Raw genomic sequence first — 56,537 nt, forward strand, 5'->3', positions numbered from 1 at the left:
GCGCGCGGTCTGCTCCGCAGACGCGACGCGGCGTCGCTACGCGACGCTTACCGGCGCTGCGCGCCGGACACCTCCGGGCTCCGCCCGGAGGGGCCAGGCACTCCGTGCCCGGCCTGCCGGACCAACGCTCCGCGCTGGTCCGGGGCCTGACTGCTCCGCAGTCAGGGAAGAGCCGCAGCAGCAGTAGGGGAGGGTGGCCCGACTCGCCTGCGCCCGACCGACGCTGACAGGTCGTCAGTGTCAGAGGGTGCGTCAAACCTGTGAACGGGCTAGGTTCTGGGATAAGCCCTCACCCTCGCCCCGATCTAGCATGACGCACGGATTCCCCGGTGGATCCGATCACACTAGACCCTGGAGAATGCGTCATTTCCCGGCCGGGATGGATTCTGGGATGACGGCGCATCCCCTCTTTCATTGCCGGACGGATACCGGCGCTACGCCAACTAGAAATGCCGCCACGTATTCGCTGAATGCGTTCATGGCGTTCCGCAGGGAATCCATTGCGGCGTATTCCGGGTTGGGCAGTCCATGGGCCTCGCTGAGGTCGGCGAGGGATTCGCCGATCGCGTCCAGGGCGTGGTGGGGGTCGGTGACGTAGTCGAGAGTGCCGGAGGCCTCGACGGCCCAAACGTGGCCAGCATCTGATCGACACGGCTGTGATCGCCGCACAGGTACCACCCCCGCGGGCGCGGGGAACAGGCGGAGAGCCGTACGACGCCGTCTTCGGCCTCGGGTCCATCCCCGCGGGCGCGGGGAGCAGTTGACCAGTGTGGTGGTGCGGTGGGGGGTCGCGAGACCATCCCCGCGGGCGCGCCGCACGGCATCCTGTTCGGGCTGTACGAGGGACCATCCCCGCGGGCGCGGGGAGCAGGAGCGTCTGGCCGGCCAACTGGACGTCCGGCGGAGCCGAGTCGGGACCATCCCCGCGGGCGCGGGGAGCAGGGCCGCGACCTCGCCGAGCGCGTTGTCTGGAGGGGACCATCCCCGCGGGCGCGGGGAGCAGGCCCGCATCGGCCTGCGGCGGCTGTTCGAGCGGGGACCATCCCCGCGGGCGCGGGGAGCAGGCCCGCATCGGCCTGCGGCGGCTGTTCGAGCGGGGACCATCCCCGCGGGCGCGGGGAGCAGAACGCCTCCGGCTGTCGCTGGCACCGGGTGGGGGGACCATCCCCGCGGGCGCGGGGAGCAGTTCTTGCTGGTGCAGGCGCCGTACTGCTGCCAGGGACCATCCCCGCGGGCGCGGGGAGCAGGCCCACATCGACCCGGACACCGAAGCGCAGCTGGGACCATCCCCGCGGGCGCGGGGAGCAGGCATCCACAACGGACGTCCGACCCACATAGGGGGGACCATCCCCGCGGGCGCGGGGAGCAGCCAGTGGCCCGGGTGGTTCAGGAGTGGTTGGTGGGACCATCCCCGCGGGCGCGGGGAGCAGCCCTGGCCCGCCATGCCGTCGCCGAGGATCGTGGGACCATCCCCGCGGGCGCGGGGAGCAGACCCCGCGCGAACGCCACGCCGCCATTGTCCAGGGACCATCCCCGCGGGCGCGGGGAGCAGAAGCTGGCGGTGTTCTCCAGCGTCGTCGACGCGGGACCATCCCCGCGGGCGCGGGGAGCAGATCTGAATGTTGCTGCCGAGCTGAGTCGCCGTGGGACCATCCCCGCGGGCGCGGGGAGCAGTGGGCCCCGGTGCCCCACAGCGTGAGCGGCTCGGGACCATCCCCGCGGGCGCGGGGAGCAGAGCGGCTGGTGCATGCCACGAAGCTAGCTCTAGGGACCATCCCCGCGGGCGCGGGGAGCAGGAGACGATCAAGGAGCGGTCGCATCTCATCCAGGGACCATCCCCGCGGGCGCGGGGAGCAGCGTGTCGTGACCCGCCGCGAGGTGCAGGGCTCGGGACCATCCCCGCGGGCGCGGGGAGCAGCACGCCCTCGGCATCGCCGACGCGGACGCCGCGGGACCATCCCCGCGGGCGCGGGGAGCAGCGGTAGGCGTCCTCAGGCGCGGACTGGCCGACGGGACCATCCCCGCGGGCGCGGGGAGCAGACCACCGACGCTGGGAGCGGGTTGGTGATGGCGGGACCATCCCCGCGGGCGCGGGGAGCAGCGCGTGGAGGGTTTCCGTGAGCCGGGGGTGGAGGGACCATCCCCGCGGGCGCGGGGAGCAGGTTCAGCCGGGTCTGACGCAGATGCCTGCCGAGGGACCATCCCCGCGGGCGCGGGGAGCAGCGGCAGGCCGAGAGCCAGCTCGGACGCCCCGAGGGACCATCCCCGCGGGCGCGGGGAGCAGCATCATCCGGTCGCTGCAGGCAACCCTGGAGCAGGGACCATCCCCGCGGGCGCGGGGAGCAGTCGGAGATCCCGAGGCGTTCCGCGAACGCCTCGGGACCATCCCCGCGGGCGCGGGGAGCAGGGGTGCGCTTTCAACAAGCTGTTCGTGCGGTTGGGACCATCCCCGCGGGCGCGGGGAGCAGTCCTTCAGCTTCGCGTCGACCTTGATGGTGGCGGGACCATCCCCGCGGGCGCGGGGAGCAGTGCCGCGGTCTGCCGACGAGGTGAATCGGGATAGGACCATCCCCGCGGGCGCGGGGAGCAGACTGTGCGACCTGCGGGTTTACGGCACAGGGGCCGTGGTTTCCATGAGTTTCAGCGAGTCCGGCAAAAGGTACTTACCGCCCCTTCGGGGTCTTGCTGGGATGGCCGGTCGGGACCTCAACCTTAAGGGTTGTCCCCGTATCGACACCTGCGGCTCGGTACGAGCTTGCGGCAGAGCCTTCTCGGTTTCTTCATATTGACTTCGCGATTCACATATGTCCTGTATGTATCTGGCATGAGAGGCGAGGGGGACGCCCCTATGGGGCTTCATGTCCGGTTGGCCACGCCGGCGTTGAGCGTGTGGGCCAAGCACGAGCGTGATTCCGACCGGTGGCTGCCGTTGTGGCGGCATATGGAAGACAGTGCTGCCGTGGCCGGGCGATTGTGGGACGAGTGGCTGCCGCTGTCCGTGCGGAGATTGATCGCTGGTGCGCTGCCGGGTGGGGAGGTGGATGCGCGCCGGCTGGTGGTGTGGCTGGCCGGTGTGCACGACATCGGTAAGGCGACGCCCGCGTTCGCCTGCCAGGTCGAGCAGTTGGCGCAGAACATGCGTGGCCATGGGCTTGAGATGCGCTCCCGGCAGGCGATGGGCGCGGATCGGCGGCTCGCGCCGCACGGGCTGGCCGGACAGGTCCTGCTGGGGGAATGGCTGGAGGCGCGGTACGGCTGGTCGGTCAAGCAGGCCGGGCAGTTCACGGTGGCGGTGGGCGGGCATCACGGAGTGCCGCCCGAGCACGGCCAGATCCAGGCGCTTGACCATCACCCTGACCTGCTGCGCACGCATGGGTCGAGCCGGGCGCTGTGGAGGCGGGTGCAGGAGGAGCTGCTCGACGCGTGCGCGGACGAGTTCGGCGTCCGCGAGTGTCTGGTGGCCTGGCAGGGTGTGAAGCTGCCGCAACCAGTACAGGTACTGCTTTCTGCGCTGGTCATCGTCTCCGACTGGATCGCCAGCAATCCCGACCTCTTCCCCTATTTTCCTGAGGACGTACCCCGCACGGGCCGAGAGCGCGTCGCGGCCGCCTGGCGTGGACTGGACCTGCCGGGTCCGTGGCATGCCGAGGAACCGGTCGCAGATGTGCAGGAGCTGTTCGCGTCCCGGTTCGACCTTCCGCCAGGTGCGAAGGTCCGGCCGGTGCAGGAGGCGGCTGTCGAACTGGCCCGGGGTATGCGCGAGCCGGGGCTGATGGTGATCGAGGCGCCGATGGGAGAAGGGAAGACGGAGGCCGCGCTCGCCGCTGTGGAGATCCTTGCGTCGCGGTGTGGGGCGGGCGGGGTGTTCTTCGCGCTGCCGACGATGGCCACCAGTAACGCGATGTTTCCCCGTCTGCTGGACTGGCTCGACCGCCTGCCGGCCCCCGAGGGCAGGCGCTATTCGGTGCAGCTGGCGCATTCCAAGGCTGTTCTCAACGACGACTTCGCCGGCCTGATGGGCGCGGCCCGGCGGATCGCTGCGGTCGACGTGGACGGATCCGAGGAGCGTGAGTGGCGGCCGGCGAGCCGGAACCGTTTTGCTGCCGCCGAACTTGTCGCCCACGCCTGGCTCCAGGGGCGGAAGAAGGCCATGCTGTCGTCGTTCGTGGCGGGGACGGTCGATCAACTGCTGTTCGCCGGGCTCAAAAGCAGGCATCTGGCGTTGCGTCACCTTGCGATCGCCGGGAAGGTCGTCGTGATCGACGAGGCGCACGCCTACGACGCGTACATGAGCGTCTATCTCGACCGGGTGCTGGCGTGGCTGGGTGCTTACCGGGTGCCTGTGGTGGTGCTGTCCGCGACACTGCCGGCCGGTCGGCGAAGGGAGCTGGCCGAGGCATACGCGGGGAAGACCACCGGCCAGGCCGCAGCCGCGTTCGATGCCGTCGCCCGGGCTGACGCGTATCCGCTCTTGACGGCGGTGACGCCCGGGGGCGATCCGGTCATGCGGTGTCCTGTGGCCTCGGGCCGCGCCACGGACGTAGAACTGGAGCGGCTCGACGACGACGTGGATGTTCTCGCGGACCGGCTGGAGAGGGAACTCGCCGGAGGCGGCTGCGCCCTCGTCGTACGCAACACCGTGCGCCGTGTCCTTGAAGCAGCGGCTGCGCTGCGGGACAGATTCGGGGAGATGAACGTCACCGTCGCCCACTCATGTTTCATCGACGTCGACCGTGCCGCCAAGGACGCGAGCCTCCTGAAGGCTTTCGGGCGACCGGGCAGAGCCGACCGGCCGCAGGCGGCGCACATCGTCGTCGCCAGCCAGGTTGCCGAGCAGTCTCTGGACATTGACTTCGACCTGCTGGTCACCGACCTCGCCCCGGTTGACCTCATGCTGCAACGCATGGGACGCCTGCACCGGCACCTGCGCGGCGGCGAGGAACAGACCGACCGGCCGGAGCGGCTGCGCCAGGCACGCTGCCTGGTCACAGGCGTCGACTGGACTGCGCCCGTACCTGCGCCGGTACGCGGCTCGGTTGCCGTGTACGGGGCGTACGCGCTCCTGCGTTCTGCTGCCGTGCTGCTGCCGCACCTCGACGGCGGTCGGGAGCGTCCCGTAGGGCTTCCGGCGGACATCAGTCCGCTGGTGCAGCGCGCCTATGCCGAAGAGCGGGACGGGCCGGCCGGTTGGGCGGAGGCATGGGAATCTGCCCGCGCCCGCCATGAGGAGCGCCGCGCGGACCAGGCCGAGCGGGCCGCGACGTTCCGGCTGGATGCTGCCGGCCGCCCGGGGCGTCCGCTGTTCGGCTGGGTTGCGGCGGGGGTCGGTGACGCGGACGACACCCGCCAAGGCCGGGCCCAGGTCCGCGACAGCAAGGAGAGCCTGGAGGTCGTGGTCGTCCAGCGGCGCGCCGATGGCACGCTCGCCACGGTGCCGTGGCTCGCGCCCGACCGCAGGGGGCGCCTCCGCGCCGGGTTGCCGCTTCCCACGGATCAGGTACCGACCGCGCTTACGGCGCGCGTCGCGGCGAGCTGCGGACTGCGGCTGCCGATCCAGTTCAGCTACGCCGGCGTCATGGACCGGGCGATCGATGAGCTTGAGGAACTCCACATCCCCGCCTGGCAGGTGAAAGACAGTCACTGGCTTGCCGGCCAGCTGATCCTGCCGCTCGACGAGGATTGTCAGACCCACCTGGCAGGCTTCTGCCTCCGGTACAGCCCCCGTGACGGCCTCGAGGTGACCCGTGCCTGAAACCGATCAGAACAACAGCGACGGGGTGCTGTCGTTCGACCTCACTGCCCGGCCGTGGATCCCCGTCCTCAGAAGCAACGGCAGCCAGGACGAGCTGTCGCTGCGCCAGGTCTTCGAGCAGGCGCACGACCTGCGGCGCATCGTCGGTGACCTTCCCACCCAGGAGTTCGCCCTGGTCCGTCTGCTGCTCACGGTCGCACACGACGCACTCGACGGGCCGCAGGACATCGACGCGTGGGCAGAGTTATGGACGGACGAGACCTGCTTCGCGCCGGTCGGCGCGTACCTCGCCGCGCACCGGGGACGGTTCGACCTGCTGGATGCTGAGGCGCCGTTCTTCCAGACCGCAGGTCTGCGCACGGCGAAGGACGAGGTGTTCTCCCTCAACCGGATCGTGGCGGACGTTCCCAACGGAGAACCGTTCTTCACCGCCCGCATGCCCGCCGTCGAGCGGCTCACCTTCGCCGAGGCAGCCCGCTGGGTCGTCCACGCGCACGCCTACGACACCTCCGGCATCAAGACCGGCGTGGAAGGCGACCAGCGCGCCAAGGGCGGCAAGGTCTACCCGCTCGGTGTCGGCTGGGCAGGGAACCTCGGTGGCGTCTTCGTCGAAGGCCGCACCCTGCGCGAGACGCTGCTGCTGAACCTGGTGGCCGCCGACACCACTAGCGTGGAGATCGACGAAGCGGACGCGCCGGCATGGCGCAGGCAGCCGTGCGGCCCGGGCGGCGCCGAGCGCGCTCCGACCGGTGTGCGCGACCTGTACACCTGGCAGACACGGCGTCTGCGGCTCCACTTCGACGAGAGCGGCGTGCACGGCGTCGTCCTCGGTTACGGCGACCCGCTCGCCGCCCGCGACCGTCAGCACCGGGAGCCGATGACCGCCTGGCGACGGAGCAAGCCTCAGGAGGCGAAACTCCGCCGGAGTCCGGTCTATCTGCCGCGCGAGCACGCTCCCGAGCGTTCCGCATGGCGCGGGCTCGGCGCCCTGGTCGCCACCGAGCCCGGCACGGCCCAACGGTCGGAGGCTGCCGACTACCTGCGGCCGGGAATCCTGGAGTGGGTGGCCCGCCTGGTGACGGAGGGAGAACTGGAACGCGGATTCCTCGTCCGGGCGCGGATCATCGGCGCACGCTACGGCACGCAGCAGTCGGTGATCGACGAGATCGTCGACGACCACGTGGCCATGGCCGTCGTCCTGCTCCATGAGCAGGACCGACGCTACTGCGAACAGGCCATCGCGGCCGTCGGAGACGCAGACCTCGCGGTCAATGCGCTCGGTGACCTCGCCACCAACCTGGCCCGCGCGGCCGGCACCGGGACCGACGGGCCCCGCGCCGGCGCCCGCGATCTCGCCTACGGTCTCCTGGAGGCCCCGTACCGTACCTGGCTCGCCCACCTCGCCGACACCGACGACCCCTACGCGAAGCGCACCGTCTGGCAGCAACAGGTGTACGGGATCGTCAGCAAGGTCGGCGACCAGTTGATGGCCGCGGCCGGAGACGTGGCCTGGCAGGGCCGGATCGTTGAGCTCAAGCACGGCACCGAGTGGCTCAACTCCGCGCTCGCCGGCAAGTGGTTCCGTGCCGCTCTGCACAAGGGCCTGGGGCGCCCTGACTCCCCTGACACGCCGCCGGACACGGACGCAAGTCCGGCACCCGAAACCACCGTGAAGGCACCCGCATGACCACCGTCACCGCACCTGCCACCCCACGCGAACGCGTGGCCCGGCTCGCCGCCGGCCACATCACCGCCCTGCAACGGGGTTGCCTCGCTGATCAGCCTCATGCCGTCGCCGCCCTCGCCCGGCTCCGCCGCGGCGCCGGCCGGGAGGCCGGGCAGCTGCCCGACCTGTGGGCCCTGATCGACACCGGCCCCCTGCACGAAACACCGGACGGCGGCCGTCCGCTGAGCGAGAGCGAACTGAACCGGGCCGAGGACGCCCTGCACGTCGCACTCACCCTGTACGCACTGCACCAGCAGTCCCGCCGCACCGGCATGTACCAGGCCGACCGGCCGGGCCGCCGCCGAGGTCTGGGAGCCGCGGTGCGCCGGATGATGAAGCCCGGCGAGATCGATGAACCCGTGCACAAGCGCCTGGTGCGAGCCGGCACAGCACCCGACCTGACCGTCCTTGCCCAGCGCCTGCGCGACATCGTCGTCCTGCTGCGCAGCAAGGACATCGAACTCGATCACGCTCAGCTCGCCGGACAGCTCTACACCTGGCAGTGGCCCGGCGGCGCGGACACCGTCCGCAGGGAGTGGGGCCGTTCCTTCCACGCCTGGCACGTCACGCCCACCGACGGCACATCCCCCTCCCCCAGCCTCGGCACCACCAGCGCCACGGAAACCGACAAGGACGCCTCGTGAACCGCATCTTCCTCGACGTACACGCCCTGCAGACCGTCCCGCCCAGCAACATCAACCGTGACGACACCGGCACGCCGAAGACGGCGGTGTACGGGGGCGTGCCGCGTGCCCGCGTCTCCAGCCAGGCATGGAAGCGGGCTACCCGTACGTACTTCAAGAACGAGGACCTGCTGGACGCGAGCGAGCTCGGCGTACGGACCAAGAAGATCGTGGAGGCGGTCGCCGACCGGATCACCGCCCTTGATCCCTCCCTCACCGGTGAGACAGCGCTGCGGATCGCGGACGAGACCATCAAGGCCACAGGGCTGAAGACCGAGATTCCCAGGCGCAAGGCGGCCGCCGCCAAGGACGGCGAGCCGGAACCGGCACCCGAGTCCAAATACCTGGTGTTTCTCAGCGCCCGCCAACTCGACGGCCTGGCCGGCCTCGCCCTTGAGGGCGCCGCCGACATCACGGCGTATCTGAAGGACAAAGAGAACAAGGGTCGCGCCAAGCAGATCGCGGACACCCTCCACTCCGTCGACATCGCCCTGTTCGGCCGCATGGTGGCCGACGACGCCGACATCAACGTCGACGCCGCGGTCCAGGTCGCCCACGCCATCAGCGTCCACCGCGTGGACAACGAGTCCGACTACTACACCGCCGTCGACGACGAGAACACCGATGCGGAGACCGGCGCCGGCATGATCGGCACCGTCGACTTCAACTCCGCCACCCTCTACCGCTACGCCGCTCTCGGCGTCCACCAGCTCGCCGCCACCCTCGGACAGGGCCTGCGCGACGACGAACCGCGCACCGACCCGGTCCGCCGTGCCGTGGAGGCCTTCGTCCACGGCTTCGTCGCCTCCCTGCCCACCGGAAAGATCAACACCTTCGGGCACCACACGCTGCCCGACGCCGTGATCGTCAAACTGCGTACCACCCGGCCCGTCAGCTTCGTCGCCGCCTTCGAGGACCCGGTGCGCGGCGACACAGGCGGCTACGTCCGGGAGGCCTCCGAGCGCCTGGCCGAGTACATCCCCGACATCGAACGGGCCTACGGCGACGAAAACTCCACTCTCACCTGGGTACTACGCGTCGGCCCGAACACCCGCAAACTCGCCGGGATCGGCACCGAAGCGCAGAACATGAATGCACTCGTCACCGCCGTCGGGCAGGCCGTTGCCGAGCGCCTGGAGAAGCCCGCATGAGCGTGCTGACCCTCCGGCTCGCGGGCCCCCTGCAGTCCTGGGGGGCCTCGGCCCGCTTCACCCGCCGGACCACCGAGTCCGCCCCCACCAAGAGCGGCGTCATCGGCATGCTCGCTGCCGCAGCCGGCACCGAACGCGGCGACGACGACCGGCTGAAGCCGCTGGCCGCCCTGCGGTTCGGCGTCCGCATCGACCAGCCCGGCACCCGGATACGGGACTTCCAGACCGCCCACCACAGTGTCACCGGCAAATCCATGCCGCTGTCCGAACGCTTCTACCTGGCCGACGCCGTCTTCGTCGCCGCTCTCGAAGGCGACCACCGCCTGCTCGCCGAACTCCACGCAGCGCTGCGCGCCCCCGTCTACGCGCCGTTCCTCGGCCGCCGTTCCTGCCCGCCCGCCCTCCCCGTCGAGCTCCGCCTCCACGACCACGCCTGTCTGCAGGACGCACTGCGCGAGGAACCATGGCAGGCCTCACCCTGGTACCGCAAGCAGTACCGCGACCACAGCGAGATCGAACTGACCGTGCTGCGCGAAGCGGACGAGCACGAGCAGAACGCCGCGGACACCCTGCGCGACCAGCCGCTCAGCTTCGCCGCCGAGCACCGGCGCCACATTCTGCGAACCCAGGTCACCTACAGCGTGAGTGTCCCCAACCCGTCCGTCCGGCAACTGCCCCGGCACGACCCGTTCGACGCCCTGGACGAAGAGAGCGCCTGATGTTCCTCACCCGCTTCCGTCTGAACACCGCGCGCTCCGGTGCCCGCCGCCTGCTGTCCTCACCACAGGCCATGCACGCGGCCGTCATGTCATCCTTTCCGGCACTGCTACCCACCGACCCACCCCCCTCAGGCGGTCCGCGGGTGCTCTGGCGGTTGGACCACACCACCCGCGCCGAAATCCTTCTGTACATCGTCAGCCCCGGCCGGCCCGACCTCACCCACCTCGTCGAACAAGCCGGCTGGCCCGCCGCAGCCGCCGCGGACCCGGCCGAGCCGGGCTGGCACAGCCGCCCCTACGGCCCGCTCCTCGAACGGCTCGCGACCGGCGACCGGTGGGCGTTCCGCCTCACCGCCAACCCCGTCCACCACGCCCGCCGCAAGGACGACGAACCGACCAAGCGCACCGCCCATCTCACCCCCGTGCACCAGATGGGCTGGCTCCTCAAGCGTCAGGAAACCTGCGGCTTCCGCGTACTGGAGAAAGCAGACGACAAGCGACTCCTTCCCAGCGGTACCACCCACACCAGGCAGCCCCACCACGGCGACCAGTACGAACTCACCGTCCGCGACAAACGGGCCCTCGCCTTCGACAAATCCCGCAGCACCGGCCCCCGAAGCGGCCGCCACGCCCCCGTCAGCCTGGTCACCGTCACCTTCGACGGACGCCTCGAAATCACCGACCCACAACTGCTGCGCAACGCCCTGACCCAGGGAATCGGCAAGGCCAAGGCATACGGCTGCGGCCTGCTCACCCTGGCACCGCTCGGCACGCCGAGGTGAAACGGTGACCACAGTCTCCCGGCGCTCCGCGCTCACCCCGCGCCAGCTCACCCGCACCGGCGAACGGCTTTCTTTCCTCTACCTCGAGCGCTGCACCGTGCACCGGGACGCCAACGCCATCACCGCCGAGGACGCCGACGGCACCACCCACATCCCGTCGGCAACCATCGGCACCCTCCTTCTCGGCCCCGGCACCCGCATCACCCACCAGGCCATGAGCGTCCTCGGCGAAACCGGCGCCGCCGTCTGCTGGGTGGGAGAGCAAGGTGTGCGCTACTACGCCAGCGGCCGCGCCCTGACCCGCTCCTCCGCGCTCGCCGAAGCACAAGCCGTGCAGTGGGCCAACACCCGCAGCCGCCTCGCTGTCGCCCGCGCCATGTACCGACTGCGCTTCCCCGACGAAGACCCCACCGGACTCACCCGCCAGGAACTCCTCGGCCGCGAAGGCAGTCGCGTCAAGAACTGCTACCACGCCCAGTCCGCCCGCACCGGCGTCCCCTGGCGCGGCCGTCGTTACACCCCCGGCGACTTCAGCAGCGGCGACCCGGTCAACCAAGCCGTCACCGCTGCCGCCCAGTGCATGTACGGCATCGCCCACGCGGTGGTCACCTCCCTCGGCTGCAGTCCCGCACTCGGCTTCGTCCACTCCGGCCACGAACTGTCCTTCGTCCTCGACATCGCCGACCTGTACAAGACTGAGATCGGCATCCCACTCGCCTTCGACATCGCTGCCGAGGACGAAGAAGACGTCGGCCCGCGCACCCGCCGTGCCCTGCGGGACCGCATCAACGAGACATCACTGCTCGACCGCTGCGTCAACGACATCAAACGCCTCCTCCTGCCGGAGACAGCGCCGGCCGGGGTGCCGAACGAAGACCTCGACGTCGTCGCACTCCACACGGACGGCGGCCGCTCCGTCACCGCGGGCCGCAACTACGGCGACAGAGCCGACGCTCAAGACGCCTACAGCGACGTGGAGCTCTCCTGGTGACCGTCATCGTCCTCACCAACTGTCCGCCCAGCCTGAGGGGCTTCCTCACCCGCTGGCTCCTAGAGATCTCCGCCGGAGTCTTCATCGGCAACCCCTCCGCACGGATACGCGACCTGCTCTGGGACGAAGTCCAGCAATACGCCCACCAAGGCCGTGCACTCCTTGCCCACACCACCAACAATGAACAGGGCTTCACCTTCCGCACCTACGACCATGCCTGGCACCCAACCGACCACGAAGGCCTGACACTGATCCGCCGCCCGAGCGCCCCAAACCGCTCGAATACCGCGAAAACCCCACCGAAGGGCTGGAGTAACGCATCCAAACGACGGAAGTACGGCAGGAGCTGATGAGAATTTCATCCACTTTGGTGACTCTTTGCCGGAATCAGTGAAACTACTTCAGATTGGCCTGCCTCCATGACAAAGCCGCAGGTCAACAAGTGTGCTCCCCGCGCCCGCGGGGATGGTCCCACGGTGCCGGCTTGGAGTCCTCCGATGTGGCGGTGCTCCCCGCGCCCGCGGGGATGGTCCCCGGAAGGACCCGGCCATGAACCGTCAGGACATGTGCTCCCCGCGCCCGCGGGGATGGTCCCCCCGGCGAGGCGGCGGGCCTCCCGGGGCATGGGTGCTCCCCGCGCCCGCGGGGATGGTCCCTCACCCGATGCGGCGGCATCAACTACCCGTTCGTGCTCCCCGCGCCCGCGGGGATGGTCCTCACGCTCAGGCGCACAGAGACTGCGTCGTCAGGTGCTCCCCGCGCCCGCGGGGATGGTCCCCCGGCTGGGTAGTTGTGGCGACGCAGCCAGCTGTGCTCCCCGCGCCCGCGGGGATGGTCCCGTTCTGCTGGCCATCGCGCGAGCCATCGGTATGTGCTCCCCGCGCCCGCGGGGATGGTCCCGCCTCACCAGCCGGACTCGGGTTGTAGCGCAGGTGCTCCCCGCGCCCGCGGGGATGGTCCCAAACTGATGGCCTCGGGCGGAAAGCTGGCCACGTGCTCCCCGCGCCCGCGGGGATGGTCCCCGACGTCCTCATCGACGGCATCCGATGCGAGGGTGCTCCCCGCGCCCGCGGGGATGGTCCCAGGATCTCCACGTCCTCACGGGTCGGCGCATAGTGCTCCCCGCGCCCGCGGGGATGGTCCCGGCCGCCACACGGACGGCCAGACACCAGGAAGAGTGCTCCCCGCGCCCGCGGGGATGGTCCCTGCTCGGTGCCGGGCTCCAGGCCGAGGCGGGCGTGCTCCCCGCGCCCGCGGGGATGGTCCCGACCCCCGCGGCAAGCCGTTCCCCCATAGCCGGTGCTCCCCGCGCCTGCGGGGATGGTCCCACCGTCAGGCGGATCTGCGCCCGGTAGACGATGTGCTCCCCGCGCCCGCAGGGATGGTCCCTCGCGGCCGTAGTTGACGCATCCCTCAGTGATGTGCTCCCCGCGCCCGCGGGGATGGTCCCCAGAAAGAGCTGGAGCAGACGCTCAGCAAGACGTGCTCCCCGCGCCCGCGGGGATGGTCCCCGTGCCGCCGCCCGCTGCGCTCGCGAGCGACAGTGCTCCCCGCGCCCGCGGGGATGGTCCCTGCACGTCGCAGGTGACTGGCAAGCTGTCTTCGTGCTCCCCGCGCCCGCGGGGATGGTCCCTGGGTCATCTCCCCAGGTAGGGGAGCCGTACCGTGCTCCCCGCGCCCGCGGGGATGGTCCCGGAAATGCCCTAATGGGTGCGCCCAGGTCCTCGTGCTCCCCGCGCCCGCGGGGATGGTCCCCAGCCGGTCAGGGGAAGAGCTCCTGCCGATCCGTGCTCCCCGCGCCCGCGGGGATGGTCCCTCCTCGTTCGGTGCGCTCATCACCGCCGTCGGGTGCTCCCCGCGCCCGCGGGGATGGTCCCCACGGCACCGACGAGCAACTGCTCACCTTCCTGTGCTCCCCGCGCCCGCGGGGATGGTCCCGGCCGCGTAGAACTCGCCCTCCACCGACGGCGGTGCTCCCCGCGCCCGCGGGGATGGTCCCGAGCGCGTCGCCGACCACATCCGGACCTCGGTGTGCTCCCCGCGCCCGCGGGGATCGTTCCTTGTCTCGGCCCGGGACGGACGGCCACGACGGTGAACACGGCAAGAAGAATCACCCGGCAAGGCGCCGCCGCGGCGGTATCGGTCACAAGCAGGACGGCAAATGGGACTGCGCGTAGCAGCGCATCTTCATCCAGCTAGGGGTCAGACCTCGATGTAGGCGACGACGACCACGGTGCGCAGGGCGGTGACGAAGTACAGGATGCGGACGGCTTCGACGTCGTCGGTGTACTGGCGCAGCCGGGGTCCGGTGGTTTCGCCGGGCAGCGCCTCGCCGATCTCTGGATCGACGGAGATGACGACCAGGGCGCGGTCCAGGGCGTGGATGTCCGCCTCGCTGGTGATGTTCTCCAGCTGCTTCGCGGCGGAGTCGGAGAACGCGATCCGGGCGCGACGGGGCCCGCGTCCTTGAGGCATCAGGCGACGGCCGGCCGCTGAGCGGCCAGCCGGGCGAGATGGGATTCACGCAGGTCTTCCCAGGGGGCGCAGTCCTCGGGCGAGGGCAGGCCGTTCTCGGCAATGTCCTCCAGCACGGCGGCGAACTGGTCGGCTTGCTCGCGGGTGCGCGCCGCGTACGCGCGGACGGCTTCGGCGGCCGCGGGCTCCAGCTGCTGCCGAACGTCTCCGTCAGCGGGGGGCGGCTGGTCGTCCATCGGAGCCTCCAAGTACGGGACGGGCGTGTGCTTTCACGGTAGCGCCGGAGGAGCCACTCGGGGGCGGCTGGATGCAGGCTGCCGGTCCTATATCCAGGCACCTGGTACGGCGCGTGATGCCCAGGGGGTGTGTTTCCTGCCTACCTCGGCGACTCCCAGGAAACCGTCGTGATGTTCGTGTCGTTGATCTAAGTACGGAAGGTCCTTCCCGGTGGACCTTTGCGCAGGGGGAGGTGGTCTCCGTATCGGTATCGATATTCTGCACGCCCATTTTCGCAGGTCATAACCTCGGTATCCGCAAGGTGCTCAGGTTGTTACCGGCTCCCATATGCTTAGGCCCGTTCCTCCGCAGTGTCCGTCTCGTGCTTCCTCGGTTGGTGGTTTCACCGGCCGTTGAGGGGGCCCGGCGAGCCCGCTGGGCTTACCTACTCGGGCGCTTGGGGGTCCGATGGGTGGTCAGACGCCACCAGAAGATGGTGATGATCAGGGCGACGATGACAGGCGCCGGGAACGGCGACGACTTGTCAGACAGTTCTTGATTGATTGGTCACCGGTTCTGGCGACCGTCACCAGCCTGGCGCTCAAGCACCTCTCCTGATGGAGGACCATGTGGATACGGCCGTACCGGGTCCGGACAGCAGTAAGTCCGGCCGGATGACAGACGGCCGGACTCACTGGTGAAGCGCGGATGGAGGGCCCCTGACCTGGGTTGCCGCCCGGGGATGGGGCCCTTTGTCATCAAGCTTTATGTGTCACCCGCAGGTCGATCGTACCCGCGTGTACCTACACGCGCCTACACGTGCTTACACACGCTTGAGAGTGGTGGACAGGACCGGAGTGAGCGACTGGTCAGGCGGCGAATCCGATGTTGGTGACGTATTCGTACTGGCCCCACTGGGAGCCGAGGTCGACCACCGCGTCGTCCACCCAGGCGGTGTCGAGGGCGTCGTCATCGTCGGCAACCCATGCGGCGACGATCCGGTCCCATCGCCGCACGTTCAGCGTCCGGTACTCCACCACTCGCTGCTGGGGCCGGGTGACCTGGCTCTGGTTGAGCGGGTGGAACTCCACGCGGGTCCCGCGGCCGTCGCGGTTGAGGCGGGCGAGGAGGTAGCGGGCGACGTTCTCGCGCCGCACGGCGCGGTAGGCCTGCTCGATCGCGGCGAGGTTCGCACGCGACGGGGAGCGCGTGCCGGCGAGCCAGGCCCGGATGGTGCGGGGTGTGGCGGTCAGGCCGGCGGTGCGGGCGGCGGCTTGGGCGTGGTCGGTGCGGGTGAGGTAGTGCAGGCGGGCGAGCAGGCCGCGGCGGGCGGTGATCGGGGTGGCGATGTACCCAGCGAGCGCGTCGAGCTGGCGCGCGACGGCTTCGTGGCCCTTGATGCCGCGGGCGCCGAACTTGCCGAAGTCGAGGTTGCGCTCGGGCATGTCAGGCCTCTTCCGGGTTCATCGGGGCGGGGTCGCCGACGGTGTAGACGTCCTTGACCTTCACCTCGGTCACGCCGCGCCCCTCGGGAAAGATAGCGCGCCAGTCACCCGCCACGTGCAGCTCGTCGGTACCCATGGCACGGACCACCAGGAGGCCTTCGTCGTAGGCGCGGTGGGCTTTCCACCACAGGTTCGCGAAGGCCTGGGAGCGGATGAGGTGCATCCAGTCTGTGCGGTAGAGCTCGCGGTTGTAGTTGGACTCGCCCATGGTGGAGACGAACTTGGAGTACATGGCTTTGACGTACTCGAGCGTGACGTCGTCGTCATCGGTGATGGCCTGGTCCCGGGCGTCCTTGAGGGTGATGCGGAACTTCTCCAGCAGTCCTTCCGTGGCGCCGGACGTCCAGGATTCGTGGATGACGGGCGGGTCGCACAGGCCGTACTTCGGGCCGGAGATCCGCAGGAGCAGGCGCAGGGTCGGCTCGGTCACCCACAGCGGGCTTCGTCCCGGCTGCCGATGGGGTTGGGCAGCACGGCGTCGTGGTCCCAGTGGGGCGGGGTGATCAGGTGGATGCCGGCGCGGCGCCGGTCGTGCTGATCGCCCTCGGAGTGCTCCAGCTGCCCCAGCGGCAAGTGGGTCTTGAGCGCGCTGAGGTAGGCGCCGTTGATGTCCAGCGCGGTCACCTCGTGCTGCCCGGCGGGGAGTTCGGGCCGGGTCCACTTCGGCCGGGCCTCCCACACCTGGTCCGCGCCCCGTGCGGACTGCTTGCGCAGCACGTCCGGCAGCCACGGGTGCGCGACCACGTCGTACCGGCCGCCCGTGCGGGCCTGGTCGAGCAGCGCCATCGCGTCCGGGATCGCCCGCTTCACCAGCGCCGCCGTCGCCTCAGCGACGTCCCCGCCGTGCTCGGCGAGCGCGGCCGCCACCGCCGAGGAGATCCGCCCGGCCAGCGGGTCCGGAGCGTCGGCGGGCCGTACCCGGCGCCCGGCCGCCACCACCTTCACGCCCTGTCGGCCACGGGGCGCCTGCCGCACCCCTCCGGTCCGGCTGCTCCGTGCCGGAGAGGGAACCGGGGTCGGCGCGGGAGCGGGTGCCGGCTGCGGGGCCGGGGGCACTGCGGCGGTGCACTGGGCGGGGTCCAGGTGCTGGGGGAACCCGGCGACCTGGTGGCGGGCGGGCTGCCCGCACAGCACGCACGGCTGAGGCACGGCGAGCAAGTCGTCGTCCTGGTCGCTGCTGTCGGTGGTGGTCGCGGTCGCGGCGGCCGGGCTGGAGTCGGCAGCGGCCGCGGTGTCGGCCGCGTCCGTGCGGCTGTCCAGCTTGGCCTGTGCCTGCTCCAGGAAGTAGGCGTACCGCTCGCGGTTCTCGCCGTTCGGGTCGCGGCCGGCTTCCCATCCGCTGAGGGTCGACGCGCTCACGCCGACCGCGCGCGCGACCTGAGTCTTAGTCAGGTTAATGGCCTCGCGCAGCCGGCGGCGGACGTCCGGGTTCGGCAGCGGGGGCTCGTCGCGGACTCCGGCCAGCAGGGCGTCGATGGCGGCGCGGCCGGTGGAGGTCGTGTCCCGGTCCATCGGGACTTCCTTCCTTGATCGTCTGTGTGGCGCTGTGGGGGCCGATCTCCGCCCTGGATTGGGCGAGGTGCCCGGCGGAGGGAGATCGGCGCTCTGTGGGGCACTGAGCGCCGTCTACGGGTGTACGGAGGGTTTGATGGCCGGTCAGTCTCCGTTGACGGTGGCCATGTCGCGGATGCGGCCGTAGTGCAGCTGGTGCGCCACGGTGACCGTGCAGATGGATCCGTTGCGGTTCTTGCCGAGGATCAGGTCGACCTCTCCGGCGCGGGCGCTGTACGGGTCGTAGGCATCCTCACGGTGCAGCAGGATGATGGCGCTGGCGTCCTGCTCGATCTGGCCGGAGTCGCGCAGGTCGGACACCTGCGGCCGCTTGCCCTCACGGCTTTCGGCCCCCCGGTTGAGCTGCGCGCAGCAGATGATGACCGCTCCGGTCTCCTCCGCGATGATCTTGAGTTCGCGGCTGATCTCGCTGACGCGCTCGTACGGGGACTGTCGGGAGCTGCGCTGGTCGGTCTCCATGAGCTGGAGGTAGTCCACGATCACCAGGGGCGGCTGTCCGGTCTCGCGGGTGATGGTCTGGATGCGGTGGCGTACCCGGCTGGGGGAGACGCGGGCGCTGTAGTCCATCCACACTGGCAGGGCCTTGAGGTCGGGCACGTGGCGGGCCAGGCGGGTCCAGTCGTCGTCCTCAATGGCGTCGCCGCCCTTGAGCAGGCGCCGGAGGCCGACCCGTGAACGGGCCGCCAAAATCCGGTTGTTGACCTCGCGGCGGCCCATCTCCATGGAGTGCACGAGGGAGGGCCGGCCGCTGCTCGCATTGGCGATGGCCACGCCGAGGGTGAGCGCGGACTTGCCCATGCCGGGCCGTCCCGCGACCACCACGATGTTGCCCGCGAGCATCATCAGCGCTTCGTCCAGGTCCGCCAGGCCGGTGACGGCGGCGGCCTGCTGGGGAGTCTCCAGGCTCTCCAGGTGGGCGTGCAGGTCCGCCCCCAGGCGCCCGAAGTGCCGGTCGGCCTCCCGGTCGTCGCCCGCGGCAAGGTAGTCCAGCTCAGTCTGGACGGCGCGAACGGTGTCGGTCACGGCGTCCGGCGCGGTCTGACGGGCCCTCTGGAGGCCTCGCCCCAGGGCGGCCTGGAGGGCGCGGACCTTGGCGTAGCCGTGCACGAGCGCGGCGTAGTGCTCCACCTCGCCCGACGAACAGGCGGCCTCGACCATGCGGGACAGGGCCACCCGGCCGCCGATCCGCTCCAGGTCCCCGGTGCGGCCCAGTTCGGCGACCACCATCGGCAGGCCGGTGGGCTGGCTCTGCCCGTGCAGGCGGGTGATGGCCGCCCACACGGTCTCGTGCGCGGGCCGGTACCAGTCGCCGTCCTCAATGACCCGGGCCGCGTCCGCGACGGGGTCGTAGGCGGGCGTGGCCAGCATGCAGGCACCCAGGACGGAGGCCTCGCCGTCCTTGTCGGCGGCAGGCTCCTGCTCCAGCAGTGTCTCGGTGTCGGTGGTCGTCATCGCTGCCCCTCCCCGGCCACGCCAGCCGTCACGCCCTGGTGGGTGCAGCGGCGCATCGGTGCATCGTCGTCGTCATCGAGGAGCCAGCCGTTCGGGTCGCACGCCGCGCATGCCGCGACCAGCGCCAGGCGTACCGCGGCCGCATCCGGACCCTCGCCCGGGCCCACGGCCGCCGCACGCGGCTTGACCATCGCGTACAGCCGCAGGTCATCCACCCACCCCGGCAAGCACTTCGCCCACGACGTGGCGCCCTGGGTGTTCTTCAGAACGTCGGCCTCCAGGAGGGCCCGCCCGGTGTCGTCCAGGTCGGCGAGCAGCGGCCAGCCCTGGTCCCGCATCGCACGCAGCAGTCGCGGCGCGCACCGCTTGGCCGTGGCCGCACCCGCTTGCCAGCGCTGCATGCCCGCCAGGAACCCAGCGGCGTCACGCAACTGCTCGGCGGTGAACTCCGGTGCGCGGTGGTTCTGCTGTTCTCGCTGTGATGGAAGTGACCGTGCGGGGCTAGTGAGGGGGTTGGGGGAGGAGGATTCCTCCTCCTCCGGGGGGTGTGGGGGGGGAGAGGCGGACTGCGGGTTTTCCACTTTCCGGCTCTGACCTGGCGAAACGCGGGTTTCCAGATCGCGGGTTACCCGCGATTCGGGTCCGGACTGCGGGTTTTCCGCATTTCGGCTCTGACCTGGCGAAACGCGGGTTTCCCGCGATGCGGGGGTCTGGGGATCGCGGGAAACCCGCGTTTCGCCGCTGACCTGCTGTGATGCCGAGATGCCAAGGTCGACGTACTGCGTGTTGTTGGCGGGGTTCCGGTACACCCGGGTCACCCAGGTGGGGCGTCCCGTGCTTCCGTCGAAGACGCTGACGCGGGCGAGGTGGCCGGCGGTCGTCAGCCGCTTCGCGATGGCGTTGTAGCGGTCCTTGCCCATCTTCCAGCCCTGAGCCTGGAGATCCCCGCGGATCGCCTCCATGGTCGACGGCAGGCGAGGATCGCGCAGCAGCAACTCGGCCAGGACACCGAGGTCTTCAGGCTGGAGCCCCGGCGTACGTACGAGCTCGCGCCGCAGGATGACCTCTTCCGGGGCCTCCCAGCCGCGCTCCAGGTAGCTGGAGCCGAAGTCGTCGCTCACTGGGCCACCTCCACCAGCTGGCGGACGACGGCGGTTGGGAAGGGATGCCCTGGCGGCGATGGTGGGCGTGGAACGGTCCGCGCGGCTGGCGGACGGTAGAACAGGCGACGCAAGGTGTATCTCCCCAGGTAGGGGAGCCGTGCCCAGCGAATGTGATCTAGCGCCAAACCTGGAGTAGTGGCGTTGTGCTATCTCTAGCGCATACTCTGGGTATAGGTGACCACGCGGGCCAGTGGCCCACGGGCATCACCCGGCAGACGAGGTCACCTCGCTGCTCACGACTCGAAGCTCTTGGACGGGTGCGAGTCGATTCGCTGGGAAGCGGTCCTGTTGTGGCGACAGGGCCGCTTCGGCGTTTCTACGGGGGAGTGTCTGATCGACGCATTTCAGCGCGCCTCCGCGAAGTCGAAGCCATCGGTTGCATCGGGGTGCTTGGCGGCCCATCCCTTGAGCAGGTGGACGTATGCCTCCAAGTGGCGTCGTCGAGGCTTCGCTGCTCCGACTTCCCACCTGTTGAACGCGACACGCGTGACGCCGAAAACGCTGGCGACCTCCTCCTGGGTGAGCCCGTCGGCCTTTCGGAGACGCGCACGAACTTCCGGTGGTGGGAGCTCTTCTGGGCGGGCGACGAGAGCCTCAACCGCGTGGATCAAGTCGGATGACACAGTTCTCCCCTCCCTTCACCTACATCAGAACTATACAGAGATCTTGACATCGTGTGGGCAATTGGCGGCGTGTCGCTGAGCTTGGAAGTGCCATGGGAAGGCGCATTGGTACCAACGATCGAATATGGCACTGGTGAAGTCCTCGATCCTCATGCTCCAAAGGTCAGCAGAGGCACGTCGTAGAGGTCGGGGTTCCTGGGGCGGGTCATCACCGGTGCGGTGACCTCGACTACGAGCATCTCAACAAGGAACTGCACTTGGGCGCTGAGTAGGTGGCTTGTGTGGCCGGTGGCTGAGCGACCCTTCTCACCCAGTGACGTGTGGATGTGCGGAAGGACCGTGTCCGTCTCAGCGTCATACGCCAGCGTTCCGCACCCCATAGCCTCCACGCCGGTCAGATGGACCTTGCTCCAGACGGGGGCTTCGGGGTTCTCGAGCTTCTCACATGCACCGACGATCTCGGCCTCAGCGAAGCCGGCGATGAACATGGGGATGTAGCCGTGCCGGACGCCGTTCTGACGGCAGAAGTCGGCGAGCGTGGGAAAGAAGTCGTCGCCGTGGTCGAAGTTCACGGCGAAGGTCCGACCGGTGGTCAGTTCATAGCTGCGCAAGATAGGTCCCGGAGGCTGAAGGGGGTGACTAAGAGGCGGCGTTGAAGGCCCGGGCGATCTGGTCGTTGTCCGCGGCGGTCATGAGCAGCAACTGAAGCAGGATCCGCGCCTTGATTGGGTCCAGCGTGCTGCCGGGGACCAGTCCCCGCCCGAGCAGGTCGGACTCGGAGCCAGGGAAACCGTAGGTTCGACGGAGCACGGGACCCGATCCGGTGCGCGTGGCGAGGATGACGGGCATGCGCGTGGCGAGATCGCTGAGTGCGTCCACGCACGCCATCGGGACATGGCCGGCTCCGAACGCCGCGATCACCAGGCCGTCGACGTGGTCATCCAGGGCGTGCAGGAGTGTTCCGTCGTCTCCGAGACCGACCGTGAAGATCGCAGTGCGTGCGGAAACGGTGGCGCTATGCGGATCAATTGTCGGCGAAGGGGCGGGGCGCGCTGTGATCCGCACACGGTCCTCCGCGACGTAGCCGATCGGCCCAGGGTATGAAGTGAACGCCGTGAGGCTGGTGGCGTGGGTCTTGCGGACCCAGCGGGCAGCGTGAATTTCCTCAGCGAACACCACTACACAACCAGCGCCTCGTGCTTCGGTGCTGGCCGCGACGCGGATGGCGGCCAGCACATTCGCGGGACCGTCCGCTCCGGCCATGGAGGCGTTGCGCATGGCGCCGGTCACCACGATCGGCGTGTCCCCGGTGGTGACGAGGTCCAGCAGATACGCGGTCTCCTCGATCGTGTCCGTTCCCTGCGTGATGACCACGCCGTCGACCGGGAGAGTCTCCACCTTGACGGCGAGCTCGAGCAGGTCGGAGAAGGCCAGAGATGCGCCGGGGAGGCGGCGGAAGTCGTGAACTTCCACATGGATGCCGGTGTCGGCAAGGCCCGGGACGGCCGTCACAAGGTCGTCGGCCGACAGCGTTGGCGTCGCGCCGCCGTCCGTCTGGGTGGTCATCGCGATGGTGCCGCCCAGCGACATCACCGCAACGCGGCGGGCGTTGTCGGCCATGGTCTCTATCCCTATCGTAGACGTGCCAGTTGTGGCGTGGGTCAGTGGTCGGCTGGGAGGGATCCCACGTACGCGCACGCGGTATCGATGCCGGCCGGGGAGACGAGCCGGCTGCGGGACTGGATCAACCCCGACGACCCGTACTGGGCGAGCTGGCCACACCGCTCGATCAGCCAGGACCATGGCAGCTCAAGGTACTGGGCGAGAGCGCGGAGCCGTTCGGCAGCTGTTGGCGCCGCGGTGATTGAGTCGGCGTCGACGTCTCGCGCCGCAATGGTGAACTCACGGACGACCGAGGATCGGGCGGTGACGTCGACGTGCCACATTCCCTCCCCCCTGACCCAGTTGGCGATGACTGCCTCCTTGTCGGGAGCGACCACGAAGCCCTCAACAGCTTCGTACGCGGGATCGGCGGTGAATTGGGCGTGGATACCCAACGACTCCATCAGCGCCACGGCCAGGAACAGCAGGATTCGCTCATATCGCGGGGAGGAACGTACAACTTTCTCTGGAATGCAGAACGCCCGGGTGCTTGTACTACCGAGGGCCTTGGTGGTCTCCCGCAGGTACGGGAACTTGTGATCGAAGATCAACCATGCGCTGGCCTCCTCGCCACGCTGCTCCCGTGTCCAGAACGCCGGCAGCGTCGGCAGATCCGGCAGAGCACGGAGGATGTGGCGGGCGCAGAAGTCCGAGCCCAGCCACATGTGGGCGACTGGGTTCAACCCGGGCGCGGCTTCTCGGCTGACCGCAGATGCAGACAGCCGCTCGTACGCTCGGAGATCGCTGCGCGTCTCGGAGAGAGCCTGGTCGTCGGCCTGCAGCGCGTCGTCGTAGTTACTGACTGCCCACAGAATGCCGTAGGTGAGATCGTCCAGCTCGTAGGCAGCGGGGGCGGTGACTTCGCATACGCCGCCGTTCCTCATGAGCTTTGCCTGTGCCGCGCGACCGTCCAGAACGTAGAACTTCGAGACACCCTCGGCGTCGGCTGCCCCCACCAGCAGACCGCGATGCGGCCGCGTTAGGAACTCCTCCGCACGCCGCTGGTCAGGTACAGACACGATTACCCGGCCCCCCTCGACGCGCGCCGGATGGACCTGGAGTGAGAGTTGGGAACCGAGCATGGAACGGCCACCCGGGAGGAGCGCGTGCCAGTCGACACCGAATTCTGGGGCCGGGCGGGATAGCCGAAGCCCGGACCAACTCTCGGTCGCAGTTTTTGCAAAGCCAAATGGATCCTCTGCGGACTTTGCGGACGCTGGCATGGGAAAGCCAACCATCGCTGCTGCACCGATCCCCGTGCCGGCGCGCAGGAGCGCGCGTCGATCGAGTGCCACGAGCACCACCGTTCCGTCGTCTAGACGCCGAGGGACAAAGATCCCTTCGCCGTCCGACGCTGCCGCCTGGGACAGGGCCGTGACCAGGCCTAACGATGTATCGGATACATGGGCCACTGTATCGGATACATGAGCGGGCTCGGAGACAACCCAGTTGAACTCCTTCCACAGCTCGATCAGAGACCCGCCAGCGTCAAGCGCCCGGTCGATGAGCTCAACCTCTCCCTGGTCCTTCGGAGGCCGCTCGCCGTTCTCCCATCGCTGCACTTTGGAGTGCGAAACGAATGTCTTGGCGGCCAACTCCCGCATGGACAGGCCGCATGCCTCGCGCAGCTCCCGGATCACGTAACCAAGACGGTGCTGGGGCGACTGATCCGGCGTCAGTACATTTGGCCGCTGCCCCACTTCGAGCCCCCTCCATGTATCCAAGTCCCTGTATCCGACCGACGGATACAGGGCAACCGTAGAAGTCACCGAAGATCACGCCTACACCTGGAGTACCGGTTCTTCAGCCGGAGCCACCAACTTCCACTCCAGGAGGGCGAGATGACCGCGCTTCGCCATGCGCACAACATTCACCATGTAGTCGACGCGCACGGTCGGATCATCGGCTTCGCTTCGGACGGATCGGCGCCCATGCACACCGCCGTCAGAAACGGAGTAGGGCCACAACCGCGGGGGCGTCCTCGTGGAGCCGTGGTTGTCCAAGTCGCCGCCATCCTGACCGGCGGACTTGTCGTGGTGGTCCTTGTTGTGGTGATTCGCGACATCGTCACCACCGTGGCCAGCACCAGTACAGCCGGTCTGATCGTGCAGGCCCTCCTGAGGCTCTCCAATAGGAGGGACCGATGAGGGCTGTGTCTGATGCGATCGCGTATGACATGCGATCAGCTTCGCTTGTCAGCGCTAGCTTCGAGTCGCTCCAGCCGCTCGGTCAGGGCAGTCACTCTTTCCTCCAGTCGTTTGATCGCTTGGGAGGTCGGATCGGCAACAGCGTCGACGGCCGACTCGCGAATGAAGGACCCGCGCCCCTGGTGGGAGTAGATGACGCCCTCTGTACGGAGCTCCGCGAGGGCTCGCTGCACCGTGCCCGGGGCGACGGCGTAGTGGTCCGCGAGCTCTCGAGTGCTGGGCAACTTGTCGTTGCCTTTCAGTCGGCCAAGCCTGACCTGGTCCTTCACGTCCCGCACGATGCGCTGATAGGGCTGCAGATCTTCGGCCGTCATGAGCCACATCGTAAAGCTCCCCCATTGATTTAGGCAGCTTCCCCAACTTAGTTGACACAGTCGGTCGAGCTGCTTCACTGTATCAGGTAAGTCGACTAAGTCGACAGGGCGTGGTGGCGGCTCCCTGCCCGGGGGGCACGGCTGCGGACTGCTTGTTCTTTGAGAACTCCATAGCGTGATCCACCACAGATTCGACGGCCGTGACCACACCGGCTGAGGTGAGTGGAGACCCGTCGTGCGGTGCCATCACTCCTAGTGGTGGCAGTCGGCACGTGCATTGACCCGTCAGGCGCGCCCTATCAGCGCGGCCTGGGCTAGCTCCAGTCAGGTGCTCATCACTGACGGCGAGTACGGAGGGCCGGCACCCACACGACGCTAAAGAACGACGCGGCCTATGACCTTTCGCTGACCCACCGGACGGATCTCCCGGTGGTAGCGGTCCGCGTCTATCGAGATCCGGCACCCCGGCCGGGGTGCTGCGCAACCGCAGCTCGCGCTGCCCGCCGTCGATCAGCCGCTTCATCGCGGCTGGTGGTCGGCGGAGTGCGCGAGGCGCACTCAAGCGGCGGACCCCCAGGGATGCAGCCCCGGGGGTCCTGTCGCAGGTCACCCTTCTGTGAAAGGACGACCCACCACATGCACAGCATGACAGCCATCCCCGCCCTGGTCAGCCGCCCGGAGCTGCCGAAGCGCCCGCTGCCGCACGAGAAGGCGCCCGACCGGCCTGCTCCGGCCGGCGGGCGCCCGCACCCGCAGCGTGACGCGCGGATCGATGACGAGATCGGCCCCCGCGCGGTCGGTGCGATCTACCAGACCAGCATCAGCGCGTACGAGGTGCTGGCAGTCATCCGTGACCCCGAGCGTGCGAGCGCCCTGCTCCGGCGTACCGCCCTGTTCGCGGTGATCGTCCGGGACATCATGCGGGTCGATGCCGAGCCGTACGCGGTCGGCGATGCGTGGACGACGTCGGACCACCTGGTCCGCGAGGGCCGCACGCCCCAGTCGTTCACGGCGGCTGCCTGACGATCCGCCACGGTCCGCCTCCCGCCTCCCGCCCACCGGCGGGTGGGAGCGGGAGACGGGCCGTGGCTGGCCGTCCGGCCAGCCACAGGCGGCGGCCCCGGAAGGTGAGAGCTCCAGGGCCGCCAGTACAGGAACTGCAGAGGAGTCCCTGTGGCTGACAGCATGTCACGCACGATCACGACCGATGAAGCCCACCGGCGTCTCGGTCAGCACCTGCTCCGGGTCGTCCGCGAGCAGGACGCGCGGATCCCCGCCGGACGGCGCGCACCGCGCACCGTCGCCGAGATGCGCGCCCGCCTCGCCGCCGTCGCCCTGGACGACGTCGAGCAGGACGCGTGCGGCCTGTGCGGATACTGGACCTGCCGGTGCGGCAGCCCGCAGCAGACCGCCGCCGTTCCGGCCGGGGCGGGGGTGACGGCATGAACGCCGCCGTCCTCAGCCTCACCGACGAAGAGCGCGCGGAACTGTCCCGCAAGGTCGCGGAGGAGAACAAGCGCAGCGAGAACCGCCCGCGCGGATGACGGACGACCTGTACACCCGCTACCAGGCCGCGCACACCGGGCACCGCACCCACCGCGGCACCTGCACGACGTGCACCGACACCAGCCGCTGCCCCACCGGACAGCAGCTGTACGAGCGGTTCACGGCGCTCCAGGACGCCTACCTCAACCGTCTCCGCCAGCAACGGCGGTGACGGTATCCGCCAGTCCGGCACCGCCACCTCTGCCGACTGCCTGACCCGCACAGCCCGGCCCCGCCCCCGTCGGCGGCCGGGCTGTGCGGCGTCCAGGGGAGCCGCGCAGCCCGCGCGCCCGAACGCCCCTTCCGGGAGGCCTTGATGCCCACCGCAACCGCCACCGCCCCGACCGCCCGCCTGCCCCGCTCGCTGTGCCGGCACCCCGTGCTGTGCCCGGCGGCGGACAGCACGGACCGGGAGGCCGCCGCCGTCCGGGTCGCCCACCCCGAGCAGGGCTGGAGCCTCCTCTGCAACGGCCTGGTCGTGTTCGAGGACACCGGCGACCTGCTGCCCGACGGCCGGATCATCGCCCCGCACCGGCCGGTCTGACCCTCCCCCACATGCCGTCCACCCGGGCGGCACTCCGACCTGAAAGGAGGCGGCGTGGCCGCCAGGACCCGCGCCAAGAGGCCCACCACCCCGAGGAAGACCGCCGCTGCCGCGCCGCCCGCCACCCGCGCGCCGTCTCCGGCCGGGACCGAGCAGGACCCGACGGCACCGGACATGCGGGACAGGGCCGCCGACATCATCGACGCCGCCCGCGAGCAGGCCGCCGCCATCCAGACGGAGGCCGAAGCCCGTGCCGCCCGCATCGTTGCCGACACCCACGACCGCGTCACCGCGATGCTTGCCGACGCACAGCAGCACGCGGACGGCATCACCGCCGACGCCGACCGCGACGCCGCCCGGCTCCGGGAAACCGCCGGCCAGGACGCCACCGCCACGCGCGGCGACGCCGACCGGATCCTCACCGAAGCCCGCGACCGCGCGGCCGTGATCCTCACGGAGGCCCGCACGCAGGTGGCCGACCTGACCGAGCAGGCCGCCGCCGACCACGACACCGCCCGCGCACAGGTCGCCGAACTCCGACGCGTCGCTGAGGCGGACCTCGCCGAGACCGGCGCCCTGGTGGAGCGGCGCCGCACGGAGGCCGGGCAGATCGTCGCCCGCGCCCACGAGCACGCGCAGCAGCTGGCGGCCGCCGCGCAGACGGAGGTCGACCAGGCCCACGCCCGTGCCGCGCAGCTCGCCGAAACTGCGGCTGCCGCCTACGACGCCCGCCGCACCGAGGCGGAGACGCTGTACGCGGACGCGGTCACCGCCGCCGATGCCCGCCGCCGCGACGCCGACCAGGCCGTCACCGCCGCGCACGCCGAGGCGGAGCGGGCCCGTGCCGAACTGCGCGAGCAACTGCACGCGATGGGCGAGGCGTTCGACAAAACGGCGACGGAGAAGCGGGCCGCGCTGGACGCCGATCTTGCCAAGCTCCGCAGCGCGTGCGACGACCAGCGCGCCCGCCTCCAGCGGGAGGCCACCACCATCACCGACCGGCTGCGGGAGACAGCGGAGAAGGAAGCCGCCCGCATCGTCGGCGACGCGAAGAAGAAGGCCGACGCCCTCGCTGAGCGGGCACAGGCCGACGAAGCCCGCGCCCGCCGGCTCCTGGACGAACTCCGGGACGCCAAGCGCGAGGCTTCCCGCTGGCGCGGCTGGCACCGCCGGATCGGCCGCGCGGGCTGGCGCACCGCACCCTGGATCGCCCTGCTCGCCGGGATCGGGCTCGCCGCATCCGGCGAGTACGAGCTGGCGCACATGGTCGGCATCCATCCCTACGTCGCCCCGCTGCTGCCCGTCAGCATCGACGTGTACTGCGTGACCGCGTTCCGCACCCGGCGGGACATCCCGGCGGCGCTCACCCTCATGGCGTCGGCGAACGTGACTTACCACCTGACCGAGCAGTCCGGGATCGTCCAGCCGGGGCATGCGGCACCGTGGCAGCTGACCACGTTCGTGGTGCTGATCTTCGTGGCCGTCATCTGGCGCGTCCACTCTCTCATGCACGACGCCGGTACGGAGGCCCACGACCGTACGGACACGGCCGCCGTACCGGCCGGGCGTACCGGTACAGCCGCCCGTACAGACGCTTCGGCAACCGCCCGTACGAGCCCGGCCGGTACGCACTCGTACAGCGCTCCGGCCGGTACAGCACCCACCCGTACGGGCTCCGGCCCGACCGGTACGCAGCCCGTACACGGCGCCTTGCACCCCGCTGCTCCGGCAGCCGGGAATTCCGCCGTGACCGGCACGTACAACGGCCGTACGAGCGGCGTACAGGCCACCTCGTCCGGGGTGGCGCGTACTAGTACGCCGGACCCCGTCCGTACGAGCGCGGCCGGACACGACGGCGGTACGCGTACCAGTACGGTCACCGCCCGTACGGCCTCCGCCGCGACCGTCCCCGCGGGGCGTACCGGTACAGCAACTGCACCCCGTACCGACGCCGAACTGCTCCCGCTCGTACAGACGCTCCCGCGCGAGACGGACGGCTACGTCAACATCAGCCGCGCCCGTACGGAACTGTCCGTCAACCAGCCCCGCGCCGTCCGGCTACTGAAAGAGGCCGGCCTGCTGCGCCCCGAGGACGCCGACAAGCACCTGCGCCCCTGACCCACCGTCCGGCACACACCAGTGAGGGCCAGCCCACACCAATTGGGCTGGCCCTCGCTGCGACTGCCGGAAGACAGTCGACAGCTCCCCCAGTAGACCAGGAGGAATCCCCACGTGACCAGCAAAGACATCGCTACCCGGGTGACGCAGGGCGTGCAGGCGCTGGCGGTGCCGGGGCAGCGCGAGGGCTGGCAGGCCGCCCACCGTGGCAGCCTGCTGTCCGACGCGCAGTCCTACGACGGTCTCGCCGACGCCCTCCAGGCCGACGTGAAGACCCGCCGCCTGCCCGGTGACCTGCCCTTTGGCCTGTCTGCCGCATCGCGGGCCCGTAAGCGCGCCAAGCCCTTGCGGGAAGCAGCGCGGGCGCTGCGCAAGGCCGCCCGCGCCATCAACAGCACGGCGGCCGCGTACGAGGAGACGCTGCCGGAGACCGTGATGCAGCGCCGCAAGGACAAGGAGCTGGCGAAGGCCAACAAGCGGGCGGCCGTGCACGCGGCGGCCCGCAACAGTGCTGAGCAGACGCTCCAGCGGCTCGCCCCGGCCGGTCAGAACGACGACCAGCCGGGTGGCGCGCCGAAGCTGCTCGGTGACTTCTTCGGCCAGCAGAGGCGCGGCGCCTGATGGCCGCCGGCCTCTCCCCGAAGCAGGCCGCGCACTGGAACCGCCGATTCGAACAGGCCCGTGCCGAGGGCCCGGAGAGCTTCTTCCGGGCCTGGCACGACCTGCTGAAAATCGGTGCGCTCCAGAAGGTCAAGAAGTCCGGCGACCACGCGGTGTTCAACCAGCTCTCCCAAGAGCTGGAGCGCCTGTACCGCGCTCACTGCCAGTGAACGCGACCGTCATCATCACCGTCATCATCACCGCCCGAACGTCCTTGACGGGGGTCCCAACCACGTGTACGCGTACGCGTGCGAGGCCCTCTCCCACGGTCACGTACGGTTACCAGGAAGGGAGGGGCCGTGTCCGACGATCAACGCCCGGACAACGTCCTCACACTCCCCCGGATCGGCTCCCCGCCGCCTCCGGATCTGCCCCCCGCACCCGACCTCTCCACCCCCGCACCCGCCGATCCCGGCGACGGCGGGGGTGTTCGAATCTCCCCCTGGGACGCGCCCGATATCCCGCACGCGCCCACCGCTCCGGACGGGGCGGCGGTGCTGCGCAGCGAGGGCAACGAGCCGCCCGGCCCGTCTGATGCGGGAGCACCCCGGGCGGGCGCACTGTCCCTCGCCGCGGTCCTCGCGATCGCCCTCGCCGCGTTCGAGGGGCTGCAGACCTGGATCACCGAGGCGGTCCCGCTGCGGGCTGAAGCCGCCCGGCATCGCCGGGAGATCGAGCTGCTCGCCGCGAAAGCGACCGCTGACGCGCACCGGATGGGAGCCGAAGCGTCGGGGGTCCGCCGCCGGGGCGTGCCGTCCAGCCACGACTACGGCCGCAGCGCGTTCGGCAGCGGCGGTTCCGGCGGTCGCGGCCGGGGCGGCGCGTTCGGGAACGGCACCTTCGGGCGCGGATCCGGCGCGGGCCTGGGAGGCAGGTCCGGACCGGTGCGCTCCAGCGGTTCGACGCTGGGCAGCACAGGGGCCGGCCGCACCAACACCGGCCACACCGGCCCGACGGGCCGTGGCGGCGGTTCCGGCGGCGGCGGCTCCAGCCGCACCTTCGGAGGCGGAACGCGCAACAGCGGCGGCCCCGGCGGCGGCTCGGGGAACGGTTCCCGGGGCGGCGGTACGAGGGGTGCCGGCCGGAACAGCGGCGGCTCTGGTGGCAGTTCCGGCGGTTCCGGCGGGAGCGGTGGCCGCCGGTCGATGGGCCGCAAGGTCGCCGACTGGTGGGCCAAGGGCAGCCAGGGCAAGGCTCCTGGCGGTACGGGCGGCGGCACCGGGTCGTCCGGCACTCCCGGGCGCGGCTCGGGCGGCACACCGTCCAAGGGCGACCTGCACAACGCCGTACGCCGTGCACAGAAGGCCAAGGCCGCTCCGACGTTCTGGGAGGCGGCCGGGGACCAGCTCAAGAACCGGTGGAAAGGCCGCCAGAACACCGGCGGTACGGGCGGCACTCCGGGTGCGGGCGGCGGCTCCGGCCGGGCCGCCGGCGCGGGCCCCGGCCCGGTCAACAACGGCTGGAAGCCCGGCGGCCGGACCACGTTCCGGCAGGCGGTGTACGAGACGATCGGCGACCGCTGGAACAAGCGCCGCGAGGACTGGAAGGCCAACGGCGGCCCCCGCCGCAAGCGGACCGACTTCCGCAAACCCCCCGGCCCGGCCCCGGGCTCCGGTCCCGGCCCCGGCGTCGGACCCGACGGAGTCAAGTCCTGGTATTGGGCGCGGAAATCGGCGTTCGACACCGACACCGGCCCCGACGTGGTCATCACCGTCGAGCAGGCCGGTCCGGCCCGCTCGCACGGCACCCGCTGGGAGCCCACCCCGATCGCCCCGGTCCGCCCGCAGCTGCCGCGCGCACCGCAGCGCCCCGCCGGGTCCCGGCCCGGCACCACCCGCCCCAAGGAGGCCATCCCCATGCCCGCTTCTCCCGCCCGCACCGGCACGGCGGGCGTCCCGGCCGCCGCCGGCATTCCCGGCCGGATGGCCGCGCAGCACGCCACGGAAATCACCCTCGGGGGCGCGCTCGATGCCCTGTCGAAGCTGGTGTCCGCCGGGATGACCACCTACGACGCCTGTGTCGAGCTGGGCAGGCAGGCCCGGCGCCTGCTCGCCGAACTCGAGGCGATGGGCGCCGACCTCGCCGTGAACCACAACGTCAACGGCACCCGCACCCGGACCGCGCACGCGGAACTGATGGAAGCGGTCGCCGAACTGGTCGGCTACATCGAGCGGATGGCCAAGTCGTCGCTTGCGGCGGCGGAGGCCGCCGAGGCCGAAGAGACCGCGATGGCCCGGCACTACCGGCCCACCCAGGCAGCCGCGCAGGACGCGGGTCTGCACGCCCCGTCCGCACGCGTCCACAACGAACACTGAGAGGAGACGTCGTGGGAGAGATCGCACCCGCGATCGGCGCGGACGGCGCCGCCAACAGCTTTACGGCCGTCGGCGCGAAGTTCCGGGCCCTGCAGAAAGCCGCCAGTGACCTGTTCGACGCAGCCGAGACCGTTGCGCAGTCGATGCGTGACGACTCCCGGTTCGCGATCGATGTCGCGGAACTGTGCGCGGTCGCCGAGGTCGACCCGCGTCACGTGATGGCGGTCGTCGACGTCGGCGCCCGGTTCGGCGAGGTCGTCGGCGGCTCCACCCAGCTCATGGGCGCCGCCGACCGGGTCCACCAGGCCGCCCGCCAGCTCCAGCACGAACACCAGGCGGAGTACGGCGGCGTGTACGAAGCCGTCACCACCTCCCCCGCCCGGCAGGCCAAACCCGGCTTCTACCGGTCCTGACCCGCACCACCCACCCGCACGACCCACCCCGGAGGGGGCCGCACCGCACCGCGGGCGGCCCCCTCCTCCATGTCTGGAAGGACTGAACTGCCGTGATGCGCAGGATGCCCACGCGGGCGAAGTGGGAGATGGGCGCCTACGGGGTGTCCTCCGCAGCACTCGCCGTACTCCCCAACCTCAACATGCCGGCCGCCCACATCGGCGCCGCCGCGATCGGCGGCGCCAGCATGTGGCGCCTGTACCGGCAGACCAAGATTGGCGACTTCCACCGCACCGTGCGCAGCGCACAGCGGCTCCTCGGACCGGTCACCGGCAGCGCCGTCTACGCCGCCGCCGCGATGACGCCGGGCACCCGCTGGTGGGAGATCCCCCTCGCGCTCGGCTGGGGCGGCCTCATGGCCGCGTGGCTGCCCGCCACCCGCTCCACCTGGACGCCCGGCGACCTCACCGGCACCGTCTACCCGTCCGGGTTCGAGGGACTGGTCATGCGGCTGTGGGACCAGCACCAGGTAGCGCCCCACACCCACCTGGAGACCATCCGCCAGACGATCTCTGCATCGCACCCGGACTTCGAGTGCGAGATCGTCGCCCCGCAGGGCACCCCGGTCGGCCGCATCGAGGAGGAGGCCATCGCCGCCGCATTCGGCGTGCCGACCCTCGCGGTGTCCATGCGCGAGACCGACCACGGCCCCGGCCGGATCCTGCTGACCGTCGCCCCCACCGGGGAGACCAGCCGCAGCATCGAGTCGATGTGGGAGCAGCTGGTCGCACGTCCCGGCGGCGCGATCCCCGGCAGCCGCGTCCTGCGGATCGAGCAGCGACCCACACAGGACGGCATCCCCGCGCGCGGCATGATCCTCGCCGAAGTCGAGCCCGGACAGGTCGCCCGCGTCTCCCACGAGCAGCTGTGCACCGCGTTCGGAATCCGGTCCGAAGAGATGCGGCTGGTCACCGAGACGCACGGCAACCAGGTCCTGGTCACGGTGTACGAGTCGGCGCCGCTCGCCTCCGGCCGCAAGGCCACCCGCGAGCTGCTCACCCTGGACGCGTACGGCCGGTACACGATCGGCACCACCCCCGACGGCCGCGACGCCAAGGTCCACATGCGCAGCGCGTCCGGCACCCTGCACGGCTTCCTGGTCGGCGTCACCGGCTCCGGCAAGACCGTCTCGCTCGCGCTGATGTGCGCGGCGTGGGCGCTGGCCGGTCTGGCGACCTGGGTGACGTCGGCGCGGCCGGACGCGCAGATGTCCGCTGTCGGCCGCTACGTCGACCGGCAGAGCGCCGGCGCCGTCTTCACCTGGTGGCTGCTCAAGGCCGCGGTCGCGCTGATGGACCTGCGGGGCGAGATCAACGCGGAGGTCGGCCACGACTTCTCCGCTCACTCGCCATACCCGGGCCTGATCCTGGTCCTGGACGAATTCAACTCGCTGGTCGGTGACGACCTGCTCGGCGACGACATCGGATTCATGACCGACGTCATCGCCCGCGAGGGCCGCAAGTTCGGCATCGGCGTCGTCTTCGCCGGACAGTCCCTGAACCTGGAGAAGCTGGGCGGTGCCTCGTCCCTGCGGGACCAGGTGCAGGGCGGTATCGGCGTGGTCCTGCGGATCACCGGCGGCATCGCCGCCCGGCAGGCCACCGGCGGACTCGCCGGAGACGTCGACCTCGCCCCCATCCCCGACCGGCTCGGCGCCCACGTCTCCCTGATGGACCGGATGATGGGCACCGCCCAGGATGTCCCCGGCGCCGCCACCCAGGGCATGGGACACACCGTCACAGGCTCCGGCGCACAGATGATGCGCACCCTGTGGGCGCACCTGCCCGACGACGGAAGCCCCGACGGACTCGGGGACCTGTTCCCCGAAGACGGCATCTGCCAGCTCACCGACCGCGAGATCGAGCGGCTGACCGACCTCGGACTCTGGCACGACTGGACTGTGCAGCCGCCCACCGGCAAGAAGGGCGGGGACGATGAAGAGGACGGCTACGGAGGCGACATCGGCGTGTTCGCGCCGCCCCCGGTCGTCCAGCCCGCCCGCACCAAGGCACCCACGGTCAAGGAGAAGATCCTCGCCGCCGTTGACCGGGAGATGACCACCAAGGACATCCGCGACCTGGTCGACGCCGCAGCCGGCACCATCCGCAACGCCCTGTCCGACCTGGTCGCCGACGGGCGGCTGCGCCTGGTCGACCACGGCGTCTACGGCCCCGCCACCCCTGTCCCGAGCGAGGCAGCCACAGGCGAGGCAAGCCCGCAGGACGTCGCAGCCGATGTCCTCCTCACGGCTGCCGAACTTGTCATCAGCACGCAGTTCGGGTCGACGTCGATGCTCCAGCGCAAGCTGCGCACCGACCTGGACACCGCGAGGCGGGTCATGGCCGCGCTGGAGCACCTCGGGATCGTCGGCCCCGCCGACGGCGGCAACAAGCGCGAGGTCCTGGTCGCCGCCGACGCGTGTGACGACGTCCTGCGTGAGATCCGCGCCGACTTCACCGTCACCGTCGACTGACCCCACCCCACCCACTGTTGCCGCCCGGCCCGCCTGCCGGGCGGCCCTCCCTCGCACCCCAACCCCGGAAGGGATCAGACCCCGTGGTCGTCACCGTCTCAATCGCCCTGCTGCTGTTCGTGATCGTCGTCGCCCTGCTGCGTGGGGGCTTCGTCACCACAGCCGCCGCACTCACCTGCATCGCGTTCGGCTTCGCCCTCGCCTCCACCGGCCTCGCCCCGGCCATCAGCGACGTGCTGAGCGCTGTGACCGACCTGTTCTCCCGCACCTGACCGGAGCCCCTGATGACCGCCTCCACCCGGACCGCCACGGCACCGCCGCCTCCCGCAGCGCCCGCCGCCGATACGGCGGACCCCGGGCTGGAGGCCCGGCTCGCCGCCCGCCTCGCCGACATGACCGTGCGCCTGGAAGAGGCCGCCGTCGCCCACGAGGTCCGCACCGCGCACCTGTCCACCGACCCCTTCGACCTCGCCGAGGTCATCACCGCCCCCTACAGCCCCCTCCCCGCCCCGGCCGCCGTCCCGCCGCCCACCTACCGCACGCCGGTCGCCGCGCTCCTGGAGCGCGCACAGCACCGCCTGGAGACGGCCGGATGGTGCCGCGGTGCCTTCACCGACAACGACGGCGCGGTCTGCCTCATGGGAGCTATCCGGATCGAAGCCCGCGGCGACGCCGGCCTCGCCGGAGACGCTGAGGAAGTGCTGCTGGACGCGATCCGCCGCGAGTTCGGCGACGACGTCCCGTCCGTGCCCTGGTTCAACGACCGGCAGCGCGACGGCCGCCTCCCATGGCGGATGCTGCATAGCGCGGCCGGCCTCGCCGACGCCCGGATCCTGTAACGGACCGGTCAGGTAAAGGCCATGGCGTTGGGGGATCGTTGGCTGTGCCGTTCGAGAGGGCTCAATGATGACGCTGTTCTGCAGGAACGTTCTGTACGAACGGGTTCGTTGCGGCAAGCCTCGGCGGGGCCTGTGTAGTCAGGGGACGGGTGGCGGGCTGGGGTGTTGGCGGAGCCAGTGCTGGAGTTCGCGGTGGCGGTACTGGTATGCAGGTCCGCTGTAGCGCATGAGTCCTGCGGTGACGGCCCAGTCCAGGAACCGTCCGAGCCGGAACGGCAGACGGCGGCGCGAGCAGAGCAGGAACACTACATACCGCCGCGAAGCCCACGCAGTGCCCGCGAGCGCGCCTACGAGCCCGCTCGCAAGCCCGAGCACAAGCCCGTCCACGAGTCCGGCCGCGAGCCCGTGGGCGGTTCCGATTGTGAGTCCCGCCGCCAGTCCGGCAGGGAGCCCGAGCAGGCTCCCGATCGTGAGCCCGAGCAGGGCGTCGCCCCTGATGAGGGCCCGGCCTCCCAGATTTGCGCTCGGTATTTGCCCAATCCCGAGTCCTACCGATAGCCCGTACGCGAGCCCGAGTATGGGCCCGGTCACGAGCCCGGTCGTGAGCCCGAACACGAGCCCGAACGCGAGCCCGACCGTGATTCCGAACGGAATCCCATGCGCCATACTTTGGCGCATTTGCGGGTATTGGAATGGGTTTCTCAGACTGTCGGGGCTGCCGGTGGTGATCGCGGTCGCTCCGGACACGATGGCAAGTCCGCCCATGATGGCGGCAATCAGGGTCAGGTTTGCTCGTGACTGGGGTACCGCCCAGGCGAGTGGGAGAGGGGAGAGGACAGTGAGGGCGGTGAGGAGAGCGTCTGTCGTGCGGACACGGATGCGTCCGGAAAGCGGCCACAGTTCGTGCAGGACGAGGTCGGTGGCCTCTGCGCTGGCGGGGGTTGTGGCGGAGAGGGTCCCGGCGGGGTCGAGATGGGTGGTGAGGTGGTGAAGCCAGCGGTGGACGTTCTGCGGGGTGTAGCCCGAGGGGTTGGGTGTGGCGAATACGGCGGCGGAGATGTAGCGGGCCAAGAGGTGGCGGTCCAGGGCGGCGGCGTTGGGAAGATTGAGGAGTTCGGCTGGGTTGCCGTCGTCGTAGTAGACAGTGGCGGTGAGGCACAGCCGCCATGGAGTGGACAGGATGGTGGCCAGGGTCCCGCTCGGGTGGGTGCGCAGGTGGTCGGTCAGGGGTTGCCAGCGAGGCGCATCGAGGACGCGGTCGGTTAGATAGGCCCGAGCGTCGCTGGCGTTGACGGGGGCGACAGCGATACGGGCGGCGTCCAAGACCTCGATGTGTGCGGCCAGGGCGTCGTAGTGCTGGGTGCGGCAGGTCAGAATGAGGGGGCCGGCGTCACGGCCCTGCTGGTGTTTGTTCAGGGCGTGAATGACGGCGGTGGCACGGGGTGCGGCAGGATCCGGAGAACCGTCGGGACGTGGGGGATCCATCTCGTCGAGGCCGTCCAGGACCGGCAGGACAAGGCGGTGCCGGACCAGGCTGGCGGCCAGGTCCCCGGGCCAGTCGTAGGCTTCGACCAGTCGCTGCTGGAGCAGTTCTGGCAGGGTCTGACGCTCGGTGTCCCATCGGGACAGTGCAATGCGGACAGGGACGGGATCATCCTCGCTGCGGCCGTCAATCAGGGCCAGCAGCAGTTCCAGGGCTAGGACCGTCTTGCCCGCCCCTGGTGCTCCGGTGACGACCAGGCGCAGCGGGCGGGTGGAGCGGTAGTAGGTGACGATGTTCGGGAGCGTCACCGGGTCCGGACCGCTGGCGGTCAGACGACCGGCGGTCGGGGCCGTAGCCGGGCGGGCCGTGGAGGAATGCAGGACGTAGGCGAGGTCGATGCGCCGTGTGTCGTCGCCCAGCAGTTGCCTCCAAACCGCGCCTTCCCCTTCCTTTGGGTCCTCGACCTGGCTGGCCAGTGTCGCGGCCCAGCCGCGCGCCAGTTCGGCGTCGTTGCCCTCGACCGGCTTACGCAAAGCCATCACCGCGAGCACAACTCCGGCCACACCCAGCGGGAGACCCAGCGTGCCTGCGGTGTCGGCCGGTTGCAGACCGCCATGGGTGATCGCTCGGACCGCGTAGACGGTACTCACCACGACCATCAGGGCGCCCAGAGCACCGATTAGCTGCCAGTTACGCCGTCGGCGGCGTCCCCCGAGTCCTGCCATCCCCCGATCATCACTATGGTGGTTGCGCCGGACAGCCGGTTTATCCCACCTGTGACCAAGCGGACGAAACATGCCGTCAGCTTGGTCACGCCCTGAGCACACATCCAGGCTGTTTCTGATGGGCTTGGTGGGCTGGGTGGATCTCGGACTACCAGGCGATGGTCCCGCTGCCGCCGGTCGATCCGCCGATCGGCCTGAGCTCCCGGATCCGGCTCGGCCGGGACTACTACGTCCGACGACGTCGTCGCCGTCGCGATGATCGACCGCCTAGTCCACCATGCCGAGGTTCTCACTCTCACCGGAGACTCCTACCGGACCCGCCAGCGACGCGAGTTGCTGGCCAAGGAGAACCGCGCTCACCACGGCTGAACTACCAGCCCATGTCCCGGACGACTTCGCTCTGAGCCGCCGCGATGTCCTCGGCGGTCGCCCCGGTCACATCGGCGTCCGCGGCCCACTCCAGCCGTGACAGCAGATCGGCCAGGGCCTGCTTCTGGGCAGGATGGGTGACCGGCACCGAGTCGAGATCCGTGGTCGTCAGCCAGTCGAACAACACGATGGCGTCCGCACGCCACAGGCGCACCGACACGGTCGGGAGATCATCTTCCATGCGCCCATGATGCCGGGCAAACCGAGCTGCTTGACCCAACCGCACGACCCCAGGGGTCAATTCTGCGGGACTGGTGGGTGTTCAGTTCTGCGAGAGCGTTGACAGGGACGAGCCGGTGGCTGGCCCCCGGCCTTCGACAAGGCCCAGTACCGCCGTCGCAACGCGGTCGAGCGGTGCGTGAACAAGTGGAAGCAGTTCCGCGCGGTGGCCACCCGGTACGACAAACGCGACTACGTCTTCAACGGCACCCTGACCGTCGCCGCGATCGTCATCTGGCTCCGCGACACCGTCCAAGAGCCATCAGAAGGGCTCTAGGCGCCCGCGAACACCGCGTCCAGGGCGTCAGCAACTCCAGCCTCGAATACAACCTGGCGGCTTTGCCCTCACCACCAGGTCGACTTGGCATGTCAAGACCCGACAGGCTCCTCAATCCAGCTCGATGATCAGGCGTCCGTAATCGTCGACCTGCGCCGGATACACCAAGCCGCCGACGATCGCACGGTTGACGTACACGATCACGTCTGCGTCGACGTCGATTACCAGCACACCGTCCTCATCCGTGAACGCCTGCCAGACCACACCGTCATGGTCGATCACCGCATCGAACTCCACGGCCACGGCGGTGCCCCTTCCTGTCGTCGCTTCAGCGTGACGCATCCGGCCCCCACCAGGCCACCCCCTTCACTCTCACCGGTCCACTTGCCCGGCCCTCGCCCACCGACGCCCCGACGGCGGCCGGGCGAGGACCGGACAGGCCGTCCGGCCGCACACACCATCACCGCGCCCCCGCCGACCGTCATGGCCGACAGGGGCGCGACATGTCCCCGACCGCCAGGAGGACCACGACCGTGCTCATTCCCCGACCGCGCCGCCGGATCGGCCGGCCCCGCCCCCAGCGCCCCGGCCCCCGCTACCCGCACCGCCCGGCCCGGCTGCCCGCGACCTGGATCCGGTGATGCCACGGACCAGGAGGCGCCGCCGCGTTGAGGTGGTCCGGGTAGTGCGTGGCGTGCAGGGTCTGCCGGAGTACGACCGGGGCGCCTGCCCCGACCACCTCGTGACCCGCCGCCAGCTCCGGGACCAGAACCTGAGCAAGGGCGGACAGGACCCGGTCGGCATCCTGCGGTGCGCCCACTGCCGCTACACCCCGCAGTGGTCGTGCACCCATCCCTCGCGCGGCTACCTCTACGACGCACGGCAGGCCGTGCCCAAGAGGGTGCCGACGCTCGCGCAGGAATGGGCGTTGGACCGGGCGATGGCGGCCCGGCAGACCTGCCCCGACTGCCGCCGCCGGTACGTCTACTGCCTCCCCCTCAAGACCATCGGGTGCTGCCTGGAGTGCCACGACGGCACCCCCGCCGACCCGACCAGCTACACGCCGCCCGCGGCCGGCCACCGGCTCGCCGCCTGACCCGGAAGGAACCCCGCTCGTGACGACCCTGCCCGACACCGAGCCCCTCACCACCTACACCCTGGACCAGGCGTTGGACGACGCGGTCCGCGACACCGACGCGAAGATCACCCGCACCGACAGCAAGGCCTCGCTGTTACTGGCGTTCGTCGGTGCGGTCCTGGCCGGACTCGGCTCCACCATCACCGACCACCTGCCGGTGCTGACCGCCGTGGCCGGCGGACTCGCCGTCCTCACCCTGGCCGTGGCCGCCGTCCTGCTGCTCCTGGTCGTCCGGCCTCGCCTGAGCGGTGCCGACCGGGCCTCATTCCCCTACTGGGCACGCCTCCTGGACGACCAGCTGATCCTCACGAGCATGAGCGGCGACACCCGCGCGGCCCGCATCCGCGTCCTGTCCCGCATCGCCGTCCGCAAGTTCGTCATGCTGCGCCGCGCGGTCGACCTGATCCTGCTCGCGCTGGCCCTGCTCGCGCTCGCCGCGGCCGGCCTCGCCCTGTAGATCCGCCCCGGAGCAGGCGTCACGGCGTCCAAACACATGCCGTCTGCCCCGGGCCATCCCGTCGGAACGAGAGGGAGACCCCAGTATGGCCCCCGCCTTACCCCCGCATGCCTGGATCAGGCAGCGCACCTTTCCGCTGGCCGCCGTGCCGTTGACCGGTGGGAGGTGGCCCGAATGACCTTCTACCGTCACGGCACGGAGGATCCGCGTTTCCCCCGGCCCCAGAGCCCGACCCTCACCCGCTGCCAGAGCCAGCCGGAGGCGTTCGATTTCGAGCGCGGCGACTACAGCCGCCGGATGCCGGAGTTGGAGCGGGCCCGCCGCGCGTGCGCCCGCTGCCCGCTGGCCCCCGACTGCCTGCTGTGGGCGCTGGTGAACAAGGACATGACCCCGGTGGGGATCATTGCGGGCACCACGCCCCGCCAACGCACGCAGCTGCGGTCCCGGCTGGCAGCACGCCTCGGACCGGACTGGGTCGACGTCCTCGCCGAACAGGAGCAGGGTCGCCGGGACCGGGCCTCCGCACCGGACCCTGCCGCATGAGCACGGCCGCCCGGACCGCGCTCGCGCCGGACAACAGCGGCAAACACCAGGCACGGCCGTTCGAGCCGGGCCTGATCCCCGAACCCGGCGCTCTCCTGGACTGGCGGGACGGCCGCCACTTCGACCACCGGCAGAACAAGCCGTGCGTGCTGTGCGACAAGCCCACGCCGACGGCTCGCAGCGTGCCTGGACAGCATCGGTACTTCCTAGACGGTCGAGCAGTCCAGGAGTCGCCCGTCGGTGGTGCCGATGAGCAGTCGACCAGGTTCGGTGACGGTCAGCGCGGTCGCCACGACGGGTACTCCGGCAACAGTGAGGTGCCGACGCCAGCGGACGTAGCCATCACGGAGATCGAGCCCGACGATCTCACCGTCGTCGTACGTGACGTAGACGGTATCTGTGTCGTGGTCGAGGTCCGTGGCCTTTCGGTTTGTCCGAAAGACCCAAGTCGGCTCTGCACTGGCCACCGTGCGCCGTACGACGAACGAGCCGCCGGGCTGCAACCCGTGGCCGTGATAGACGGTGCCGGCGTAAATCAGGTCACCATCGGCGGTCTCCACGCCGGGGCCGGCGAAGTGTGTCTCACCTGCCTTCCAGGAGTAGGGACACAACTGATTGACCTCCGCCTCCCTCGGCTCACGCGGACGTTCGGCAACCGGGATGGACCCCAGGTCCGCTGCCACCAGCCAGGCTTCACCTGATCCAGGCTGCTGCCCGCCCTTCGCGGAAACGGCTTCCAGAAAGTAGATCCGGCTGCCACACCGGATGCGCAATCTGCTCCGCTCCCCGTTTCGCCCAGCGGGTGCGAGGGCGGGCAGGCTGTCACGACATCGCACCAGGGAGACCGGGCCGACGGGAGTGTGGTGGTCGAGCTGTGCTCCGTCCTGGAGCGCGAGCCGGACCACGGCCTGAGCACGCCCCTCCCACGGAGGCCGCACCAGGCCAACCCAGGCCGATCGCTCATCTGCGGCGATGACAATGTCACGGCCGCCCCCATCGTCGTCCCGGACAGACCACTGCCGCCGCCCCGAGGGTAGCCAGGACTCCAACTGGATCCTGTCGAGCGTCGCCACGATCCTGCCGTCGGACAGTTCCTCAACCGCGCGGACGTTGCGTCGTGGGTCCCAGTTTGTACTCAGACCGGAGACCGTCTGGCGAGCATCCTCTCGACGGTCGGTCCGCGGGGCCGCTATGCGTGGTCCGGCCAGGTCATATCCGGTGATCGACCGGGGCGGTACGGCCCTCCAATCGGGCCGCTGCACCACCGCAACGTGCCCTTCGCTCCAGGCATCTTTGTCCTGCCAGTCGTCAGGCGGTGCCATCAGCACGCGTAGTTCCTGTTCGCTGAGCCATTCCAGGCCCAGGACCTGGCGGCCGAGCTCGTGTTCGATGAGCGACGTGGCGTTGCCCGTCTCCAGGTCCAGTAGGAGCAGTTCCCCTTCGAAGAAGTAGCCGCCGTCGTAGTCGCCCGTGCCGACTGCAAGGAGAGGGAGCGTGGGGTGGAAAGCCATCGCGTGCACGGGATAGCGCGCATGGAGAAGGGCTCGGCAGGCCAGATCATCGGTGCCGTAGACACCAACCGGCGCAGTACTGCCGAACTCGTGCACGCCCGCCACTGCCACGTGAGTGCCCGCCACTGCTAGCAGGCCGCGGCCCTCGTCATCGACGGTGAGGACGGGATCACCGACCTCGGGGAAGGGACGGTCACCGAGGATTCGGTCGATGCGGAACGAGATGGTCATGGTGGTGATCTTCGCAGCGGTCAGAAGCCGCGTGAAGCCACGGACTTCAAGAAGCTGAACAGAAGGACTTGACGGGGAACTGCGCCGAAGCCTGGATCACCGCCAACCCGGTGGAGGCGCGGGCATTCGGCCGGTTCGCCTCCGACATCAGGCCCAAGTCCTCCAAGGACAGCGGCGACCACGCCTGACTCTCTGCTCGATCACTCCGTACGGAGGGCTCACCCATGAGCAGCTCACGCGAACGTGAACGCACCCTCGCCTACCCCGAGCCGCCGGCCTCCCTGTGCTGGCACCGCCACGGCCCGGCGCACCGGCCCCTCACCCCCGAGCAGCAGCGGCACAACCGCGAGGTCCTGGCGCTCGCCCTGAGCACCAGCCACCGCCGTCCGCGCACCACCTCGACCACCACCGGAAGGACGTCATGACTACCTCCCTCGCCCGCCCGTACGGGTCCGACTCCCCGCTCGCGGTCCTGCTCGGCATCGCCACCGACACCGCCGGACCGGACGACGACGAGCAGCGCGACGACGCCGAAACCGCCGCCGCCCACCACATCTACAACGCGTACCCGGACACCCTCGCCCAGGTGATCGACGCCAACGACTGGCACGGCTACCCGTCCGTCACCGGCGAAGGCGGCCGCCGGCACGAACCCGCCGCCGTGGCCTGGCTGGACGGCGGCGCCTGGCTGCACCACACCCTGCGCATCACCGAGCACGACGGCGCCCTCGACATCCTGACCCTGACTGTCCCCTGCACCTGCGGACACGGCTACGTCGACATCACCCTCGACACCGAAGGCGTCCTGGTCGACATCCTCACCGACCTCGCCCCCACCCACGGCCGCTCCCCGCACCTCCCCGACGGCTCCATCGACTGCCACAGCATCCCCGCCGTCCTCTGTAGCTGACCCTCACCGCGGCCCGTCGGCACACGGCGGGCCGCCCCGTTCGTCGCACCCCGACCGGAAGGGACCCCATGCACACCGACCCCACCTCCCGCCCGCCGATCGTCGTCCTGTGCGGAAGCACCCGCTTCTGGGAGCAGTTCGCCGAGGCCGCCCTGTACGAGACGGCCGCCGGCCGGATCGTCCTCGCCCCCGGCTGCAACCTCCGGGAACCGCACCAGCTGTGGTCGACCCCCGACCGGGCCGACCGCATCAAGCGGATGCTGGACGACCTGCACCTGAGGAAGATCGACCTCGCGGATGACGTTCTGGTCGTCAACCCGGGCGGTTACATCGGGGACAGCACCCGCCGCGAGATCGAATACGCACGCAGCCTCGGCAAGGAGATCCGCTACACCCACCCCGTGCCCGACGGGAGTGACCGTGCCTGACCGCCCGCTCGTCCTGGTGTCGTTCGGGTTCCTACACCTGGGCACCGACCCCCATGGCCGACCTGTCCTCCCCGAGGCCGACCGCATCGAGGACGTACGCGAGCGGCTGCGTGATCCGGCTGGCGCCCGCGACGTCCTCGACCTGGACGGCTACCACCCCCGCGTCCAAGACGTCGTCCTCGCCACCCCCGGCGCCCGCGAACTCCTCGACAACCTCGCCGACTACGCGGCTCTACCGGCTGGGCCCCGCCGCATCGCGGTCGGCTGTGCGGGCGGCCGCCACCGCGCATGCGCACTGATCGAACTACTCGCGCAGCGCGTCGCCGACCGAGGCATCGCCGCCATGACCCTGCACCTGCACGCCCACCTCCCCCGCGTCCTGAACACCTGAGCCACCGCCAAGGGCCCGGCTCCCCGCACCTGCGGGGGGCCGGGCCCTTTTTGCGTTGGGGCTGGCACGGGGGGCGTTCCGATCAGCGCGCTGATAATCCGGCGATGACGATGCGCACGCCGATGGGGGCGCCGTAGACCAGGCTGCTGAGAGCCGCATCCGGGGAGGCCGCTGCCGGGGCAGGGCCTCCCTTCTACCCCTCGAAGTGCTGCTGTCCGGTCCGCCCGGGTTACTGAGGGAACGCTGCCGCGACGCTGATCTCCTTGGCGCCGGTCGTCGTGATGCCGGATTTGCTGCCGGGCAGCAGGACGCTCGGGCTGTAGTAGTTGCTCGACACGAGCAGGTCCTGATCGCCGTCGCGGTCGATGTCGCGGAGGCGGACGAGGGATCCGAAGGTGTCGTACTTGGTCGGACTGCCGGGCACCGCGGTCGTCGCCCGGGTGAACCACTGAGAGTGCGTACCGGTCAGGCCTGACTTCCCGCCGCGCAGGACATGGATACCGCCTGCGTTCGTCTGCGTGCCGACCTTCTCGCCGGGGACGCCGACCGCCAGGTCCGGGTAACCGTCGGCATTGGTGTCACCGGCGGAGAGGCTTGAGCCGAAGCGGTCGTTGCTTGTGGCACCCGTGACGATGCCCGGGCTGGACTGCGTCAGGCGGTACGTCGTCGTCGGAGCGGTGCTGCCGCCGCGCCAGACGACGACCGAGCCCGCGTTGTTGCCATAGCGGACGTCGCCGGCGGCGAGGTCTCCGTAGCCGTCCTTGTTGAAGTCGGCGACGACGCCGGTCGGGCTGTAGTCGGGCTGCGAGCTGTCGAGGACGGTGACCTTGCCCGGTTTGATCGTGGAGCCGCCTCGCAGGAACCATGCGTCCTGGGTCATCTTGCCCTTGTGGTAGCCCTGGCCGAGGAGGAAGAGATCGGTAGCACTGTCCTTGGTGACCTTCCCGGCGACCAGGCCGGCGGGTTCGAGTACATCGGTCACGGAGGGGCTCGGCGTGTGCTTCGTGACCGCACCCGTGGTGCCGGACTTGGTGAAGCCGCCACGGTAGACGTAGACGCTGTCGATGCCATCGGCAACGGCCAGGTCGGCCTTGCCATCGCCGTTGAAGTCGCCGGTCTCAATCTGTTTGCCGAAGCCCTGGCGGGAACGCGCGGTGGCCTTGAGACGGACGGCGTCGGTGCCGGAGAGGCCGGACGCCCTGCCCCACAGGATTGTGACCGCGCCCGCTCCGACCTTGCTGCCGACTTTCTCGGTGAAGTCGGAGACGGCGAGGTCGGCGTATCCGTCGCGGTTGAGGTCCGCGACGGCAAGGTCCTCGCCAAACGCGTCGCCGTAGCCGCCCGCGTCACCGGCTGTCCCCGGAATGCCCGCGCTGGACTGAGTGAAGGTCTTGGTGGTGCCGGGACCGGCGGCGGTCCCGTACGTCACGACGACCCCGCCGCTGAGGTCGCCGACGGCGTAGTCGCGGTACCCGTCACCGTTGAAGTCGTCGGCGTACTTCGCCGGCGTGGTGACCGCGCTCGCGGTGCTCACGGACAGGGTGAGCAGTCCGCCGGTGACGGACACGGCCGCGGCAGTGGCAAGCACTTGGCGAAGGTTGCTGCGCATGAACATGCGTCTCCTGGGATGCGCGGGTTCCCAGAGGTGACCCGCGATGGTTCTTTGACTAACGGCGGGAAGACTCATGGCGTTCGGTGATGGTTGTACTCGGGTGGAGACCCTTCCTGGGCGTGCGGCACGATCACGACCTGCGGGTTGTTGAGTGACCACGGTTACGCCGCGTCGATCGTCCCCGTCCGTGCAGCACTGACGCGGGCGAACGGGCGCCGTGGAGCACAAACGGGTGCACGAGCAGGCCACCAGGCAGCCTGCTCACGAGCGCTTCGGTAGGCACGTCTCTGGCTGGCACGAACCCCTCGACAAGCCCGAGCGCTACCGCGCCGACGGCAAACCCGACGATCCGCGCATGACCCACGGCATCCGCTACATCTGGAGTGGTCACGGCGCCGAGGTCAGGTGGAACGTTTCCGTCAGGGATTGCCCGCGCCCCGCGGCGTGTCCACCGTGGACGCTGCATGTTCCTGGCTTCCAATCGCTCACCGCCCGAGCCATGCTGCACTTCCCAGGGAGCCCGCCATGCCGGCCGCCAACGCGAGCAGCCGGTAGGGGATCCGCTGGATCGTCAGGCGAACTTCCCCGATCCGTATGTCGAGGAACGGCCGTTGCCGGGTCGGTCTGTTCTGTTTCATTGCCATTGGCTGCGCTCCGATCATGATGACTCCGAACCGTTCGGGCCATAACTCTGAGCATGGGAAGCCGGAAGCGTTGCGGAAGTGGGAACGCTCCGTTGTCACAAGATCGGCAACGCGTAGCCACCTCGGCAGGCAAAGAACCTCACGAATCTGTTCCGGTCGCGTGCGTGAACCCGTAGGAAGACGTCATCATGCAAGCCAGGGGGAGGGAGAGCTTGAGTGAGTGAAGACCCGGGCAAGGCCGCGCTGCAGACCTACAGCGAAGCCCTCAAGGCCGCTTGCCAACCCCTCCTCGCGGCAGGTGCTACGCAGAAACTTCTAGCCGAGGGGGTCGGCTACTCCCAGTCTGCGGTCAGCCGATTCCTCAACGGCGAGCGGATCGCAAAGGAGGGATTCATCAAAGGCCTGGAGCGCTTCGCTGTCCTCAGGGGGAGCCCGCTGGCCGATGCCGTTCTCGAAGATCTGCGCAGGCTGAGAAGCGAAGCCGAAAGACTGGGAACCACCGAGGCCAGACTCCGGCACGCCCAAGAGGAGATCACGCGTCTGAAGGCCGATCTCGCAGAGAAGGCGCAGATCGCGCAGCGCAGCCAGAATGCCGCGGTGCAGGAAGCGATGGCAGGGCTCCGTTGGCACACCGATCAGGAACTGGCTGTCCTCGAAGCCCGGCTGCTGGAACTGGCGACAGAGCTTCGAGAGGAGCGACAGCAGGCTAGAGCAGTGCAAAGGGAACGCGACGCGCTGCGGGACAAGGTTCGCGACCAGGAGAGACGACTGAGTGACGCCAGCGAACTGGTCCGCGAGATGAACACTGACATCGACCGTCAGCAGGAAGAGATACGACTTCTCCGGCAGGAGATCAAGGTTCTGCGCGGACAGGTTGAGCGGCTCACCAAAGAGAAGGCCGTTCCCGGGGTGTCAACGCAGGTCACCGCCAAGGCCGTCGCCGCTGAAACTTCGCACTCGAAGCAAGAGGGACTGCCTGAGAGGAAGATCAAGCTTCCCGCTGCAGACAAGCAGGAGCGGCCCGCCACCCGTCCCGCGGCAAAGATGGCTCCAACTCCTCCCCGGCCGGCGCCGACACGGGCCGGGCAACAGTCGGCCCCGCTGTTGCTGCCGCTCGTCCCCTGGAACTTCGCACCTGCCCTCGCCGTATTTACGGCTCTCATGACCGTCTTTGTCCCCGTCTTCGTTTTCCTTAACGGTGCTGCCTTCGCCGCAGCGTGCGCATCGGAGCACGGTCCACGATGGTGGGGAATCACCCTTCTTGCCGTAGCCGACTCCACTTTCACCCTTCTTGGCAGCGGCATCCTCTTCGTGCTTATCCGGTTGGCCCTCGAAGCACTCCCGAAGCACGAAGACGCCCTCACTAACTTCCTGATGGCTGCCGGAGTTGCCGTCGTGGCGGCCGTCCTGTGTGACGTTGGCTTCGTGGTCAAGAGCGTCACCTTCCCCCCGGGCCTCTGGTGGCTGCACACCTTCGGCATCAGCGCCTGACAGCTCCAGAACACCTACGACCCGGCAACCGCCGGCGCTCACAGTGGGTTGGACGCGGCGCACCTCCTCATCCACAAGATGACGCCCGATGAGTTCGCCACGATGCTCGACCTGCTCAACAAGCACCACGACCGACAGGCCTCTCTCTGATACGTCCGAGGGCCGAGGACGGTCCTTTCGAAGCAGACGGGTCGTGCCGAAGCAGGATCGGCTAAGGGTCGCGCGGTGCGGCCCGTCACGGCCGGGGGCCGCACCATCGCCCCGGTCGGGAAGCGATGTAGCGGGCCACGACCTGCACCCAGACCGTCATCGTCCCTGCCCCGTCGCGAGCAGCGGTCAGAATGAGCGGCCAGCCGTACACGCTGCCCGAGGGCGCCGTGGAATGGGTGGAAGCGCTCAAGGCCCTGCGGGACGTGGCGGGGGCTGGGCAGATCTACCCGTTCCGCGAGCAGCTGGCGAAGATGATGAGGATGAGCGAAAACGGCCAGGCCTGCTCTTCGTTCCCCAGATGGTTGAACACGTCCCTTCTCGGCGTCTTCCGACCTGCGCTCAACCGTGTCCGCCTGGAAGGCTGCGTGTGAATGCGAGGGTCCGAGGTCAGATCGGCAGGGCGCCTGGGGGAACGCCGTGAACCGCGCCGTACGGCGTCAGCGCCAGCACTCCCCGGCCTCGCGCCGATGTGGTAGCTCCCACTTCAAGCGGATTGATGCTCAGGGCGCCGGCCAGCTTCGGAGCCATCTCCAAAAGGGCAAACTCCCACTCGAACTCGACGTCCCCACCTTCAGCGATCAGCCGATCGCGCTCCTGCTGCTCGAAGGGCAGTGGCTCACCGATCTCCCATTCCAGGTCGCCTGCCGCACCCTCGTCGTCGGAGGCGCCACGGCGGATGATGACCCCATGCTCAGCCACGAGCCAGGCGGAACCATCGTTCTGGGCCCCAAAGAAGTAGGCCTGGGCAGCCCCGTAGCGGGCGCTCAGCTCCTGGCACACGCGCGCGACGTGATCGCTGCGCTCTTCATCGATCGGGCTGCACCAGCGTCCTACGACGAGGGTCCAACCGTCGAGTTCCGGAGTAACGAAGACCCGGGCGTACTGCGGGTAGGGCGGCCCGTCTTGGAAGTCGTGGCTGTCGCTGTCGGCTGCGGTCGCGCCGAGGACGAACGTGGCTGGCTCCGGATCGCTGAGTTCGAGCAAGTCGAGAAGGCCCGCCTGGTCGCCGGTGCGGACCGCGATCCAGGCCAGGAAGCACGCGGTGAGCGGTTGTGGGCTGTCGTCCAGTTGCTTGACGTTGATCAGTCGGCGGATAGCCGCCTGATCCGCAGGGTCAAGCTCGCGGGGGTCGATGAGGTCTGCCAGGACCGTCAAGGCACCGCGTCGCAAGCCACCAGGACCCCCGCGGCGAACCTGGCTCAGCATGGGGGCGACGTCCGCGCCGAGCCGCGACAGAGCCAGGATTGTGCTGTCCCGCACCTGCCGGTCAGCGTCCGCAAGCAAGGGAAGTAGATGCACCGCATAGGGCAGAGCTGCCGAACCACAACCTCCGAGGCTTCCCGTCGCCGCCGCGCGTACCACCGGCGAATCGTGGTGCAGTTCGCCGACGTACTCGACAAGGCAGTCCGTCCCGAAGCCGCGCAGGACCCGGCTTAGGCGCTTGGTCACCGCCGACTGCGCATCAGACTCTGCCTCGGAGGCCAGAGTGTTGACGACAGTGCTGAACGCACTGCGGCCCAGGCGCTGAAGTGTGACCGTGTACATCGACGAGGCGCGCTCGCTCGCGGGCCCCGTCAGCGCCCTCATCAGCGGGGCGACCGCGGATATTCCACGCTGCTGCAGGGCGTCCCGTGCAGCGACGCGAATCGCGGTGTCGTCGCTGTCGAGATCGTCGATGAGGGCCTCGACTGTCGGCTCTGGCACGTGAGCATTCTGCCTCAGCGCTGTCGTGATGCGATCGCCAGCACGAGGTTGTTCCACTGGGGAATCGGGCCAGCAGGTCTGTCCCACGTCTGAGCGAGGGGTGGGGAATTTCAACGAGCGCCATCAAAGATCTGCAACCGGACCGCGCAGGTACTGCGGGAGGCCGTGCCCGGCCTGACGGATCGCGAGCAGGCGCCCGGAGCGGTCAGGTATCCCGGCGCCCGGTTGGTCAGGAAGATGATGAAGCCTCCGGGGCCTGTTCGGACCCCGGAGGCTTGACCTGTGCTCCCTGCCAGACTGCGGGTTATGTGGGGGCTGGATCCCCTGCAGGGGCGGGAGGCGGTTTCGCCCCTACCGGGATGCTCACTTGCCAGTCAGCAGCGTGTAGAGCAACGTGGCAACTGCGGCACCCACCAGGACGGCTCCTCCGAGCTTCTCGTTGCGGTAGGCGATGTAGACGGCGACCACTGTGATGGCCGCGACGACGATCGCGCTCAGTTTGTCGACGGGACTCACCCGGACCCCTCTCTGGGTGTCCTGCGGCCTGCCGTGACGGCATCTTTGGCTGGAGGCGTCACGGCAGGCCGAACTGATCCCGGCGTCCCCAACAGGGGCCGGGATTCCCGCGATTGACGGGATGCCGCCCACAGTGACTGGTGCGTGTAGTGGGGTGCATCTGCACCGACATGCCTCCTGTGCATTCCGATACGGTGACCATCCGCATCACTTCGCACCCATGGGCGTCGGCGCTCCAGCAGCGGGAGGTACCGGTGGAAAACCGGCCCAAGAATCGCGACGAGGATCTTCTTCCGGAGATGCCCGCTTCCGACACGATCGAAGGCTTCGCCCAGCGGGTGCGGAAGCTGTTCGACAAGACCGGCATGAGCACCGATGAGTTCCAGCACGCCCACGGTTTTTCCGACGCGGCTGTCTCCAAGTACCAGACCGGCAAGAACGCACCCCCGCTCAGATTCGTCCTCACCCTGCTGGACGAGGCGAAGCTGCGGGCAGGACTGCGCGAGGAGGCCGCAGAACAGTACCTCCGCGACTACGGTCAACTGCTGCGCCGGCTGGACGACAGCGGCCGCGGACACCACGTGCATAGGACATGGCTTCGCGAGTACGAGCTGACTATGGAGGCGAGGCGCGGCGAGCAGCAGCTCCGCGATCTGGGCGAAGAGGGGCAGCAGCTGGCTGAAGAAGCAGCCTCGTCGTCCACGTCTGAGGAGAGGAAGGCCCTCATCCGGGCCGAATTGCAGCAGCTGCTCGTGCGGCAGCAGTCGCTGATTGCCAGGCGCGACACAGTGCTGAGGGAACTGGCCACCATCAGGCAGAGTTACACCGAGGCGGAAGAGCCGTCCCTGATGGCGCCCTCCGCCCCTCGATACGCACCCCACCCTGACCAGCAGGTTGGAGGCATCGGTGCTCCTGCCGGCCCCAGGTCTCTGCCTCGAGGGGAGCATGCGCACCGCATGTCTCTCACCCGGTTCGTGATCGGCGCGATTGTGGTGCTCGTACTGGGTGGCTATGCGATCAATCAGTTCGCGGGTAAGCAGAGCGACGGATCTGACGCAAAGGAGACGACTACGATGGCGCCCTCGCGGACACCGTCTGTATCGCCGTCACAGACATCGTCTGGTTCCCCGACCGCAGGCACCGCGCCGATCGCGGCGAGCTGGCGGCAGCTGTATCAAGATCGAACGTTCACCATGCCCATCCCCGGCGGTGACGGGTGCCAGCGCGACCTGTTCGACTTGGACGCCGACCCCATCAAGTTCCGGCGACAGGCAGGTGACCTTCCACCTGAGGTGAACGCGGATGCCTTTGACGTGGAGTGGCACACCATGTGGTGCTCGAACTCTCCTGAAAACCTCGACGCTCTCGACTTCAAGGTCGAAGCGGTGGGCCTGAGCGGGGTGACGGCGCCATCTCCTGCTCAGTGCGTTTTGGACTCCCAGACGCAAGCGATCACCAACCCAATCGCCGGTGGCGAGGTCGGCAGCGGGACGCCTCTTCACAAGGGGACGTCGCTCTGTATCAAAACGAGCAAGGGAAACCTCCTCTACGTAAAGGTGATCAAGGTGATGGAGGACTCCGACGGCTACTTCGCGGGGTTCACGTTCTCTGCCACCAGGTGGTCTCCCGCCGCGTAGCCGGCCATGCATGACTTTGGTGACCAGTAGGCGAGGGGTTCGGCGTGCCGTACAAGATCACGACGTCATCTCCCTGACCAGTTGTCGAACCGCGCTGGGTGACGGCCGACGGCCGGTCAGGGCGAGCCTGATGGGCCGTCCGGCGGCTGCCGGTCCGGCGGCATGCCGAGTCTCTCGGGCGCGCCGGTTGCGTTGCAGGCTGCGTTCAGGAGTCCGACCGCGACGTTCCCGGCGTCCGGGTTGCTGGATGCCATGGCGAACGCCAGCTCCGTTGCGCGGGCCCTGTTCTGGGAGTCCTTCAGCGTGGGGATGCCGCCGGGCAGGAGAAGAGCGATGGCCACCATGGCCGCGCCGACCCCGAAGAGGAACAAGGCCACTCCGACAGGCAGGGGGGCGACAGCGGAGACGGCGGCGGCAATGCCGGTGGCGATGCCGGGCAACCCCCTGAAACAGCCACTGACGCAGAAAGACCTCGACCGTGTCCTGGTCACGGCCTACACCCTGCTGGCCCGCCTCTGAACCTCGCACCAAGCCCGTGCCCCTGCCCGATCCGGCAGGCGCTCCTTTGGCCGGTCGCGTGCGTGGGCGGCGGGACCAACCGAGTGCCGCGGGGTCAGGCCGTCCGTGCCGGACTGGGGGAGCAGCGAGTAGACCCGGCGCCACAGATCTGTGAGCGGCTCGTACCCGTCCTGGCCACGGCTCCTTGCCGCAGTCAAGGTTTCCTGACTGAGCTGTTCCGTCTCCGCTGTGCGGGTACTCCGCCCGTCGTGCAGGCATCCCTCGATCTTCGATCGCACCGAGCCTTTGCTGGAGGTCAGAATTTCTGACCTCCAGCCGTCCTGCGACTAGACCGAGGCTTCGTCCGGCGCGGCGCCGACAGCGCGCTGTGCCGAGGAAAGCCGCTTCATCACCCGCGCGAGCTCAGCCTCCAGGTCCTCGACGTGCTCACGGGTCGCAACCGGGTCAGTCTCCAGTGCTGCTCGCACTGAAGCCGGTGCGAGTGCCGAGTACACCCGCTCCTTGAGCGCGGTGACCGCTCGCTCCAGCGGTGTGGTCGGCACCGCCGCAGGAAGTTCCGGTGCCGGGGCCGCGGGGACTTCGGATCGCTGTTCCTGCGATGGAATCGTCGGGGTGGCCAAGCCTTTGGCGATGGCCTCCAACTGGGCCGCGGTCGGCCTCTTCAAGCCTTGCTGTGTCGCCTGCGTCAGCCCCTCGTGCATCACAAGCTGCGCGGTCTCCAGGCCCTGCTTGTCGATGACCTCCGCCATCACCTTGCGGGCTGACGCGCGCGTCAGGTGCTGTGCGAGCTCGGGCCCCAGCTCGCTGATGGAACGGATTCGGGTCGCGTCCTTGAGGAGCTCGAACACGTACTTCGGCTGGATACCGAGAACCTCCGCCGCCCAAACCGAGAAGTTGCTCTGGCCGGCCACCGCGTGCAGCTCACGCTCTTGGGCGACCTCGAGCAGCACGGCCTTGTTCAGGACGATGAAGTCCTCGGCGCGCTTCCCAGCGGTGTCGATCTCCAGCAGGCGGTCGGTGACGTAGGCCAGCTGTTCTTCCGGCGTGCCGGTGATGTCGTCACCGCTGATGACGCGAGCGTGCGCGAAGACGCTGAGTTCCTGGCCCGCGGTGCCGGTTGTTGCCGCGTCCGTTGCCGCCTGCCTCTGCAGTTCGGCGGGGACCGCAGGGTCGACGGCCGAGTCGGCGGCCTTCCGCAGGCGGCTGCTGCCAGCCGCGATGAGCTTGTTGCTGCTCACGCTTCCACTCCTGATGCCGTGAGAATTCGGTCGTAAACGTCGGTGAGCGCCTGCGCCTCCCGGCCCGGCGCATCGGTGATGGGCACACATGCGAATCGCGTCTGCTGCCTCACCGAGTGGCGGGGGATCACCAGGTCATCCCGGTACAGATCTCCATAGGTATCCGCCAGGTACTCCCCTATGGCGTCCTTCAGCGTGCTGCGCCCGCCCGGCACTATCGACGGGATGATCCCGACCACCCGCAGGTCGGCATTCATGCCCAGGTCCTTCACCAGCTTGATGGTGTTGAGTGCTTCTGCCGCACCGATCCGCCCGTCTTCGTCCAGGGTTGCAGGAATGACTACGTCGGTGGCAGCGACGAGAGCGGACGTCACCAGCTTCCCGCCGGCCCGCGGGGGTAGATCGAGAATGCCGACCATGCCGTCCTTGACCACGCCCTTCAGCCCCAGACGCAGTCGGAACTCAAGACCGATGGCCACGTTGTCGGTCTCTCTGTTCGCCAGTGCCCGTTCCGCGGCGATGACCTGCACCCCCGACCAGGCCTCCGAAGCGGGTGCGAACGCTTCCGCGGCGAGACCGGTCTCCCCTTGAGGGTCGAGCGCGAGAAGGTCGTTCATGGAGAACGCCGGCGCCTCTTCGTTCGAAATGCCCAGCTCAGCCGTGAAGGTGCCGCGAGGATCCAGATCGCCCGCGATGACACCAAGCTTCCGCTTCCGTGCGGCTGCGACCAGGCCTGCGGACAGGGCGCTCTTGCCCACGCCGCCCTTTTCGCTGTACACCGCCAGCACTCTGCTCATGTTGGAACCTTCATCATCAGTCGATAAGCCGAACTCACGCAGCGAAGCGTATCGACAGGAAGCCGTTTGGCCAGCGGTGCCGTGCAGCTACCGCTCAGTGCGTGCCAACTGCGGACGGCCGCGGGTGCGGCTCCGCACGGGCGAGTGGAAGTAACCCCGCACCCGTGCACGGGACTTGGCGAGGAGCCCGTGAGCAGCTCACCGAAGAGCCGCCCACGGAACGTTTTCGCCTCACTTGGTACGGCGGTCTATCTCGGTCTGTGCCGCATCGCATGCGCTCTTGACCCCGGCCAGGGCTGTGCCCTGCTGCCGGGACAGGTCCAGGAGCTCGTCCAGGGTGACCTTCTTGCCCGTGAGCTTCTTGACGAAGCCGTCGGGGAGCATGGTCTTCTGGTAGGCGTCGATACAGGCAATGACCTCGCCGAACGCGAGCCCGGGTGACCGGCGTTCGGCCTGCTTGACCCGACTGCGCAGTACGTTCAGCGCGTCCAGGTCCGGCTTCTGAGCGGGCAAGCTTTCCAGCACCCTGGTGACCGTCTCCGTCACAGCGGGGTCCGCCGAAGGGCCGGGCAGGTCGTGGTCGGAGTCTGTCTGGGCCCGGAGCTCCCGCATGGCCCGCAACGTGCTGTGCTCGCGTGGACGGGGCGGACCACGCCGGACCAAGTACCCCAGGTTCACGTCGTTTCCCCAGGTAGTAGGTTTACGTCCGTGACGAAAATGGTTTCCGTCCGAGACGGTTCGCGGGACGAAAAGACGGCGGTACGTATGCGGCTGGTGGAGCGGACGTGCGCCTGGTGCGGCGCGGCGATGGCGTACAGCGGGCGGGGCCGGCCGCCCAAGTACTGCACGCCTGCGCACCGCACCCGGGCATGGGAGGTGCGTACCGCGCAGGCCCGTGCGCAGCGGCCTGTCACGGCTGGAGGCCGCACTCAGGGTCCGGTCCGTGAGGTGGTGGAGCGGACGACGACCCGCACCCTGACCGTCACGATTCCCGCGCCGCCCCGTCCGGCGGTCAGGGTGACCGGCCAGCCCTACACACTGCCCGGAGACGCGGTGGAATGGGTGGAAGCCCTAAAGGCCCTGCGAGACGTGGCAGGGGCCGGACAGATCTACCCGTTCCGCGAGCAGCTGGCGAGGATCTGCGACCGGACCGCGCAGGTACTGCGGGAAGCCGTACCGGTCTGACCGGCTGCCGTTGATGCGATGCACCTGCGTCGTGGAACCAATGGGGCTGGAGCTCTGGAAGCCGACCGCTGACCGGTGCAGGCTCCCTCGTTGTTGCGTACCGGCAGCGTGCCGTTGGGCGGCGGCAATCGTAGGCTGTGAGGGCTCGGGGCCCGCGATGGAGGTGCGCCATGCCCCGCAGTATCTGGTCCGGTGCGATCAGCTTTGGCTTGGTGACGGTCCCGTGCCATGTGGTGGGTGCGACCGAAGATCACTCGGTGCGTTTCCATCAGTACCACCTGGAGGACATGGCCCGGGTGCGG

56 protein-coding genes, 2 pseudogenes and 2 CRISPR repeat arrays (1 of these 60 running past the window's edge) are annotated in these 56,537 nt (G+C 69.4%); of the genes and pseudogenes, 36 read left to right on the forward strand and 22 right to left on the reverse strand.

Features of this window, described 5'->3' with window-relative positions:
- Positions 1-842: 842 nt before the first annotated feature.
- A CRISPR array of direct repeats spans positions 843-2,590; the repeat unit is 29 nt; unit sequence GGGACCATCCCCGCGGGCGCGGGGAGCAG.
- 258 nt (positions 2,591-2,848) lie between these two features.
- Genes cas3 through cas2e form a run of 8 tightly spaced genes read left to right on the forward strand, consistent with a single transcriptional unit; the run spans position 2,849 to position 12,154 of the window.
- On the forward strand, positions 2,849-5,752 hold the full coding sequence (cas3, locus tag ACZ4O3_RS40215; protein ID WP_467727208.1) for a CRISPR-associated helicase Cas3': 2,904 nt from the start codon (positions 2,849-2,851) through the stop codon (positions 5,750-5,752).
- Positions 5,745-7,439, forward strand: coding sequence for a type I-E CRISPR-associated protein Cse1/CasA (gene casA / locus ACZ4O3_RS40220; RefSeq protein ID WP_467727210.1), 1,695 nt, complete (start codon positions 5,745-5,747; stop codon positions 7,437-7,439). The genes cas3 and casA overlap by 8 nt, the downstream gene beginning before the upstream one ends.
- A complete protein-coding gene (casB, locus tag ACZ4O3_RS40225) occupies positions 7,436-8,122 on the forward strand; it encodes a type I-E CRISPR-associated protein Cse2/CasB (protein WP_467727212.1) in 687 nt (228 codons plus the stop codon). The genes casA and casB overlap by 4 nt, the downstream gene beginning before the upstream one ends.
- Positions 8,119-9,312, forward strand: coding sequence for a type I-E CRISPR-associated protein Cas7/Cse4/CasC (cas7e, locus tag ACZ4O3_RS40230; protein ID WP_467727213.1), 1,194 nt, complete (start codon positions 8,119-8,121; stop codon positions 9,310-9,312). The genes casB and cas7e overlap by 4 nt, the downstream gene beginning before the upstream one ends.
- The gene (gene cas5e, locus ACZ4O3_RS40235) at positions 9,309-10,031 is read left to right on the forward strand and encodes a type I-E CRISPR-associated protein Cas5/CasD (protein ID WP_467727215.1); all 723 of its coding nucleotides are present in this window, start codon (positions 9,309-9,311) and stop codon (positions 10,029-10,031) included. Before cas7e ends, cas5e begins: the two co-directional genes overlap by 4 nt.
- A complete protein-coding gene (gene cas6e, locus ACZ4O3_RS40240) occupies positions 10,031-10,813 on the forward strand; it encodes a type I-E CRISPR-associated protein Cas6/Cse3/CasE (protein WP_467727217.1) in 783 nt (260 codons plus the stop codon). Before cas5e ends, cas6e begins: the two co-directional genes overlap by 1 nt.
- Positions 10,814-10,817: 4 nt before the next feature.
- A complete protein-coding gene (gene cas1e, locus ACZ4O3_RS40245; RefSeq protein WP_467727218.1) occupies positions 10,818-11,804 on the forward strand; it encodes a type I-E CRISPR-associated endonuclease Cas1e in 987 nt (328 codons plus the stop codon).
- The gene (gene cas2e / locus ACZ4O3_RS40250; protein ID WP_467727220.1) at positions 11,801-12,154 is read left to right on the forward strand and encodes a type I-E CRISPR-associated endoribonuclease Cas2e; all 354 of its coding nucleotides are present in this window, start codon (positions 11,801-11,803) and stop codon (positions 12,152-12,154) included. Before cas1e ends, cas2e begins: the two co-directional genes overlap by 4 nt.
- A 94-nt stretch (positions 12,155-12,248) precedes the next feature.
- Positions 12,249-13,864: direct repeats of the CRISPR family, unit length 29 nt; unit sequence GTGCTCCCCGCGCCCGCGGGGATGGTCCC.
- A 142-nt stretch (positions 13,865-14,006) separates the two neighbouring features.
- Here cas2e and ACZ4O3_RS40255 read toward each other — a convergent pair.
- From ACZ4O3_RS40255 to ACZ4O3_RS40300, 10 genes and pseudogenes are all read right to left on the reverse strand, one after another.
- Entirely contained in the window at positions 14,007-14,279 is a 273-nt protein-coding gene (locus ACZ4O3_RS40255) for a hypothetical protein (protein WP_467727222.1), read from the reverse strand.
- Entirely contained in the window at positions 14,279-14,515 is a 237-nt protein-coding gene (locus ACZ4O3_RS40260; RefSeq protein ID WP_467727224.1) for a hypothetical protein, read from the reverse strand. Before ACZ4O3_RS40260 ends, ACZ4O3_RS40255 begins: the two co-directional genes overlap by 1 nt.
- Before the next feature lie 849 nt (positions 14,516-15,364).
- Positions 15,365-15,940, reverse strand: a complete 576-nt coding sequence (locus tag ACZ4O3_RS40265) for a transcriptional regulator (RefSeq protein ID WP_467727226.1) — start codon at positions 15,938-15,940, stop codon at positions 15,365-15,367.
- 1 nt (position 15,941) lies between these two features.
- A pseudogene (locus tag ACZ4O3_RS40270) lies at positions 15,942-17,512 on the reverse strand (helix-turn-helix domain-containing protein).
- A gap of 144 nt (positions 17,513-17,656) precedes the next feature.
- Positions 17,657-19,024 carry a replicative DNA helicase gene (locus tag ACZ4O3_RS40275; protein WP_467727228.1) on the reverse strand — a complete coding sequence of 456 codons (1,368 nt, stop codon included), beginning with the start codon at positions 19,022-19,024 and terminating at the stop codon, positions 17,657-17,659.
- A complete protein-coding gene (locus ACZ4O3_RS40280) occupies positions 19,021-20,145 on the reverse strand; it encodes a hypothetical protein (RefSeq protein ID WP_467727230.1) in 1,125 nt (374 codons plus the stop codon). Before ACZ4O3_RS40280 ends, ACZ4O3_RS40275 begins: the two co-directional genes overlap by 4 nt.
- A gap of 386 nt (positions 20,146-20,531) precedes the next feature.
- Complete coding sequence (locus ACZ4O3_RS40285; protein ID WP_467727232.1) at positions 20,532-20,810, reverse strand: type II toxin-antitoxin system MqsA family antitoxin; 279 nt, start codon at positions 20,808-20,810, stop codon at positions 20,532-20,534.
- A 149-nt stretch (positions 20,811-20,959) separates the two neighbouring features.
- Positions 20,960-21,421, reverse strand: a complete 462-nt coding sequence (locus ACZ4O3_RS40290; protein WP_467727234.1) for a PPC domain-containing DNA-binding protein — start codon at positions 21,419-21,421, stop codon at positions 20,960-20,962.
- A gap of 28 nt (positions 21,422-21,449) precedes the next feature.
- Positions 21,450-22,430: an asparaginase gene (locus tag ACZ4O3_RS40295; protein ID WP_467727235.1), complete on the reverse strand. Its 981-nt coding sequence runs from the start codon at positions 22,428-22,430 to the stop codon at positions 21,450-21,452.
- 41 nt (positions 22,431-22,471) lie between these two features.
- Complete coding sequence (locus tag ACZ4O3_RS40300; RefSeq protein ID WP_467727237.1) at positions 22,472-24,112, reverse strand: helix-turn-helix domain-containing protein; 1,641 nt, start codon at positions 24,110-24,112, stop codon at positions 22,472-22,474.
- A 201-nt stretch (positions 24,113-24,313) separates the two neighbouring features.
- Between ACZ4O3_RS40300 and ACZ4O3_RS40305 the strand changes: the two genes are divergently transcribed.
- Positions 24,314-24,619, forward strand: coding sequence for a hypothetical protein (locus ACZ4O3_RS40305; protein WP_467727239.1), 306 nt, complete (start codon positions 24,314-24,316; stop codon positions 24,617-24,619).
- A gap of 35 nt (positions 24,620-24,654) precedes the next feature.
- Here ACZ4O3_RS40305 and ACZ4O3_RS40310 read toward each other — a convergent pair whose 3' ends face one another.
- Positions 24,655-24,993, reverse strand: a complete 339-nt coding sequence (locus ACZ4O3_RS40310; RefSeq protein ID WP_467727241.1) for a GntR family transcriptional regulator — start codon at positions 24,991-24,993, stop codon at positions 24,655-24,657.
- Between the two features lie 636 nt (positions 24,994-25,629).
- On the opposite strand from ACZ4O3_RS40310, the gene ACZ4O3_RS40315 reads away from it, so the two are divergent.
- From ACZ4O3_RS40315 to ACZ4O3_RS40370, 12 genes are all read left to right on the forward strand, one after another.
- Entirely contained in the window at positions 25,630-26,016 is a 387-nt protein-coding gene (locus tag ACZ4O3_RS40315) for a hypothetical protein (RefSeq protein WP_467727243.1), read from the forward strand.
- A gap of 150 nt (positions 26,017-26,166) precedes the next feature.
- The gene (locus tag ACZ4O3_RS40320; RefSeq protein ID WP_467727245.1) at positions 26,167-26,439 is read left to right on the forward strand and encodes a hypothetical protein; all 273 of its coding nucleotides are present in this window, start codon (positions 26,167-26,169) and stop codon (positions 26,437-26,439) included.
- A 94-nt stretch (positions 26,440-26,533) separates the two neighbouring features.
- Positions 26,534-26,710, forward strand: a complete 177-nt coding sequence (locus tag ACZ4O3_RS40325; RefSeq protein ID WP_467727247.1) for a hypothetical protein — start codon at positions 26,534-26,536, stop codon at positions 26,708-26,710.
- A gap of 144 nt (positions 26,711-26,854) precedes the next feature.
- Positions 26,855-27,082 carry a DUF5999 family protein gene (locus ACZ4O3_RS40330; protein WP_467727249.1) on the forward strand — a complete coding sequence of 76 codons (228 nt, stop codon included), beginning with the start codon at positions 26,855-26,857 and terminating at the stop codon, positions 27,080-27,082.
- A 54-nt stretch (positions 27,083-27,136) separates the two neighbouring features.
- Positions 27,137-29,200 carry a hypothetical protein gene (locus ACZ4O3_RS40335; RefSeq protein WP_467727250.1) on the forward strand — a complete coding sequence of 688 codons (2,064 nt, stop codon included), beginning with the start codon at positions 27,137-27,139 and terminating at the stop codon, positions 29,198-29,200.
- A gap of 114 nt (positions 29,201-29,314) precedes the next feature.
- The gene (locus ACZ4O3_RS40340; protein WP_467727252.1) at positions 29,315-29,821 is read left to right on the forward strand and encodes a hypothetical protein; all 507 of its coding nucleotides are present in this window, start codon (positions 29,315-29,317) and stop codon (positions 29,819-29,821) included.
- Entirely contained in the window at positions 29,821-30,030 is a 210-nt protein-coding gene (locus tag ACZ4O3_RS40345) for a hypothetical protein (protein WP_467727253.1), read from the forward strand. Before ACZ4O3_RS40340 ends, ACZ4O3_RS40345 begins: the two co-directional genes overlap by 1 nt.
- Before the next feature lie 129 nt (positions 30,031-30,159).
- Complete coding sequence (locus ACZ4O3_RS40350; protein WP_467727255.1) at positions 30,160-32,175, forward strand: hypothetical protein; 2,016 nt, start codon at positions 30,160-30,162, stop codon at positions 32,173-32,175.
- Positions 32,176-32,186: 11 nt separating this feature from the next.
- The gene (locus tag ACZ4O3_RS40355; RefSeq protein ID WP_467727256.1) at positions 32,187-32,588 is read left to right on the forward strand and encodes a hypothetical protein; all 402 of its coding nucleotides are present in this window, start codon (positions 32,187-32,189) and stop codon (positions 32,586-32,588) included.
- Positions 32,589-32,683: 95 nt separating this feature from the next.
- On the forward strand, positions 32,684-35,101 hold the full coding sequence (locus ACZ4O3_RS40360) for a DNA translocase FtsK (protein ID WP_467727257.1): 2,418 nt from the start codon (positions 32,684-32,686) through the stop codon (positions 35,099-35,101).
- An 83-nt stretch (positions 35,102-35,184) separates the two neighbouring features.
- Positions 35,185-35,373, forward strand: coding sequence for a hypothetical protein (locus tag ACZ4O3_RS40365; RefSeq protein ID WP_467727259.1), 189 nt, complete (start codon positions 35,185-35,187; stop codon positions 35,371-35,373).
- A gap of 12 nt (positions 35,374-35,385) precedes the next feature.
- Entirely contained in the window at positions 35,386-35,940 is a 555-nt protein-coding gene (locus ACZ4O3_RS40370; RefSeq protein WP_467727261.1) for a DUF6197 family protein, read from the forward strand.
- A gap of 138 nt (positions 35,941-36,078) precedes the next feature.
- On the opposite strand, the gene ACZ4O3_RS40375 is transcribed toward ACZ4O3_RS40370, so the two are convergent.
- The gene (locus ACZ4O3_RS40375) at positions 36,079-38,073 is read right to left on the reverse strand and encodes an NACHT domain-containing protein (protein ID WP_467727262.1); all 1,995 of its coding nucleotides are present in this window, start codon (positions 38,071-38,073) and stop codon (positions 36,079-36,081) included.
- Between the two features lie 330 nt (positions 38,074-38,403).
- Here ACZ4O3_RS40375 and ACZ4O3_RS40380 point away from each other — a divergent pair, with 330 nt between their 5' ends.
- Positions 38,404-38,517: an ATP-binding protein gene (locus tag ACZ4O3_RS40380; protein ID WP_389588860.1), complete on the forward strand. Its 114-nt coding sequence runs from the start codon at positions 38,404-38,406 to the stop codon at positions 38,515-38,517.
- A gap of 1 nt (position 38,518) precedes the next feature.
- Here ACZ4O3_RS40380 and ACZ4O3_RS40385 read toward each other — a convergent pair whose 3' ends face one another.
- Positions 38,519-38,758 carry a hypothetical protein gene (locus ACZ4O3_RS40385; RefSeq protein ID WP_467727264.1) on the reverse strand — a complete coding sequence of 80 codons (240 nt, stop codon included), beginning with the start codon at positions 38,756-38,758 and terminating at the stop codon, positions 38,519-38,521.
- Positions 38,759-38,860: 102 nt separating this feature from the next.
- Between ACZ4O3_RS40385 and ACZ4O3_RS40390 the strand changes: the two are divergent.
- A pseudogene (locus ACZ4O3_RS40390) lies at positions 38,861-39,073 on the forward strand (IS5/IS1182 family transposase); the annotation flags it as partial.
- A gap of 111 nt (positions 39,074-39,184) precedes the next feature.
- Here the strand turns inward: ACZ4O3_RS40390 and ACZ4O3_RS40395 are convergent.
- On the reverse strand, positions 39,185-39,376 hold the full coding sequence (locus tag ACZ4O3_RS40395) for a hypothetical protein (protein ID WP_467727266.1): 192 nt from the start codon (positions 39,374-39,376) through the stop codon (positions 39,185-39,187).
- 382 nt (positions 39,377-39,758) lie between these two features.
- On the opposite strand from ACZ4O3_RS40395, the gene ACZ4O3_RS40400 reads away from it, so the two are divergent.
- From ACZ4O3_RS40400 to ACZ4O3_RS40410, 3 genes are all read left to right on the forward strand, one after another.
- Positions 39,759-40,169 carry an RRQRL motif-containing zinc-binding protein gene (locus ACZ4O3_RS40400; RefSeq protein WP_467727268.1) on the forward strand — a complete coding sequence of 137 codons (411 nt, stop codon included), beginning with the start codon at positions 39,759-39,761 and terminating at the stop codon, positions 40,167-40,169.
- 19 nt (positions 40,170-40,188) lie between these two features.
- Complete coding sequence (locus tag ACZ4O3_RS40405) at positions 40,189-40,668, forward strand: Pycsar system effector family protein (protein ID WP_467727269.1); 480 nt, start codon at positions 40,189-40,191, stop codon at positions 40,666-40,668.
- Positions 40,669-40,842: 174 nt separating this feature from the next.
- A complete protein-coding gene (locus ACZ4O3_RS40410) occupies positions 40,843-41,211 on the forward strand; it encodes a WhiB family transcriptional regulator (protein ID WP_467727271.1) in 369 nt (122 codons plus the stop codon).
- Positions 41,212-41,417: 206 nt separating this feature from the next.
- Here the strand turns inward: ACZ4O3_RS40410 and ACZ4O3_RS40415 are convergent, their stop codons facing one another.
- Entirely contained in the window at positions 41,418-42,953 is a 1,536-nt protein-coding gene (locus tag ACZ4O3_RS40415) for a PQQ-binding-like beta-propeller repeat protein (protein ID WP_467727273.1), read from the reverse strand.
- A 224-nt stretch (positions 42,954-43,177) separates the two neighbouring features.
- Here ACZ4O3_RS40415 and ACZ4O3_RS40420 point away from each other — a divergent pair, with 224 nt between their 5' ends.
- From ACZ4O3_RS40420 to ACZ4O3_RS40435, 4 genes are all read left to right on the forward strand, one after another.
- Positions 43,178-43,378 carry a hypothetical protein gene (locus ACZ4O3_RS40420; protein ID WP_467727274.1) on the forward strand — a complete coding sequence of 67 codons (201 nt, stop codon included), beginning with the start codon at positions 43,178-43,180 and terminating at the stop codon, positions 43,376-43,378.
- On the forward strand, positions 43,375-43,863 hold the full coding sequence (locus tag ACZ4O3_RS40425; protein ID WP_467727276.1) for a hypothetical protein: 489 nt from the start codon (positions 43,375-43,377) through the stop codon (positions 43,861-43,863). The genes ACZ4O3_RS40420 and ACZ4O3_RS40425 overlap by 4 nt, the downstream gene beginning before the upstream one ends.
- 68 nt (positions 43,864-43,931) lie before the next feature.
- Complete coding sequence (locus ACZ4O3_RS40430; protein WP_467727277.1) at positions 43,932-44,291, forward strand: hypothetical protein; 360 nt, start codon at positions 43,932-43,934, stop codon at positions 44,289-44,291.
- Positions 44,284-44,682 (forward strand): RapZ C-terminal domain-containing protein, encoded by a 399-nt coding sequence (locus ACZ4O3_RS40435; RefSeq protein ID WP_467727279.1) that lies wholly within the window; start codon positions 44,284-44,286, stop codon positions 44,680-44,682. Before ACZ4O3_RS40430 ends, ACZ4O3_RS40435 begins: the two co-directional genes overlap by 8 nt.
- Positions 44,683-44,911: 229 nt before the next feature.
- Here ACZ4O3_RS40435 and ACZ4O3_RS40440 read toward each other — a convergent pair whose 3' ends face one another.
- Together ACZ4O3_RS40440 and ACZ4O3_RS40445 are read right to left on the reverse strand one after the other, a co-directional pair.
- Positions 44,912-46,291, reverse strand: a complete 1,380-nt coding sequence (locus tag ACZ4O3_RS40440) for an FG-GAP and VCBS repeat-containing protein (protein WP_467727280.1) — start codon at positions 46,289-46,291, stop codon at positions 44,912-44,914.
- Positions 46,292-46,779: 488 nt separating this feature from the next.
- Positions 46,780-46,932 (reverse strand): hypothetical protein, encoded by a 153-nt coding sequence (locus tag ACZ4O3_RS40445; RefSeq protein ID WP_362720156.1) that lies wholly within the window; start codon positions 46,930-46,932, stop codon positions 46,780-46,782.
- Positions 46,933-47,154: 222 nt separating this feature from the next.
- Between ACZ4O3_RS40445 and ACZ4O3_RS40450 the strand changes: the two genes are divergently transcribed.
- Both ACZ4O3_RS40450 and ACZ4O3_RS40455 read left to right on the forward strand, forming a co-directional pair.
- A complete protein-coding gene (locus ACZ4O3_RS40450) occupies positions 47,155-48,429 on the forward strand; it encodes a helix-turn-helix domain-containing protein (protein ID WP_467727282.1) in 1,275 nt (424 codons plus the stop codon).
- 341 nt (positions 48,430-48,770) lie between these two features.
- Positions 48,771-49,010, forward strand: a complete 240-nt coding sequence (locus tag ACZ4O3_RS40455) for a hypothetical protein (RefSeq protein ID WP_362719187.1) — start codon at positions 48,771-48,773, stop codon at positions 49,008-49,010.
- Between the two features lie 16 nt (positions 49,011-49,026).
- On the opposite strand, the gene ACZ4O3_RS40460 is transcribed toward ACZ4O3_RS40455, so the two are convergent.
- Together ACZ4O3_RS40460 and ACZ4O3_RS40465 are read right to left on the reverse strand one after the other, a co-directional pair.
- Positions 49,027-50,343 (reverse strand): HEAT repeat domain-containing protein, encoded by a 1,317-nt coding sequence (locus ACZ4O3_RS40460; RefSeq protein WP_362719189.1) that lies wholly within the window; start codon positions 50,341-50,343, stop codon positions 49,027-49,029.
- A gap of 363 nt (positions 50,344-50,706) precedes the next feature.
- Positions 50,707-50,859: a hypothetical protein gene (locus ACZ4O3_RS40465; RefSeq protein WP_362719192.1), complete on the reverse strand. Its 153-nt coding sequence runs from the start codon at positions 50,857-50,859 to the stop codon at positions 50,707-50,709.
- Between the two features lie 194 nt (positions 50,860-51,053).
- On the opposite strand from ACZ4O3_RS40465, the gene ACZ4O3_RS40470 reads away from it, so the two are divergent.
- Together ACZ4O3_RS40470 and ACZ4O3_RS40475 are read left to right on the forward strand one after the other, a co-directional pair.
- Positions 51,054-52,496: a hypothetical protein gene (locus ACZ4O3_RS40470; RefSeq protein ID WP_467727284.1), complete on the forward strand. Its 1,443-nt coding sequence runs from the start codon at positions 51,054-51,056 to the stop codon at positions 52,494-52,496.
- A 252-nt stretch (positions 52,497-52,748) separates the two neighbouring features.
- Positions 52,749-53,015: a hypothetical protein gene (locus ACZ4O3_RS40475; RefSeq protein ID WP_467727285.1), complete on the forward strand. Its 267-nt coding sequence runs from the start codon at positions 52,749-52,751 to the stop codon at positions 53,013-53,015.
- Between the two features lie 326 nt (positions 53,016-53,341).
- On the opposite strand, the gene ACZ4O3_RS40480 is transcribed toward ACZ4O3_RS40475, so the two are convergent.
- From ACZ4O3_RS40480 to ACZ4O3_RS40490, 3 genes are all read right to left on the reverse strand, one after another.
- Complete coding sequence (locus ACZ4O3_RS40480) at positions 53,342-54,253, reverse strand: hypothetical protein (protein ID WP_467727287.1); 912 nt, start codon at positions 54,251-54,253, stop codon at positions 53,342-53,344.
- Positions 54,250-55,050 carry a ParA family protein gene (locus ACZ4O3_RS40485; RefSeq protein WP_467727288.1) on the reverse strand — a complete coding sequence of 267 codons (801 nt, stop codon included), beginning with the start codon at positions 55,048-55,050 and terminating at the stop codon, positions 54,250-54,252. The genes ACZ4O3_RS40480 and ACZ4O3_RS40485 overlap by 4 nt, the downstream gene beginning before the upstream one ends.
- Before the next feature lie 231 nt (positions 55,051-55,281).
- Complete coding sequence (locus tag ACZ4O3_RS40490; RefSeq protein WP_467727289.1) at positions 55,282-55,662, reverse strand: hypothetical protein; 381 nt, start codon at positions 55,660-55,662, stop codon at positions 55,282-55,284.
- 96 nt (positions 55,663-55,758) lie between these two features.
- Here ACZ4O3_RS40490 and ACZ4O3_RS40495 point away from each other — a divergent pair, with 96 nt between their 5' ends.
- Both ACZ4O3_RS40495 and ku read left to right on the forward strand, forming a co-directional pair.
- Positions 55,759-56,235 (forward strand): hypothetical protein, encoded by a 477-nt coding sequence (locus tag ACZ4O3_RS40495; protein ID WP_467727290.1) that lies wholly within the window; start codon positions 55,759-55,761, stop codon positions 56,233-56,235.
- A gap of 170 nt (positions 56,236-56,405) precedes the next feature.
- Positions 56,406-56,537, forward strand: partial view of a non-homologous end joining protein Ku gene (gene ku, locus ACZ4O3_RS40500; protein ID WP_467727291.1) — the 5' portion only. 831 nt of this gene lie beyond the right edge of the window; the window shows 132 of its 963 coding nt (coding positions 1-132); it begins with the start codon at positions 56,406-56,408; its stop codon lies off the right edge, out of view.

It is taken from the genome of Streptomyces sp. NPDC026515 (assembly GCF_055567595.1).

Bases quoted from the DNA above. Each gene is read 5' to 3' on its own strand.
- ACZ4O3_RS40370 (WP_467727261.1), top strand. From the start codon at position 35,386: ATGACCGCCTCCACCCGGACCGCCACGGCACCGCCGCCTCCCGCAGCG.
- ACZ4O3_RS40455 (WP_362719187.1), top strand. From the start codon at position 48,771: ATGAGCGGCCAGCCGTACACGCTGCCCGAGGGCGCCGTGGAATGGGTG.
- ACZ4O3_RS40445 (WP_362720156.1), bottom strand. From the start codon at position 46,932: ATGAAACAGAACAGACCGACCCGGCAACGGCCGTTCCTCGACATACGG.
- ACZ4O3_RS40265 (WP_467727226.1), bottom strand. From the start codon at position 15,940: ATGCCCGAGCGCAACCTCGACTTCGGCAAGTTCGGCGCCCGCGGCATC.
- ACZ4O3_RS40330 (WP_467727249.1), top strand. From the start codon at position 26,855: ATGCCCACCGCAACCGCCACCGCCCCGACCGCCCGCCTGCCCCGCTCG.
- ACZ4O3_RS40380 (WP_389588860.1), top strand. From the start codon at position 38,404: ATGATCGACCGCCTAGTCCACCATGCCGAGGTTCTCACTCTCACCGGA.
- cas6e (WP_467727217.1), top strand. From the start codon at position 10,031: ATGTTCCTCACCCGCTTCCGTCTGAACACCGCGCGCTCCGGTGCCCGC.
- ACZ4O3_RS40430 (WP_467727277.1), top strand. From the start codon at position 43,932: ATGCACACCGACCCCACCTCCCGCCCGCCGATCGTCGTCCTGTGCGGA.
- ACZ4O3_RS40410 (WP_467727271.1), top strand. From the start codon at position 40,843: ATGACCTTCTACCGTCACGGCACGGAGGATCCGCGTTTCCCCCGGCCC.
- ACZ4O3_RS40260 (WP_467727224.1), bottom strand. From the start codon at position 14,515: ATGGACGACCAGCCGCCCCCCGCTGACGGAGACGTTCGGCAGCAGCTG.
- ACZ4O3_RS40440 (WP_467727280.1), bottom strand. From the start codon at position 46,291: ATGCGCAGCAACCTTCGCCAAGTGCTTGCCACTGCCGCGGCCGTGTCC.
- ACZ4O3_RS40360 (WP_467727257.1), top strand. From the start codon at position 32,684: ATGCGCAGGATGCCCACGCGGGCGAAGTGGGAGATGGGCGCCTACGGG.
- ACZ4O3_RS40415 (WP_467727273.1), bottom strand. From the start codon at position 42,953: ATGACCATCTCGTTCCGCATCGACCGAATCCTCGGTGACCGTCCCTTC.
- ACZ4O3_RS40385 (WP_467727264.1), bottom strand. From the start codon at position 38,758: ATGGAAGATGATCTCCCGACCGTGTCGGTGCGCCTGTGGCGTGCGGAC.
- ACZ4O3_RS40425 (WP_467727276.1), top strand. From the start codon at position 43,375: ATGACTACCTCCCTCGCCCGCCCGTACGGGTCCGACTCCCCGCTCGCG.
- ACZ4O3_RS40310 (WP_467727241.1), bottom strand. From the start codon at position 24,993: ATGACGGCCGAAGATCTGCAGCCCTATCAGCGCATCGTGCGGGACGTG.
- ACZ4O3_RS40490 (WP_467727289.1), bottom strand. From the start codon at position 55,662: ATGCGGGAGCTCCGGGCCCAGACAGACTCCGACCACGACCTGCCCGGC.
- cas3 (WP_467727208.1), top strand. From the start codon at position 2,849: ATGGGGCTTCATGTCCGGTTGGCCACGCCGGCGTTGAGCGTGTGGGCC.
- ACZ4O3_RS40315 (WP_467727243.1), top strand. From the start codon at position 25,630: ATGCACAGCATGACAGCCATCCCCGCCCTGGTCAGCCGCCCGGAGCTG.
- ACZ4O3_RS40295 (WP_467727235.1), bottom strand. From the start codon at position 22,430: ATGGCCGACAACGCCCGCCGCGTTGCGGTGATGTCGCTGGGCGGCACC.
- ACZ4O3_RS40325 (WP_467727247.1), top strand. From the start codon at position 26,534: ATGACGGACGACCTGTACACCCGCTACCAGGCCGCGCACACCGGGCAC.
- ACZ4O3_RS40275 (WP_467727228.1), bottom strand. From the start codon at position 19,024: ATGACGACCACCGACACCGAGACACTGCTGGAGCAGGAGCCTGCCGCC.
- ACZ4O3_RS40255 (WP_467727222.1), bottom strand. From the start codon at position 14,279: ATGCCTCAAGGACGCGGGCCCCGTCGCGCCCGGATCGCGTTCTCCGAC.
- ACZ4O3_RS40420 (WP_467727274.1), top strand. From the start codon at position 43,178: ATGAGCAGCTCACGCGAACGTGAACGCACCCTCGCCTACCCCGAGCCG.
- ACZ4O3_RS40475 (WP_467727285.1), top strand. From the start codon at position 52,749: ATGGCGAACGCCAGCTCCGTTGCGCGGGCCCTGTTCTGGGAGTCCTTC.
- casB (WP_467727212.1), top strand. From the start codon at position 7,436: ATGACCACCGTCACCGCACCTGCCACCCCACGCGAACGCGTGGCCCGG.
- ACZ4O3_RS40305 (WP_467727239.1), top strand. From the start codon at position 24,314: ATGACCGCGCTTCGCCATGCGCACAACATTCACCATGTAGTCGACGCG.
- cas5e (WP_467727215.1), top strand. From the start codon at position 9,309: ATGAGCGTGCTGACCCTCCGGCTCGCGGGCCCCCTGCAGTCCTGGGGG.
- ACZ4O3_RS40485 (WP_467727288.1), bottom strand. From the start codon at position 55,050: ATGAGCAGAGTGCTGGCGGTGTACAGCGAAAAGGGCGGCGTGGGCAAG.
- ACZ4O3_RS40345 (WP_467727253.1), top strand. From the start codon at position 29,821: ATGGCCGCCGGCCTCTCCCCGAAGCAGGCCGCGCACTGGAACCGCCGA.